Genomic DNA, 56,615 nt, shown 5'->3' with positions numbered 1-56,615 from the left:
GGTTCCTGTGGGGCAAGGTGCAGGGCAAGGCGTACCGGATCGATCCGGGGACGATGGCGCTCGCGCTCATCGCCCGCCCGATCTCCAACCTGACCCTCGGCCCCGACGGCCACCTCTACCTGTCACGCTTCGAGAACTTCTACACCTACCGCGTCTGCTGACCGGTCAGCCGGAACAGACGCGGGCCCTCGGCGAAGTAGACGTCCCCGGACCTGTGCACCGCGAGCTGGTGCACAGGTCCCTGCCGCAGCACGGTGTACCGGCCCGTCAGCGGGTCGAGCGAGAAGACGTCCTGGCCGGCGTGCGCGCCGTACAGGGTGTGGTCGCGCCGGTTGAAGGCGAGCTGCCCGCTCGCGCTCTTGCTGCCCGACAGCGTGACGCGCTCGACCACCTTGCGGGCGGCCGTGCTGACCGCGAACACCTCGCCGCCCGCGATCCCCCACAACCGGCCCCGGTCGTCGAACGCGAGCGCCGGGACGGCAGGCTTGCCCGGGGCGGGGACGATCTCCCACAGCAGCCGGTCCTCCTTCACCGACCACGCAAAGAGCTTGGCCTCCGGCTGCGTCGGCGGCGTGGCCGACTGGCCGCTGTAGATGGACGTGCCGCCGTAGAGCACGCCGTCGCGGTAGGCGAGGGAGACGATGCTCTGGTCCTTGACCACGTTGCGCTGGGAGTGCTTGAGCGTCCCGGTCCGCGGATCCCACAAGGCCAGCACGCCGCCGAGGTGGCCGAGGTCGGGCATGGTGCCCGCGGCGAGGTAGCGGCCCGCGGACACCAAGGCCCGCGGCCTGATCTGCTTGTCCGCGGCGAGGTCGAACAGCCGGGCCGGGTTCGGCGCCGGGCCTGGCTCGGGGCTGGGCGAGTACTCGGTGCTGTTCCACGGCAGCGCCGGGTCATAGGCGTAGACCCTGGCCTCGGGGTACGCGCCGATGTAGAGCTTGCCGTCGTGGGCGGTCATGTCCTCGCTCTGGGAGAAGGTGTGGAACTCCGCCCGCTTCCCCGTCACCGGGTCCAGCGCGGCGAAGCCGCCGTTGAGGAAGCCGCCGGCGTACATGCGGCCGTCGGGGCCCTCCGCGAGCGCGGTCACGTCGATGGGCTCGCCCTTGACGGCCGTCTGCACGAACGACTTCGCGCCGGTCTGCGGGTTGTAGCGGAACATCAGCCCGCGCCAGAGCAGGCCGACGACACTCTTGCCCGGATAGTCGGGCAGGCCCAGCTCGGCCCAGCCGATGCCGCGCGTGTTGGCCACCCGCCCCGTGATGGGCATGCCGGTCCCGGTCGTGGTCTTGGCCCGGGGGTCGTAGCGGACCAGCTCCCCGCCCTTGACCAGGTAGACCGCGCCCTCCGCGTCAGGGGACGAGACGTCCAGGCCGTGGGCGGAGTCGAGCGCGTCGGTCCACCGGCCGGCGGCGATGTCCCAGACGTGCAGCGGGCCCGGGCTCGCGCCGCCGTAGCGCACGTAGAGGAAGCCGCCCACGACGTTCACGTCGTAGGCCCACTTGCCCACTGGGTCGAGGCCGTCGGGCGTGGGGAGCTGCCTGGTCGCGCCCGAGGCGGCGTCGATCTCGAAGACGGCGGCGGGGGCCTCGGTGCCTGCGTAGATCTTTCCGTCGGCGTAGGAGACGCTGCGGACGTAGGCGTGCGTGGGTGAGAGCCTGCCGTAGTCGCGCACGCCGGTAGCGGGGTCATACGCGAAGAGGCGGCCGCCCGGGGAGGTGCCGCCGTAGACGGTGGCGCCCTCGCCCGCAGCCACGGACCAGATGAAGTTCTCCGAGGGCAGGGGCCTGCCGAGGTCCTGGACACCGCCCTGGTCCGTCCAGCGGTAGAGGCGGCCGTCGCCGTACGTGCCGGCGTACACGCTGCCGTCCGGGGCCGCGTCCAAGGCCCAGGAGCCGCCGGCGCCGGGCAGGTCGTACCTGGCCACCTCGGCGCCGGTGGCGGGGTCGACGGCGTTGAGGTGGGCGGGGGCGCCCGAGGACGCGCCCCACAGCACGGTCTGGCCGCCGGGGCCCGGCGCCACCACGCCGCCGATCAGCAGCACGTCCTCCAGGGGAACGCCGAGATCCTGCACATGGGGCGCCGCCGCGCCCGCCGGGGCGGCGGCGCCGAGCGTGGCGAGAGCGGCAGCCATGCCGCACGCCAGCATGCGCTTAATTAAGGTCATGACCGAAACCTAGAAAGCCGCTTGGTTTCCCGTCAATAGCGAATTACGGCAAAGGAACTAATCCCGCGCAGGCACTTTTCCTCTGATGAGGTCCTCGACCGTCGCGCGGAGGGCGAGGAAGTCCGGGGTCCGCTTGATTGCGAGCTCCCGGCGGCCGGGCAGGGGCACGGGCAGTTCGGCCGCCACCCGTCCCGGGTCCGAGGTGAGCACGATCACCCGCCGGCCGAGCAGCACGGCCTCCTCGACGTCGTGCGTGACCATGAGCACCGTCGCTCCCGTGTCGCGCCAGACCTGGTGCAGGAAGAGCTGCATGTCCTCCTTGGTCTGCACGTCGAGCGCGCCGAACGGCTCGTCGAGCAGGAGCACGGACGGCTCGCAGGCCAGGGCGCGGGCGATCGCCACGCGCTGCCGCTCGCCGCCGGACAGCTCCTTGGGCAGGGCGTCCGCGAGCGGCAGCAGACCCACCTCGGACAGGTACCACTCGACGCGGCGGCGGCGTTCCGCGGCCTTCAGCGGCAGGAGGCGCAGGCCGAAGCCGACGTTCTCGGCGACCGTGAGGAACGGGAACAACGCCCCCGACTGGAACACCAGCCCACGCTCGGGACCCGGGCCGCTCACCGGGACGCCGTCGAGCTCCATCGTGCCGCCGGTGACTTGCTCCAGACCGGCGATCATGCTGAGCAGCGTGGACTTGCCCGAGCCGCTCGCGCCCACCATGCACACGAAGTCGCCCGGGTCCAGCTCCAGGCCGATGCCGTCGAGCACCCGCTTGCCGCCGTACTCCTTGGCCACGTCGCGCAGCACGAGCGTCACGAGGCCCACCTCCCCACCCGCGCCCGCGCCAGGCGCAGGCCGACGTCGATGGCCAGGCCGATCATGCCGATCACGACCAGCACGGCGAAGATCCGGTCGGTCTGCAGGAAGCGCTGGGCGCGGACGATCCGGTAGCCGAGCCCGGACTCGGCGGCGATGAGCTCGGCCACCACCACGAAGTTCCATGCCGCGGCGGCGTTCACGCGCATCGCGTCGAGGACCCCGGGCAGCGCGTACGGCCACACGACCTTGCGCAGCACCTCGCCCCGCGTCGCCCCGAGGGTGGCGGCGGCCTTGCGCAGTTCCCCGGGGACGGCGCGCACCGCGTCGGCCGTCATGAGCGTGTTGAAGAACACCACCCCGATGACCAGGATCGCGATCTTTGACGGTTCGCCCAGGCCGAGCCAGATGATCAGCAGCGGGATGAACGCGGACGCCGGCAGATACCTCAACAGCCCGATCACCGGCTCCAGCAGCGCCAGGGCGACCTGGGACGTGCCCATGGCCATGCCCAGCGGCACCGAGATCGCCACCGCCAGCCCGAACCCGGCGCCCACCCGGCCCAGGCTGGCCGCGGCGTCGGACAGCAGCTGCCCGCTCGCGGCCATCTCCACGAAGGCCTGCGCGACCGCGCCCGGCGAGGGCAGGAACGTCGGGTCGACGACGCCCATCGAGCTGACGAGCGCCCAGAGCCCCAGCGGCACGACGACGGCCCCGACCCGCAACCCCCATCGGGCCCGCCCGGTCAGGCTGCGCCCGCTCCGTCCTCGCCACCCGGCCTGCCGCCTCCGCGCCTCCCCGCCCTCGGCAGGCGCCCCGTCGACGCCCCGGACGCGAGGTGCCCGTTTCGGGAGCGGCGGCCAGTCGGCGCGGTCTCGTGACCGCCGCTCGCTCGCGTGCCCGGCGCCCGGCTCCGCGGCCACCCTCCTCGGAGGCCGCGCGCCCAATGGCGCGGACACCGATTCAGCAGACCCGGGACCGGATGCCGCGTGGGTGCGCGGGCCCGTCATGACGACACGCCCTGGACGAAGCGCGGATCCAGCAGGCCGTCGAGCGGCGGGGCCGTGTCGGCCAGCCCCGACTCGGTGAGGAACGCGCCGATCTCCTCGGCCTGCTTCTGCAGGCTCCCCGAGCTGAACGCCTCCAGGTTGTCGGCCAGCGAGAGGATCGTGGTCCCGGCGTCATAGTCGGCGTAGGCCTGCTCGCTCACCCCCGCCCGCTTCGCCATGATCGCCTGGGCCTCCGCCTTGTTCGCGCCGATCCAGGCCAGCGTGTCGAACCAGGCCTTCACCAGCCCCTGCACGACCTCCGGCCGGTCGGCGGCCAGCGAGCGCGACACGACCAGATGGTCCGGGATGGCCCCGGGGAAGTCCTTGGACGTGGCGATGGCGGTGGCGCCGGGCAGCTCCAGAGCGGTCGTCGTGAACGGCGCGAACACCCCGACCGCGTCCACCTGCCCCGCCTTGAACGCGGCCGCCGCCGCGTCCGTGGGCAGCGGCTTGAACGTGATGTCACTCTGTTTGAGCCCCGCCTTGCGCAGGGCGAGCAGCAGCAGGTAATGGTCCACGGTGCTCTGCTCGGCGGCGACCGTCTTGCCCTTGAGCTGCGCCACCGACGTGATGCCCGGCTTGGCAATGATCTGGTCGTTGCCGGTGGAGTTGTCGTTCACCAGCACGACGGTCTGCTTGGCGCCGCCGGAGACGGAGGCGAGCGTGTCGTTCAGCGTCTGGCTGTTGGCGTCGATGTTCCCGGTGGCCAGGGCGGTGAGGCTGTCGGTGTAGCTGTCGAAGTACTTCAGCTCGACGGTGACCCCGTTCTTGGCGAACAGCCCCTTCTCCTGGGCGACCTGCCACGGGAACCAGCCGGGCCAGGCGGAGAAGCCCAGGGTGACGGCCTTGTCTGCGGAACCCGTGGGCGCCGCGGACTGGCCGCCGCCACCACAGGCGGCACAGAGGAGGAGCAGGGCGGCGATCAGGAGCCGGCGGATCATGACGCGGCCTCCTTCTTCTTGGCCGGCAGGTGGCCGGAGCGGACCAGGCAGCCGAGCGTGTCGCAGATGACACGGGTGGCGATCAGCGAGGTGATGTCGGCGTTGTCGTACGGCGGGCTGCACTCGACGACCTCGATCCCGGCCAGCGGCGCCGCATCGGCGATGATCTGGATGAACTTGAGCACCTCGCGCGGCAGGAACCCACCCGGTTCCGGCCACCCGGTGCCCGGCACGAACGCCGCGTCCAGGCAGTCCACGTCGAACGACAACCACACCGCCTCGGCGTCCCGCCAGGCCACCTCCAGCGCCCTTTCCGCGGCCGCCTCGATGCCCATCTCGACGCAGTCGGTGACCGTCATGATGGTGGTGCCGCGCTCGCGACCCACCTTCACGCCGGGTCTGGGGGCCTGCCAGCCGCCGATGCCGATCTGGACGAGGTTCTGCGGGGGCACGTTCGGGAGGTCGGTGGCGTGGAACCACGGCGTCGTGTGCATCCGCTCGTCGAGGTCGGTCTCCTGGGTGTCGACGTGCCGGTCGAAGTGGATGATCCCGAGATTTCCGGACAGGTGCTCGGCGACGCCGCGTACCGTCGGGTAGCCGATCGAGTGGTCGCCGCCCAGGACGACGGGGAAGGCGCCGCTGGCGTACACATGGGAGACGGCCTTGGAGATCTGGTCGAAAGTTTTCTCGATGTTGCCGGGGATCGTGAAGATGTCGCCGAGGTCGGCCATCGTGATCGACTCGCGCAGGTCCACGCCCAGCTCGAAGCTGTACGGGCCGTACAGCGCCGAGATGCGGCGGATGCCCTGCGGCCCGAACCGGGTGCCGGGGCGGTACGTCGTGCCGCCGTCGAACGGTGCGCCCAGCACGGCCACGTCATAGTCGCCGCAGGTGCGCACGTCCTCGACGTACGGGGCCTTGAGGAAGGTGTTGATGCCCGCGAAATGCGGCAATTCGCCGCGCGAGAAGGTCGGGATGCGCCGGTCCACGATGGAGTCGGCGCCCTGCAGGCCCAGCTCCAGGGCGCGGGCCACCTCGCGGTCCCAGGCGGTGGTGGGCAGCTCGGCCTCGCGTTCGACGGCGAAGCGTGCTTCGGGTCCGTAGTCCTCGTGCAGTTTGCGGGGGTGCCAGTGCATTCGAGCTCCGAATGATCGTTGCCCGGCCGGAAGGCAGCCAGGCTGTGGCTGACCTCCCGGGCTTTTGTCCCGCCGTGGAGCGGCCGGCACAGGCCGCCTGCACCTCTCGGACCAGACCCGTGGAACCGGCGGAACCCTAGGTGCGCCTCACACTCTCGGTGAGTCCCCCTCAGTGCACTCCCGTGGTGTTTCCGCGCCGTTAAAAGCTCGTTCCAGTCGGCTTACCGGTCCCCCGGGCGCGGGCCACTTCCCGGCCCTTCATAGGGTGATCCCATGACTTCTGTCGCATTTCTCGGAACCGGCCTCATGGGCGCTCCCATGGCCCGCAACCTCGTCAAGTCCGGCCTGCCGGTCACGGCGTGGAATCGCACTCGAGAGAAGGCCGAGCCCTTGCAAGCCGACGGCGCGGTGGTGGCCGGGTCTCCGGCCGAGGCGGTCGAGGGCGCGGACGTGATCGTCACGATGCTGAGCGACGGTGACGCGGTACGTGCGGCGATGACCGCCGCCGCGCCCGGGCTGCGGTCCGGTCAGGTATGGGCCCAGATGAGCACGGTCGGGATCGACGCGGTCGGCGGGCTGGCGGCGCTGGCGGGCGAGCACGGGCTGACGTTCGTGGACGCGCCGGTTCAGGGCACGAAGCAGCCGGCCGAGCAGGGCAAGCTGATCATCCTGGCGGCGGGGCCGCAGTCCGCCCAGCAGGCGCTGGAGCCGGTCTTCGCCGCGGTCGGCCAGCGCACGCTCTGGCTCGGCGAGTCCGGAGCGGACGGCGCGGCGTCCAAGCTGAAGCTGGCGGCCGTGAGCTACGCCATCTCCCTCACCGCCGTCATCGCCGAGTCCCTCGCCCTCGCCAAGGGCCTGGGGCTTGATCCCGATCTGGTCCGGCAGGTGATCAGCGGCGGGCCGCTGGACAACGCCTACTTCCAGGCCAAGTCGAAGGCCATCATGGAGGGCGACTTCGCGCCCAGCTTCACCGTGTCCAATGCCGAGAAGGACACGCGGTTGATCGTCGAGGCAGGGAAGTCGGCCGGGGTGCGGCTGGATGTGGTGGCGGCGGCCGGGGAGCGGTTCCGGCGCGCTGAGGCGCAGGGGCACGGGGACGAGGATATGGCGGCCACGTATTTCGCGAGCTTCGACAAGGAGTAAGCGATAAAGTCGCGGCGCGCCGCCTTCCTGCGGGGAGGAGTGGAAGTGGGCCTGGGTGGACTGCCGGACGACAGGAGCCCGGGCTTTGCGCTGTCTGGGCTCAGTCGAGCGCGATCGGCTTCAATGCGACGCCGGGACCAGCGTCCGCTGACGACGCAACAGGAGCGCCCGGAGCGCCGCGCGGTGCGTCGCCGCCTCATTCGGGGAGACGAGCACGGCCGCCATCAGGTAGAGCCCATGCGGAATCCGCATGGACTCATCGACTCACAATTCGTCTACCTCTGCGAGACTCCGCCCACCCGAGAGCTTCGCGTAACCGGGCCCTCGGTCGAAGAACCGGTCCGCCGGCGGCCGGAGGGTGGCGCGGAGTTCGGCCGTCCCCTGCTCGTCGATGCGGTCCCCGTCCAGCACCACCCCGTAGTCCCCGAGCGCGCCCGCGATCGACACCTTGCCGTCCCGCACGTCGGCCGCCACCGCCCGCGGGTCCCGGTCATAAGGCGACCCCCAGCCGCCACCCCCGGTGGTCCGGATGCGGATGACCTCACCGGCCTGGACCGGATAGTCGTCCACCAGGCCTTCCATCTCCTTGCCCGCGATCTCCACCCGGAACGGCCGTCCGGCGAGGCCGCCGTTGACGCCCCAGCAGGACAGGATCGACCGGTCGGCGATGGACATGTACGAGGCGTCCCGGAGCATCCTGATGTGCTTGTCGTAGCCGAGCCCGCCCCTGTACATGCCGGGCCCGCCGGAGTCGCAGGCCAGCGCCAGCCGCTCCACCCGGAACGGCCACCGCGCCTCGGCGAACTCGACCGGGATGTTGCGTGAGTCCGGCACCACATGGATGGTGTCCTCGCCGTCGGCGTACCAGCGCCCGCCGGAGCCGCCGCCGAGGACCTCCCGCATCAGATACGGCTGCCCGTCCGCGTCCGTCCCGTACACGCCCGTGTAGCGGATCGTCTCCTGGTCGGCCGGCATCCGCCCGCCCGTGGCCTTGGCCAGGACGCCGGCGAGCACGCCGAGCAGGCGCAGGATGACGAACGTCCGGGCGTTCGTGGGAGCGGGGAAGATCGGGGTGAGGAGGGTGCCCTTCTCCGGGAAGATCATCTTGATGAGCGGCACGACGCCCTCGTTGACGTCCAGCTCGGCCATCCGCTCCGGCGTGTCGGCAAGGTTGCGCAGCACAGGGGCCAGCCACTTCTTCAGGAACACGCCGCCTGCGTAGTCGCCCGCGTGGTTGATCGGGCCCTTGGCCTGCGGGGACGTGCCGGTGAAGTCGATCGTCAAAGGTGACTCGGCCGCGTGGTCGACGGTCAGGGTGATGCGCTGGGCGTGCAGGCGGGGCTCGTCCACGCCGTCGTGCTCGGCGTAGTCCTCCCACACGTACGTCCCCTCGGGGAGCTTCGACAGCAGCTCCCTGCGGAACGTCTCCGTGGTCTTCGAGATGATCGCGTCGAAGCACTCCTCGACGGCCTGCCTGCCGTACCGCTCGAACAGCTCGCTCAACCGACGCGCCCCCATGAGGCAGGCCGAGCACTCGGCGTCCAGGTCTCCGGCCAGCGAGTCGGGCATCCGCGAGTTGCGCGTCATGATGCGCAGCGCGGCCTCGTTCGGCACGCCCTCGTCCCACAACTTGATCGGCGGGACCATCAGGCCCTCCTCGAACACCGAACGGGCGTGCGAGGGCATCGATCCCGGCACGGCGCCGCCGATGTCGTCGTGGTGGCCGAACGCCTGCACGAACGCGACGACGGCGCCCTCGTGGAACACCGGCACGGTCACGCACAGGTCGGGCAGGTGGCCGATGCCGCCTTCGGAGAGGTAGACGTCGTTGTGGAAGTAGACGTCGCCCGGCTTCATCGTCTCGATCGGGAAGTCACGCACGATCGGCTGGACGAGCGCGCTGTAGGAGCGGCCGGTCAGCTTGCGCAGGCGGGCGTCGTGGATGCCGGCGCGGAAGTCGTGCGCGTCGCGGATCATCGGCGAGCGCGCCGTCCGCGCGATGGCGGTCTCGACCTCCTTCTCCACGGAGGCCAGCGTGCCCTCGACGATCTCGATGAGAATGGGATCAGTCACGCTTTATCTCCACATTTCCGTACGTGTCCACGGTGGCGGTGAAGCCGGGATGGATGGGGATCGTCGAGCCGTACTCCTCGATCACGGCCGGACCCGACACCTTGGCGCCGGCGCCGAGGGCGGCCCGCTGGTGGATCGGCGTGTCGCGGGTCTCGTCGAAGTGCACCGAGCGAACGGAGGTGGCGCCCGGGCCCGGCTTGTCCAGGGGGCGGAGGGTCGGGCGGGTGATGGGGCCGATCCCCGAGACGCGCAGGTTCACCCATTCGACGCCGTGTCGGGGGTCGTCGCGGTAGGCGTACCCGTAGAGCTTCTCGTGGGCGTCGTGGAAGCGGTCGATCACCTCGGCCTGCCAGTCGGCGTCGATCTCGCCGGCCGGGGCGGGGACGCGGACCTCGTAGCCCTGGCCGTAGTAACGCAGGTCGGCGCTGCGGACGTACACCGGGTCGTCGAAGCCCTCGCGGTCCAGCGCCTCGCCCGCCTGATGCTCCAGGTCGTGGAAGATCTCGGCGGCCTGGCCGAGGGATAGGTCGCGGGTGACGTACGTGCGGACGTAGTCGTTCTTGACGTCGACTGTGAGGAGCCCGAACGCTGAAACGTTCCCAGGGTCGCGCGGGATGACGACCGAGGGCAGGCCCAGGATGTCGATCAGCCGGCACGCCAGCAGCGGCCCGGACCCGCCGAACGTCACCAGCGGGAAGTCCCGCACGTCCAGCCCCCGCTTGACGGTGAGCTGCCGGATCGCGTTGCTCTGGTTGAACGCGCTGATCTCCAGGATCCCGGTCGCGGTGCGCTCCGGGCTGAGTCCGAGCTTGTCGGCCAGGCCCTCGATGCCGGTTCGAGCGGCGTCGGCGTTCAGCGGGATCTCGCCGCCGAGCAGGTGCGGCGGGATGCGGCCGAGGAACACGTGCGCGTCGGTGACCGTCACCTCCGTCCCGCCCTTGCCGTAGCAGAGCGGTCCAGGGTCGGCGCCGGCGGACTTGGGACCGACCTTGAGCGTGCCTTCGGGCGAGATCCAGGCGATCGAGCCGCCGCCCGCGCCGACCGTGACGATGTCGATCATCGGGATCTTGCACGGGTAGCGGCCGATGACGCCCTCGGTCGTGATGGACGGCTCGCCCTCGATCACCACGGCCACGTCGGTCGAGGTGCCGCCGCCGTCCAGCGTGATCACCGACTTGTGCCCGGCCGTGGAGGCGATGAGCGCCGCGCCGAGCGCGCCCGCCGCGGGCCCGGACAGGACGGTGGTGATCGGCTGGTTGACGACCTCGCGGGCGGACAGGATGCCGCCGTTGGACTTCATGACGGAGAACGGCCGGCCCAGGCGGGTGGAGAGGCTGGCGATGTAGCCGCGCATGGCCGGCTTGACGGCCGCGTCGACGAGGGTGGTGACCGAGCGTTCGTACTCGCGGTACTCGCGCAGCACGTCGCTCGACAACGAGATCACCGCCTCCGGATGCTCGCGCCACAGCACCTCGCGCATGCGGCGTTCGTGCTCGGGGTTGGCGTAGGAGTGCAGGAAGCACACGCCGATCGCGGTGATGCCCTTGGCGCGGAACCAGCGGGCCACCTCGACGGCCTGCTCCTCCGAGAACGACCACACCTCTTTGCCCAGGTGGTCGAGCCGCCCGCCGACGGTCTTCACCAGGTGCACGGGAACGATCCTGGGCGGCTTGACCCAGAAGTAGGAGTTGCCGTAGCCGTCGGGCACGCTCTGCCTGGCGATCTCCAGGACGAACTCGAAGCCTTCGGTCGTGATGAATCCGAGGTTCGCGATCCGGTCCTCGAGCAACTGGTTCGTGGCCACCGTGGTGCCGTGCACGATCGAGCCGACGTCGAGCTCGCCCAGCTTCGCGATGCCGGCGAGGAACCCGTCCGCGGGGTTGGCGGGGGTCGAGGGGGTCTTGGTGGTGAGGATCTCACCGGTCTGCTCGTCCACCGCGACCACGTCGGTGAATGTGCCTCCGGTGTCCACTCCGATACGGACGCTACGCATGGCTCCTCAGCTTCGGCGTCGGCCGAGCACTTCGTCGATGACACGGGGCGCGTTCTCGGTGCCGACATAGGCCGCCAGGCGCACCACCATCTCCTGAGAACGGGCGAGCTCGGCCTCCACCCTCGCTTTCCCCGACTGACCTGCCTGCACCCCGAAATATGCTCCGATGATGGTACCGATCACTCCGGCCACACCAGCGAAAAGCGGGGCGAACTCGCCGGTGGCGAATACGGCGGCGCCGAAGGCGACCAAGACCGCGACAATGCCCGTCACCACGACGAGGAAGCCGTACCGCCATCGGGTGGCGTCAGCCTGGGCGGCCGTGAGGTCGTCCTGCTTCATCATCGCGTCGAGCGCCGGTGGTTTATCGGTGACCACAGTTCCTCCTGAAACCTCAGGGGGAAAATGTCCCACGAGGTCATGGAACAAGCCAAGCCGCTAAGCTGGCCGCCCGTGACCGAATCGTCTGCCTTGTCTGCCGTACCCTCCGCTGCCAGGGACGCTGTACTGAAGTTCTATTTCGGCCCCATGGACTGTGGGAAGTCGACGCTCGCGCTCCAGATGAACTACAACCATGGGCGACAAGGGCGGCGGGGCCTGGTGCTGACCAAACACGACCGCTCGGGCGGGCCGAAGGTCACCAGCCGGATCGGGCTCGGTCTCGAGGCCATCGAGGTGGACGACTCGCTCGACCTCGTACGGCTGGTTACGGCGACGCGCGACCGGATCGACTACCTGATCTGCGACGAGGCGTGCTTCTACACGGTCGAGCAGATCGAGCAGCTGGCGGACCTGGTGGACGAGCACGGCGTGGACGTGTACGCGTTCGGGCTGGCCTCCGACTTCCGTTCCGTGATGTTCCCGGCGGCGCAGCGGCTGTTCGAGCTGGCCGACGAGGTGTGCCGGCTGCAGGTCGAGGTGCTGTGCTGGTGCGGTCGGCCCGGGCAGCTGAACGCCAGGGTCGTGGGCGGGGCGATGGTGCGGACCGGCGAGCAGGTGATGATCGGCGACACCGACGCCTCACTCGTCCGCTACCAGGTGCTCTGCCGCCGCCACCACCGCGCCGGCCGGCTCGGCGAGGGCTCAGCACAGCAGGCGGTCTAGCGCGTCGAGGCCGTCTAACGCGTCGAGGGTTTACCCGACGAGGCCATCTGACGCATCGAGGACTTACCCGACCAGGCGGCCCAGCACGTCCCTGAACAGCCGTGCGTCCTCTTCCGCCAGCCCGCCCAGAAACGCCGCCTCGGCACCGTCCACGGCCCGCGTGGCCCCGTCCAGGGTCTCGCGGCCTTGGCCGGTCAGCTCCACGATGTTCCTGCGCCGGTCGTGCGGATCCGGCCGCCGCCCCACGAGCTTTTTCCGCTCCAGCGCATCGACCAGGCTCACCATCGTGGTCCGGTCGATCGCGAGCCGCTGGGCCGCCTCCAGCTGCGACAGCGGGTCCGCCGAGCCGAGCACCGACAGCACCGCGAACTCGCGCCCATCGATGCCGTACGGCTCCAGCGCGGGGCCCGTCAGCTCGGCCAGGCGCAGGTTGGCGTGCTTGAGCAGGTAACCAAGGCGACGGCGTCTCGACACACGCCGATTCTCACACGGCGGGGCGATCGGCGTCGTCGCCCCCGGTCGCCGGGGCGCCGGGAACGGTGCGATTCCGGCCCGTCAACCCGCGGCCAGCTCCTCCAGCCGGTACGGCAGGTAGGCCGAGTCGTCCACGAGCGCCGACGCGCCGCGCCACCACCCGAACCACTCGCCGCTGCGCCACATCCAGTCGACCCGCTCGATGGCGGCCACCACGTCGCCGACCGTCTGCCAGCGCTCGCCGAGCTGCTCGCGGGAGGCGCCGTGACGCAGGGCCCAGGCACGCAGGATGCCCACGGCGGCGGCAGGCGCCTCGCGGGCGTACGGGTCGGGGTTGTCCCCCGGCAGGGAGTGCGGGCCGAGACCGGCCGCCACCCCCCAGCTCCACTGCGCCTCGGCGGGCCGCGAGTACCGCAGGGAGTGGAAGTCGAGATTGGACCCGAGGTCCTCGTCGGCCCGCCGGGTGACGACCGCGTCGAGCCGCCCTCCGGCGTCGAAGTGCACCACCAGCCGCTGCCCCGGCTTGACGCCCGGCGGCAGGTCGAACCGGTCCTCGGCCTGCCAGGAATTGAGATCCACCTGGGCGGAGGGCTGGCCCCACAGCTGGTCGGCGGCGTCGTCGGAGATCCAGGCGGCCAGCATCTCCAGCGCGGTCAGGTCGGTCCACGGCTCGATCGCGACGGCCGTGCGCACCACCTCGTCCGGCGGCGGCAACTTGCCGCCCCTGGGCCGTGCCCACCAGTCCGCGCCCAGCTCGCGGGTGCCGACCAGCAGCGCGGCGAGGGCGGCCAGCTCGGCGGAGCGCCTGGTGAGCGAGGCGCCGAGGGCCAGTTCGAGCGTGCGGTCGGTCCGCTCGTCCCCGAGCACGGGGCGCACGTCACCGATCAGGGTCTCGGCGGTGGGACGCTCCTCGCCGAGCAGGTTGCGTACGATTCGCCTGGCTTCTGTCCGTGCGTCCTCCGCGTGTGCCTGCCGCATACCCGCCACGCTACGCCGGGAGATCCTTTTCCGCGAGAGCCCCGGCTGCCCCACCGGCCATCACCGGCACTGTGACGGCCCAGCGCCCCGCCGAGCACCGCCCGCCTCGCCAAGCGACGCAACGCTGAGCGCCACCTGTCCCGGCGCTCAGGAGCGGCGGCGGGAGGCGCGGCCGAGGACCCAGCCGATCGCGACACTCGTGAGCGCGATGCCCGCCCCCATGCCGAACGACGCCAGCATCACCCACGGCCGCGTCTCGGTGTGCCGCTTGGGTGGCCGCTCGTAGACTGCCCCGACGGCACCGGCCTCGCCGACCGCACCGGTGCGCTCGCCCGCCAGCGCACCTGGCACAGCGCTCGCCGGGACGGCGGCCCTGTCCGCATCGGAGGCCAGGCCGGGAGCGGGAACTGCCGGCGCGCACAAATGTTCCTCCACGGCGGCGAAGAACTCGCCCGCCGTCCGCTTGGCCACAGAGCCGAGCATGCGCTGCCCGACCCCGCCGATCGTCCCGCCGATCACGGCGTCGGCGTCGTAGTCGACCCGGGTCCCCCCGTCGATCTCGCTCAGCCGTACTTGGACGGTGGCGTCCACTGTCCCCGGCGCCCCCTGCCCACGCGCCTTGAGCGTGAAGCTCTCGGGCGCCAGCGGATCCGCCAACGCGACTTCGCCCTGATAGACGCCCTTGATGGACGCAACCCCCGCGTTGACCGTCATTCGGTAGGTGTCCGGTCCGCACTCCTCCAGGCGCTCGCACCCCGGAATGGTGCGCACCAGCACCGCCGGGTCCTGGAGCGCCGCCCACACTTGATTCCGCTGAACGCCGATCACGGCACTGCCCGCCACTTTCATGCCGAACACTCTAAGCAGCACGACCAGCCCGGATAAGGGCAACACCTGCCAGACGGCCCGCTCGACGACGTGCGGATGGAGCCTACGGGGGACGATGGACGCAGTTGACCATGCGGACTTCATCGCCACCGCACGCAACCACGCCTCATTCCGTGCCGCCCGTCTGGGATGATCGACGCCATGCGCGCACCCGGTGCCGGACTGGCCGCCTTCCCGCAGGTCCCGGACGACGTCCGGCTGATCGACCTGGCCTGGAACGCGATCGCCGAGGTACCCGACCGCGTGGCGGGGCTGGCCGCGCTGGAGGAGTTGCGGCTTGACGGCAATGGTCTGCGCCGCTTGCCCGATCTCTCCCGGCTCACCGCCCTGCGCACGCTGCACCTCGACGGCAACGAGCTGACGACCTTCCCGGCCTGCCCACCGCGGCTGGAGACACTCTTCCTGTACGGCAACCGCATCGGCGCCCTGCCCGACCGGCTGCCCCCCGCGCTCCGCCACCTCGCGATCGGCGGGAACGGCCTGACCGACGTGCCGGGCTCCCTCTGGAAACTGACCGGACTCGAATCGCTCAACCTGGCAGAGAACGCGCTCACCGAGATCCCCGCGGCCATCGGCGGCCTGACCCGCCTCCGCTTGCTCGACCTGGGCCACAATCGGCTCACCGAGATCCCGCCCGAGCTCGGCGACCTGCCGCTCACCGACTACCTCTACCTCAGCGACAACCTGTTCACGCGGGTGCCCGAGTCGATCGGACGGCTGGACCGGCTCGCCTACCTCAACCTGACCGACAACCGGCTCACCTGCCTGCCCGACGCGATCGGCGGCATGGCCTCGCTGGTGGAGCTGCGGCTCTACAACAATCGGCTGGAGGAGCTCCCCGGCACGATCGGTGGCCTGGCGCGGTTGCGGGAGTTGCACCTGCAGGGCAACCGGCTGATCCGGCTGCCCGCCGAGGTCGCCGGGCTCAGCGAGCTCCGCGTGCTGGACCTGCGGAACAACAACCTGCGCGAGCTGCCGGACACGATGCCGCCCAAGCTCTCCCACCTCGACCTGCGGAACAACCGGCTGCGCGAGCTGCCCGAGTCCCTGGCCGACTTGCCCGCGCTGGAGAAGCTCGATCTGCGGTGGAACAAGCTCGACGGCGATCCCGAGGTGCTGCGGCGACTGGCCGCCCGCGGTTGTGTCGTCCTGAGCTGAACCGAGGCGGCAGGTCGCTGAACCGGGGTGGCAGGCCCTGCGTACCTCCGCACATGACGACATTTCCACGTCTGGCCGCTTTCGCGCTGCTGGCCGGGCTGGTCACTGGCTGTTCCCAGTACGTCGGGAAGAACAGTGACTACGGAGCAGCGGGAAATGCGCAGGCCAACGCCGCCCCCCTAACCGTCGAGCAACTCTCCGCCAAGGTGGGCTGCAAGCCGAAGATGCAGGTCGACGCCGATGAAATCCGTACGGCGTACTGCAAGACCAAGGAAGGCGAGTTCTTCGTCAACACCTTCAAGACCGAGAAGCTCAAGGACGAGTGGATGGACCGGGCGCCCGAGTACAACCCGCATCTGGTGGGCCCCCGCTGGACTGTTCTGGGCCCGCTCGAGGTGTTGGAGGTCCTCAAGCCCACGCTCAACGGCGACCTGCACCTGACCGACCACCGGGTCTCACAGACGCCCAAGTGACCCGTTGGGTGCGCACATGACGACGTTCGCGCGTCCGGCCGCCCTCGTGCTGCTGGCCGGGCTGGTCGCCGCCTGCTCCCCTGGCAGCGGCAGCGGCGGCGGCCCTGTCGCCGCCGGCGGAAAGGCCGATAAGACCCCGCTCACGGTCGAGCAGCTCTCCGCCAAGGTCGGCTGCAAGCCCCGCATGCAGGTCAACGCCGCCGAGATCCGCACCGGGTACTGCAGGACCCCGGACGGCGCGTTCTTCGTGACCACGTTCAGGACCAAGGTGGGCAAGGACCGCTGGATGGACTCCGTCCCCACGGACGACCCGCATCTTGTCGGCAGGTTGTGGGCGGTGCTGTCGAGCAGGCAGGTGCTCGGCCGGCTCAAAGAGCGGCTGGGCGGCGACCTGCACACGACCGACCACAGGACCAAGATGATGCGGGTCGTGGGCTAACGCATCAGCTCGTACTGGGCTCTTACCTCACCCGGGGACACCACCCGGTCCAGGAACATCAACCCGTCCATGCGGCAGGCGCACGGGTTCTGCTCCCTGGTGTTCTGCGGGTAGCTGCCACCGATCTTGATGCCGCGCGGGTCGGTGGCCGAGGTGACGTCGGGCTCGGGATCCCCTTCGACGCCCCACGGGTCGCCGGCGACGGTGGAGAAGCCGTCGAGCGGGCGGCCGTTCCGGTAGAGCTTCATCGTCGCGGTGTCGAAGTCGAACGTCGCGGCGAGGAACACCCACTGGTCCCGCGGCAGGATCTCCTGCCACGGCTGGCCGGCGGCGAAGGTCTGCGAGCTGCTGCCGTCCACGCGGCGGGCCAGCGCCACCACGCGCAGCTCGCCGTTCACGGCGATCAACTCCAGGAGCGCCCTGACGTCGTGGCCTTGCGAGTTGCCGCTCAGCACCCCGGCCAGGCCGATCGCATTGAAGAAGTCGGCCGGGTCGGCGGTGTTGGAGTTGGGCGCCGGGCCCGTGCCCTGCATCTTGAACCAGCCCATGATGGTCACGCCTTGGACGGCGTTGAACGCCCGCAGGGTCGGCACGCCGTTCTCGCCGTAGATCCCGGCCTTCCAGTCGTCGTTGCCTGCCGTGGCGGGCTCGACCTGGCGGGTCTGGAGCGCGTACGTGCTGCCCCGGTAGGCGCGGTCGGCCACGCGCATGGCGGCGCCGCCGTTGACGAGCGTGATGTTCGTGCCCGACAGGCCCTGGTCCCGCTCCTTGGCCGGGTCGCCGGCCACCGGGTGCTCGAAGTCGTACGCCGCCACCAGGTCGTCACGCAGGCTCGGCAGGACGTCGGGCGGCGTCCACCCGGCCTTGGTGATCTTCCAGATCTTGCCGTTGGCCTTCGACAACACGTACAGCTCGCCGGCGGCGTCTCGGCCGAAACGCAGGTCCACCCGGGTGTGGCCGGCCAGGTCCTGCATGGTGACCTGCTTGCCGGCGGTGTCCACCAGCCGCGGCTTGTAGATGGTGGCCCGGCGGCCGGTCTGCTCCCTCATCTGCGCGGCGATCGTGAAGAAGACCTGACCGTCCACGATGTCGCCGAACAGGTATTTCCCGTGGAGCAGCGGCAGCTTGAGTCCGCGGTAGACGAACCCGCCGACGACCGCGTGGCCGCTGTCGCTCGTGCAGGAGTGACCGGGCGGCGGGTCGTGGTCGTAGGCCGCCACCGGGTACGTGTAACCGAGCTCGACGTCGTTGTCGGGCAGCGTGTAGAGGTGGCAGCGGTCGGCCTTGTTGAACAGGAACGGCCCTTCGCGCTCGCTCCAGCCCAGGTTGTCGCCGGAGCCGACGTCGTAGATGGCCTCGATGGCGTGCTCGCCGATGTGGCCCAGGAACAGCCGGTTGCCGGCCTGCGAGTCCCAGCTGAAGCGGTGCGGGTCACGCATGCCGTAGGCGTAGATCTCGCCGAGCGCCCCGGGCTGGCCGGTGAACGGGTTGTCGGCGGGGATGCCGTACCGGCCGTTGGCGCCGTTCGTGCCGGACGGGTCGATGCGCAGGATCTTGCCGTACGGCACGGCGAGGTTCTGCGGGTCGTCGCTGCTGACGCCGCGGCCGCCGTCGCCGGCGGCGAGGTAGAGCAGGCCGTAGTCCTTGTCACCGGGGCGGGCGGCCGGGTTGAAGTCGATCTGCTGGATGCCGTGGATCTGGCCGGAGAAGCCGAGCCTCAGCACCTCCCTGCGGGTGCCCGTGAACGTGCCGGCCTTCGGGTCCGTCGCCGTCCACTCGTTGATCACGCCGTGGAACCTGACGCCCGGCTGGGGCGGCAGGTCGGGGGTCTTGGTGGTGAGCGCGTCACCCCACTCGGTGTGGACGGTGTAGAACTTGCCGTTCCTGCCGAATTCCGGATGGAAGGCGGCGAAGCCGAAGCCACTGCCGAGGCCTCGTCCCGAGATGAAGTCGGGCGCGAACGTGGCGCCGACGTCGAGGTACTCCCGCGGCCGGCCCCCGCTCTTGTCCAGGAAGTAGAGCTTGCCGTTGAGGTCGTTGACGTACAGGCGGCGTGAGCCGTCGGGGAGCTCACCCAGGTAGTTGATCCTGGCCCAGCGGACGAGGCGCTGGTCGGTCGGCGGCGGCATCGTGTCCGTCTTCGGGAACGAGGCGAATTCCTCGAGCGTCAGCGTGAGGCCGGACGCGGTGGGCTTCTCGGGGATGGGGTCGTCGATCGGAGTCGGCTCCGCCTGCGCGGCCGCCGGCGACGCGCATAACGCGGTCACCAGCAGCACGGCGAGCAGGCCTCGGAGGGTTCTGGGCATGCCTCACCACCAAGGGGTGTCGATTCGCGGGTTTACTGCTCAACGGGCGCGGTGCCGTCGCGGGCCGGAGTGCCCTTGACGGTCATGTCGCGCATCCTGCCGATGTTGTCGAACGAGCCGAAGCCGACCCGGCCGGAGGTGAACGTGCGGTCGGTGGCCGTCATCAGCGGCGTCTCGGCGCCGTCCACATAGACCGAGATGCGGCCGGTGTCCGTGCAGTGCGTGACGCGGACGCGGTGCCATTCGGTGTCCGTCACCGCGGGCGGCGCGCCGACCTGGCCGTTCCACTGGTCGTCGATACGCAGGCGGTCGGCGTTGTTGACGACGAAGATCCCGTTGTGCGGGTAGATGGTGTTGTCCTGCGAAAGGTGCACGTAGTAGAACTCGGTGTCCGACCGGTAGCCGAACACGATGATCACGTCGCGGTTGCTGACGCTGGTCGGCGTGTCCAGGCGGACCTTGGCGTCAATGCGTGCGGAGGCGAACTCGGGCCCGGCCTTGAGCACCGCGTACTCGAAGGGGCGCCGCGGTCCCGGGCGGGCGACCCCGGCCTCGGCGAGTATGACCTGGTCGCCTGGGAACTGCCACTTGGCAGGGGTCACGGGCGCCCAATTGTGGCCGGCGTCCACATGCTTCACGCGGGCGTGGCCGAGTGCGCAGTCCTGGACGGTGGCGGCTTGGGCGGGCAGTGGGAGTGCGGGGGCGGCCAGGGCGAGTGCGGCCGCGAGGGTGAGAGTGCGAAGGGCTGACATCCGGGCATCCTCTCGCCGGGCGTAAGCGCTTCCGAAAGCGCTTACGTGACCTTCGAGCGGATCGTATCCCGGGGGAAAGGTCTGTCAAGGGGGCGGCGGCCGCTGTGAGGACGACGGCCGGTCAGGGTGGGGGTGGGGCGGTGGAGGCGCGGATGACCAGCTCGTGACGGGTACGGCGGCGGCGCGGGCGCGAGGCGGGCGGCTTGAGCACCAGCTCGAAGGCCTCCTTGCCCATCCCCACCATGGGCAGCCTGATCGTCGTGAGCCCCGGGTAGACGTCGCGCGCCACCGGCACGTCGTCGAACCCGGCCACCGAGATCTCCTCCGGCACCCTGCGCCCGTGGTTCAGCAACCACGACAGCGCACCGACCGCCATCGGGTCGTTCAACGCCACCACCGCCGTCAGGTCTGGGCGCGCCCGCATCAGCTGCGCGGTCGCCGCCGCGCCGCCCTCCCTGGTGAAGTCCCCGTGCACGACCGGGACCGAGCGCCAGTCCAGCCCGGCCACGTCGAACGCCGTGCGCAGCCCCGCCAGCCGGTCCTCCACGGTGGTCAGGTTGGCCGGGCCGCCCAGCACGCCCAGCCGGCGATGGCCCAGGTCGAGCAGGTGCCGCATGAGCGTGACCCCACCGCCCGCGTTGTCCGGCAGCACCGCGTCCACCGGCAGGTGGTGCCGCCCGATCACGGCCACCCGCCCGCCCGCCGCGGTGTACGAGCGCACCTCGGCGGCGATGTCGGTCTCGGTCGCCGCCTCGATGTAGCCGGAGCCCGCCAGCACGATCCTGGTCACCCGGTGGGCCCGCAGCGCCCGGATCCTGCCCAGCTCCGCGCCCGGGTCACGCTGGGTCTGGCTGATCAACGCCAGGTAGCCGAGGCTCTCGGTCTCGCGCAGCACGCCCCTGGCGATCTCGCCGAAGTACGGGTCCCCGACGTCGTGCACGATCAGCCCGACCATGGACGCCTGCCCGCCCGCCAGCGCCCGCGCATGGCTGTTGGGCACGTACCCCACCTGGGAGGCGACCGCCTGCACGTGGGCCGCGAGCTGAGGGCTGACCCCGGTGCTGCCCGTCATGGCGCGCGAGGCGGTGGCCAGTGAGACTCCTGCGGCTTTGGCGACGTCCACGAGGCGGGGCGGCCGATGTGCCATACGAACCCCCTTGTCCGGGGCTGAATCCCGTGTAATCGTAACCGAAAGCGCTTCCGAAAGCGCTTACGCGGCACCTCTCCAAACGGGGGTTCCCTCGATGGCAAGAGTTCTCAAGGGCCTGGCGATCATCTCGATCTGCACATTAGGACTGACCGCCTGCGCCAAGACCGACGAGCCCGGTGGCGCCCAGACGCCGGGCCAGCAGACGGGGCCGGTGAAGATCGGTATCTCGCTGCCGTTGACCGGTGACTTCTCCGAGCCCGGGAAGGGCATCCAGGAGGGTTACCAAGTCTGGGCCGACCAGGTGAACGCCAAGGGCGGCCTGCTGGGCAGGAAGGTCGAGCTGATCTTCCGCGACGACGCCTCCGACCCCAACCGGGTCAGCTCCGACTACGAGTCGCTGATCACCCAGGACAAGGTCAATCTGGTGTTCGGGCCGTTCTCGTCGCGGCTGGTCATCCCGGCGGCGAAGGTGGCGGAGTCGTACAACATGGTGTTCGTGGAGCCGGCCGGGGCCGCCAAGGAGGTCTTCGAGCAGGGCTTCAAGCGGCTGTTCTACGCGGCTCCGGCGATCGCCAGCGATCACTACAACTATCTGGCCGACTACATACTCAAGCTGCCGGCCGACCAGAAGCCGAAGACGGCGGCGTACGCGAGCCTGGACGACCCGTTCGCGCAGGGCACCGCGTACGGGTTGCGCGACAAGCTGGCCGCGGCCGGGATCAAGACGGTGGTGGACGAGGTCTACCCGCCGGAGACCACCGACTTCGCGCCCATCGCCGCCAAGATCGCGGCCGCGAAGCCGGACATCGTCGTGGGCGGCACGCAGTTCGAGGACTCGGTGGGCCTGGTGCGGGCGCTGCAGGAGCTGAAGGTGCAGCCCAAGCTGGCGGCGTTCTCGACGGGACCGACGCTGGCCGAGTTCCCCACCGCGGTGAAGGGGGCGGCCGAGCACATCATCTCGCCCGTCGGCTGGTCGGCGACCGCCACGTTCACCGGCAACCAGGACATGGTCAAGCGGTACAAGGAGATGTTCGGCGGCGAGGCCAACGAGGACGCCGCCAACGGCTACACCGTGGGCCAGATCGTCGAGGCGGCCGTGACCGCGGTCAAGTGCGTCGACCCGACCAAGGAATGCCAGGACAAGCTGGCCGACCACATCAGGCAGGGCACCTTCGACACGGTCGTGGGCCCGCTGTCGTTCGACGACCAGGGCAGGCCCGAGCAGGCGCACATGATCCAGCAGTACGTCGACGGCAAGGTCCAGATCGTCCTGCCGGAGAGCGCCAAGACCGCCGACATCGTCTACCCGAAGAAGGAATGGTGAGCCTGCTCCTGCAGGGACTGGCCCTGGGCGTGCTGACGGGCGGCCTGTACGCCCTGCTCGCCTCGGGCCTGTCGCTGTACTTCGGCGTGATGCGGGTGGTCATGGTGGCGCACCCGGCGTTCCTGTTCCTGGCCGCGTACCTGACCTACACCGTGCACACGGTGTTCGGCCTCGACCCGTTCCTGGCGCTGCCGGTGACGGTGCCGTTGTTCTTCGGGCTGGGCGTGGCGGTGCAGCGGCTGCTGGTCGCGCGGCTGGCCCCGGAGAACCTGGCGATGATGTCGGTGCTGCTGACGTTCGGCATCGCGCTGACGATCGAGGGCCTGCTCGGCACGTTCTACACCGGCTCGTACAAGTCGATCAGCATGGAGTACGCCACCCGGTCACTGACCATCGGCGGCGTGCACCTCCCGTATGACAAGATCATCGCATTCTGGGTCGCCGCGATCACTCTCGTCGTGCTGTTCGCGGTGCTGGTCAAGAGCAGGTTCGGGCAGTCGCTGCGGGCCACGATCCAGCACCGGGAGGCGGCCAGGCTGGTCGGCATCCATACCGAGCGCGTGGCCGGCTACGGCTTCGGCGTGGGCCTGGCCACGGCGGCCGTGGGCGGCACGGTGCTGGCGTTGATCACGCCGTTCTTCCCCGCCTCGCACTGGGTGTGGATCGGCAAGCTCATGGCCATCATCGTCGTCGGTGGCCTGGGCAGCGTGATCGGCGCGGCGCTGGCGGCGATCACGCTGGGTGTGGTCGAGGGCCTCGTGCTGGTCACCGTGGACGCGACGTGGGCCACGATGATGTTCTACGTCTTCCTCTTCCTGGCCCTGCTCGTGCGCCCCCAGGGGTTCTTCGGAGGCCGGCTTGCGCATCGCTTCTAGAGGACTCCCCCTGCTGGTCGCCGCGCTGGCGATCGCCTATCCGTTTCTGGTGCCCAACTACTACCTCGTGTACGCGGGCGCGCTGACCGTCATGTACGCCGCCATGGCCACCTCCTGGAACCTCCTGGGCGGTTTCACCGGCTACGTCTCGCTCGGCCATTCGGCGTTCTTCGGCCTCGGCGCGTACGGCACCGGCCTCCTCGTCGTCCGGGCCGGGGTCCCGTGGGTCCTGGCGCTGCTGGCGTCGGCGCTGCTGGTCACGGTGTTCGCGGTGGTCGTGGGCATCGCGGCGGTCCGGGTGCGCGGCGCGTCGTTCGTGATCGTGTCGATCGCGCTCGTGTCCATGATGAACCTCGTCGTGCAGGGCTGGCGCTCCCTCACCGGCGGCTCCACCGGCCTGCAGGTCCCCTCGCCCTTCCCCGACCTGCACCGCGGCCAGACGCACATGGTGTTCTTCTACCTGTTCCTGGCGCTGCTCGCGATCGCGCTGGCCTGCTGGTGGTACGTCTCCCGCTCCCGCTTCGGCGCGGGCCTGCGAGCGATCAGGGAGGACGAGGACAAGGCCGAGTCGCTGGGCGTGCCGACAGGGGCGTACAAGGTGACGGCGTTCGCCCTGTCCGCCCTGTTCGTGGCGCTGGCCGGCGGGCTCTACGCGGTCTGGTTCGGCAGCCTCGACCCGATCTTCGTCTTCTCCATCCTCATCGGCTCGTACATGGTGCTGATGAGCCTGCTCGGCGGCGTGCGCCACCTGTTCGGCCCGCTACTGGGGGCGCTCATCGTGGCCCCGGCCGGGGAGTATTTCCTGATCGCGCTGGGCGAGACGCAGATCCACCTGACCGCGACGGGCCTGGTGCTCGTGCTGGTCGTGCTGTTCATGCCAGACGGCATCCTCGCCCGCTTCACCAGAAGGCGCGCCGGGCCGTCCATTCCCGACGAGACGGCCGAGCAGCGACTCCAGGGGGTCGCGCCATGAGCTCGCTACGGACCGAGGGGCTGAGCAAGTCGTTCGGCGGCGTGCTGGCCGTGGACGGCGCGAGCGTGGAGCTGCTCGAGGGCAAGATCAACGGCCTGATCGGGCCGAACGGCTCAGGCAAGACCACGTTCTTCAACCTCATCACCGGCATGATCAAGCCCGACGCGGGCCGGGTGCTCTACCGCGACCGCGACATCACCCGCCACTCGCCGCACCGCATCGCGCACGCCGGCATCGGCCGCACCTTCCAGCTCTGCCGGGTCTTCCCGCGCCTGACGGTGCTGGAGAACATGCTGGTCGCCGTCCGCCGTACCCGCCTGCGCGAGCTGCTGGCCGGCCTGCGCGACAAGGGCGAGGTCGAGCGGGCCCGGCACTGGCTGCGCAGGATGGGCATCGAGCACCTGGAGGACGCCGAGGCCCGCGACCTGTCCTACGGCCAGCAGAAGCTCCTGGAACTGGCCGCCATCCTCATGGCCGAGCCGGAGCTGGTGCTGCTCGACGAGCCGGCAGGCGGCGTCAACCCGGCGCTGATCGACCGCATCGTCTCGCTCGTGCGCGACCTCAACGCCGAGGGCCGCACGTTCCTGGTCGTCGAGCACAACATGGACATGGTGATGGGCATGTGCGACCACGTCATCGTCTTCGACCGGGGCGCGCCCATCGCCGCGGGCCCACCCTCCGTGATCAGGGACGACCCACGGGTGCTGGAGGCGTATCTCGGTGTCTGAAGTCGTGCTGTCTCTGGAAGACGTCGAAGCCGGGTACGGCAGGGCCGCGCTCGTGTTGCGCCGCCTGAGCGTCACCGTCCGCGCCGGCGAGGTCGTCTGCCTCGTCGGCCCGAACGGCGCCGGCAAGTCCACCGCGCTCAAAGTCGCCAGCGGCCTGCTCACGCCCCGTTCCGGCCGCGTGCTGCTGGCCGGCCAGGACGTGACGGGGCTCTCGCCGCAGCGCCTGCTCGGCCTCGGCCTCGCCCACGTGCTGCAGGGCCACAGTGTGTTCCGTGAGATGACCGTGGCCGAGAACGTGCGGCTCGGCGGGTTCACCGTCCGCGACCAGGCCCGGCTGAACACCCGCATCGAGACCGTCAAGGAGCTGTTCCCCGTGGTGGCCGAGCGGTGGGGGAGCATGGCCGGGCTGCTGTCCGGCGGGCAGCAGAAGCAGGTCGAGTTCGCCCGCGCGCTCATGCTGGAGCCGAAGGTGGTGCTGCTGGACGAGCCGTCGATGGGGCTCGACCCGCGCAACACGCAGGTGGTCTTCGACCAGATCGATCTCATGCGCCGGACCGGCGTCGCGGTGCTGCTGGTGGAGCAGAACGCGCGCCGGGCCCTGGAGATGGCCGACGTCGGCTGCGTGCTCGACCTCGGCCGCGTGCACATCTCCGGCCCGGCGCGTGAACTGGCCGCCGATCCCCGCCTCGGCAAGCTCTACCTCGGCGGCGCGCCTGCCACTTAGATGGGGGCCACCTGAACGCGCTTCCTGAACACCCAGTATGTCCACCCCTGGTAGACCAGCACGAACGGCAAGGTGATCAGCCCGATCCAGCTCAGCATCGTCAGCGTGTACGGCCCGGAGGCGGCCTCGGCCAGCGTCAGCCCGGGCAGCGGCGACACGCGCAGCTCCATGAAGACCGCCAGCGTGGTCAGCACGATCGCCGCGGCGGTGGCCGCGAACGCCCAGCCCTCCCTGCGCCGCCAGATCAGGGCGGTCGCCGCGGCCAGCGCCGCCATGGCGGCCAGCGCGGGGAACGTGCCGAGATTGGACAGCGCGAACACGGCCACCGGGATCACCACGGCGCTCGCCGCCAGGGCCGCGACGCGGGCGCGGCGGCGTACCGGACCGGTGGTCTTGAGCGTCAGGAACACGGCGCCGTGGAGCGCGCACACCGCCAGCGTGAACGCGCCGCCGAGCACGGCCGCGGGCGCGCTGTCGAACAGCAGGTCGGCGAAGACCGCGCCCCACAAGAACGCCGGCAGCCCGCTGCCGACCATGATGCCCAGGTCGCACCAGCGCGGGTCGTTCACCTTGCCGCGCCACTCCAGGCCGACGCCGCGCACGATCAGACCCACCAGGATGAGCGTGACCTGGAGGTAGAACGCACTGAACACGCCCGCGTACCAGGCGGGGAACGCGGCGAACATCGCGCCGACCGCGGTGATCAGCCATACCTCGTTGCCGTCCCAGACCGGGCCGATGGTCTGCAGGCTCTGCCGCTGCTCTGCGGCGTTCCTGCTGACGAGCGGCGCCAGCAGGCCGACGCCGAAGTCGAATCCCTCCAGCGCGAAGTAGCCCGTCCAGAGGAAGGCGATGATGACGAACCAGAGATCGATCATGGTTGATGTCCCTCCTCAGTACATCAGCGACGGCTCGAGCCGCTCGGGCTTCTCGGTGACGGGTTCGGGCTCGTCGACGCCCTTGCGTACGTGCCGGGTCAGCAGCACGGCCTCGGCCACGGCGAGCACCCCGTACAACAATGTGAAGATCGTCAACGACGTGGCCACCTCGGCGAGCGTCACCCCCGGCGACACGCTGGAAGCGGTCAGCAGCTCACCCGCGACCGTCCACGGCTGGCGGCCGATCTCGCTCAGCAGCCATCCGGCGATCACCGCGGCCAGTGGCAGCGGCAGCGCGAGCAGGAACGCCCGCGACAACCACCGCGGGAAAGCGCGCCTGCGGCGGGTCAGCCACAACCCCAGCACCGACAGGCCCACCGTGGCCAGCCCGAAGACGATCATCACCCGGAAGGACCAGAACACCATCGTCTGGTTCGGCCGGTAGTCGCCGGGACCGAACTGCTGCTCGAAGCGGCGCTGCAGGTCCTCGGTGCCCTGGACGGTGGCGTTGAAGTCGTTGGTGGCGAGGAAGCTGAGCATGTTCGGGATCTCGATGCCCGGGGCGACGGTGAACGCCGCGCCCGCGGTGTCGTGCTCCAGGCCCTCCGCGGAGGCCAGCTTCATGGGCTGCTGCTCGTACATCAGCTTGGCCGACGTGTCGCCGGTGCCCGCGACCACCGCCCCCGCGATGGCGGTCATCACCAGCGCCGCCCGCGCCGCGCTGCGCCACATGTCGGCCCGCGTCTTGAGCAGCCAGTAGCCGCTCACGGCCAGCACGAAGCCGCCCGCCACGACGAACGCCGCCCCGATCACGTGCGGCACCTGAGCCAGCGCCGTCGAGTTCATCAGCACCGCCCACAGGTCCGTCATCCTGGCCTTGCCGTCCACGACCTCATAGCCGACCGGGTGCTTCATCCAGGCGTTGGCCGCGAGGATGAAGTACGCCGACAGGTTGGACCCGATGGCCGCCGCCCAGATGCACGCCAGGTGCACCTTCTTCGGCAGCTTGTCCCACCCGAAGATCCACAGCCCCAGGAACGTGGACTCCATGAAAAAGGCCAGCAGCGCCTCCATCGCCAGCGGCGCCCCGAAGACGTCGCCGACGAACGTGGAGTATTCACTCCAGTTCATGCCGAACTGGAACTCCTGCACGATGCCGGTCACCACGCCCATGGCGAAGTTGATCAGGAACAACTTCCCGAAGAACTTCGTGAGCTTCAGGTAGTGCTCTTTCCCGGTGCGGTGCCAGGCCGTCTGCAGGCCGGCCACGAAGATCCCCAGACCGATGGTCAGGGGCACGAACAGAAAGTGGTAAACGGTGGTCACCCCGAACTGCCACCGCGCCAGGTCAAGTGCGTCCATCATCCCCGTCGACTCCTGAGCTCTACAGGCTGTAGTTCATCTACTAGCAGTAGTACTACAAGCTGTAGAGCAATGCGATGCGACCTTGGTCACATCGGTTGCGTGCTGGTTGCCGGATATCGAGAATGCCGGGCGGAGGCGGGCCGGGGCGTCCCCCGCCGGGTTGATTCGCGGGTACCCCGTCCGGCGGACCCGCGCGCCGATCAGGGCGTAAGGATCACGCCGTACGGGCGGTACGCAGGTCGAAGAGGTCCGACGGGGAGATCGGCATGCGGTCGATCTCGATGCCCTCGGCGTCTTCGATGGCCGAGGCGATGACGGCGGACACCGGGATGACCCCGGCCTCGCCCGCGCCCTTGATGCCGAGCGGGTTGAGCGGCGACGGCGTCTCCAGGTGGGCGGTCTCGACGTGGGGGACCTCGGTGGCGTACGGCATGAGGAAGTCCATGAAGGAGGCGTTCACGAGCTGCCCGTGCGAGTCGTACACCATGCGCTCGTAGAGTGCGCCGCCGACGCCCTGCGCCACTCCCCCGTGGATCTGTCCCTCCACGATCATCGGGTTGATGAGCCGCCCGCAGTCGTGCACGACCGCGTACCTGACGATCCTGATCTCGGCCGTGTCCGGGTCGGTCTCGACGACAGCGGCGTGCATGCCCGCCGCGAACGTGGACCTGATCGGCGAGTAGTAGTCGCGCCCCTCCAACCCCGGCTCCTCGCCCTCGGCCACGGGCGGCCGGTCCGGGGAGGCGGTGCCGGAGAACTGAGTCGCCTTGGCGGCCTCGTCGTCGAAGGCGTACCGCAGGGGGTTGGCCAGCACCGCGACCGTGGACAGCGGGATGGACGCGGTCGGCGCGCCCGCCACGTGCACCACGCCGTCGGTGATCTGCAGGTCCGACGGATCGGCCTCGAGGGCGTCCGCCGCGATGCGCAACGCCTTGTCGCGGACCTTTCTGCAGGCCAGGGCGATGGCGTTGCCGCTGACGACGGCCGCGCGGGAGGCGAAGGTGCCGACCGCGTAGCCGAACCTGCGCGTGTCGCCGGTGACCACACTGATCCGCTCGATGGGCACGCCCAGCTCGGTGGCGGCGATCTGGGCGAACACCGTCTCGTGCCCCTGGCCCTGCGAGGTGAGTCCCGTGGACACGTGCACGCGACCGTCGGAGGTCACCTGCACGTGCCCGCCCTCGTAGGGTCCGACCCCGGTCCCCTCGACGTAGCAGCCGATCCCGATGCCCCGCCCGGGCGCCCGCTCGAAGGCGTCCCAGCCGATCAGCTCCTTGATCATGCGGAGCATCTCCGGGTAGTTCCCGCTGTCGTAGATCAGCGGCCGCCCGTCCTGGAACGTCATCCGCTGGTCGTACGGGAACTCATCGGGCTGGATGAAGTTGACCGCCCGCACCTCGGTCCGATCCTTGCCCAGGTATCGGGCGATCTTGTCCATGGTGCGCTCCATGCAGAACACGCCCTGCGGGCGGCCCGCGCCCCGGTACGGGGTGACCTGCACGGTGTTGGTGTAGACGGCGCTGAACTCGACCCGGTACGCCCCGATCTTGTAGGGGCCGAGCAGCTGGGTCGAGGTGACGATCGGCACGATGATCCCGTACGGGGTGTAGGCGCCGTGGTCGTGCAGGATCGTCACATCCAGCCCGAGCACCTGCCCGTCGTCGTCGAACCCCACGCGCACGTACTGCACCTGCCCGCGCTCGTGCGCGGAGGAGATGAAGTGCTCCCTGCGGTCCTCGGTCCACTTGATCTCGCGGCCGAGCGTCATGGCCGCCCACGGGATGACGATCTCCTCCGGCCACGGATGCACGATCTTCACGCCGAACCCGCCGCCGACGTCGGGCGCGATCACCTCGACCTTCGGCAGCGGCAGGCCGAGCGCGGCGGCGACGGCCATGCGGACGCTGGTGGAGGTCTGGGTGCTGGAGTAGACCCGCAGGTCCGAGCCGTCCCAGCGGGCGTACACGCCGCGGCCTTCCAGCGGCATGCTGGCACTGCGCTCGATGTCGAGCCGGAAGGCCAGGGTGTGCGGCGCGATCTCGATGGCCTCCCGGGCGCCGCGCCCGTCGGCGGCGGCGACCTCCTGGACGAGGTGGGCGCCGATGTTGCCGGGCACGTCCTCGTGCACGAGCTGGGCACCCTGAACGGCCTCCTCCAGGCCGACGACCGGCTTGAGGAGCTCGTAGTCGACCTCGATGAGCGCGCAGGCGTCCTCGGCCGCGTACCTGTCGGCGGCCACGACCATCACCACCGGCTCGCCGACGTGCCTGACGACGTCCCTGGCCAGCGGGTACGCGGTCCGCCCGTGCGTGAGCGCCGGGTGCGGGATGAGGAGCGGCAGCGCCCGGCCCACCCGCTCGGGCAGGTCCTCCCAGGTGTAGATGGCGACGAGCCCCGGCACGTCCAGCGCCGGCCCGACGTCTATGTCGCGGATGCGGGCGTGCGCGTGCGGCGAGCGCACGAACGCGGCGGCGAGCGCGTCACGCCCCAGGTCGTCGAGGTAGCGGCCCTGTCCGGTGAGCAGCCTGGGATCCTCCCTGCGCGCTACGGACTCCCCGAACAACCTCGTCGTCATGCTTCCTCCGCCAGCAGCTCGGCGGCCCGGTGGACGGCCTTGACGATGTTCTGGTAGCCGGTGCAGCGGCACAGGTTGCCGGAGACGCCCTCCAGCACCTCCTCCTCCGTCGGCGCCGGGTTCTCCGCCAGCAGGGCGGTCACCGTGCACAGGAACCCCGGCGTGCAGAAGCCGCACTGCAGCCCGTGGCACTCGGCGAAGGCCCGCTGCACGGGTGAGAGCCCGTCCGGTCCGGCGAGGCCCTCGACGGTGGTGATCTCGCGGCCGTCCACGGTGACGGCGAACGTCAGGCACGAGCGCACCGGCTGCCCGTCGAGCAGCACCGTGCAGCAGCCGCAGACGCCGTGCTCGCACCCCACGTGGGTGCCGGTCAGGCCGAGGTCGTGGCGCAGGCAGTCCGACAGCAGCCGGCGGGCCGGGACGCTCACCCGCCTGGGGGCGCCGTTCACGACGAGCGTGATCTCATGCTGCACGGGTCTCCGCCTCCCTGGCCGCGTTGCGCAGCGCCCGCTGGGCGAGCACCCTCACCAGGTGCCTGCGGTAGGCGGCCGATGCGTGGATGTCGCTCTCGGGCTCGATCGCGTCAAGCACAAGCTGGGCCACGACCCGGTCGATCCCGTGGACGGGAGACTGCCCGCTCATCTCCGCCACGTCCACGACCACCGGCACGGGCCCGACACCGATGCAGGCGACCCTTGCGGCGGTGACGAACGCATCCTCGTCCAGTGTGACGACGGCGCAGACCCCGGCGAGGGCGTAGTCGCCGTGCCTGCGGGCCACCTCCTCGAAAGCGGCCCCGGTCCGCGGGCCCAATGCCGGGAAATATGCCGATACGGCCAGCTCGCCGGGCTGGACCGCCGACTCCATGGGACCGACGAAGAAGTCCTCGGCAGGCACGTCCCGCACCACCGCGTCCCGCGGCACGTCCCCAACGGACGCCGCGTCACCGGGAACGGAACCGAACGCGCCATTGGCAACGCCACCGGACGCGCCATTGGCAACGCCACCGGACGCGCCATTGGCAACGCCACCGGACGCGCCATTGGCAACGCCACCGGACGCGCCATTGGCAACGCCACCGGACGGGCTGCGGGAAGCGCCCTGCCAGCGGGCGATCCGGACGGAGCCGCCCAGGACGGCCAGCACGGCCGGCAGCTCGGCGGCCGGGTCGGCGTGCACGAGGCTGCCCACCACAGTCCCGCGATTGCGGATCACCGGATGGGCGACCAGCTTCAGCGCCCGCGTGAGCAGCGGATGCGCGCCGGCCCGTTCCACCTCGGAGTGCCGGGCCAGCGCGCCGACGCGCACACCGGCCTCGGTGCGCTCGATGCCGCCCAGCGACGCCACATGGTTGATGTCGACGAGATGCTCAGGCGCGGCCAGCCGCATGTTGAGCATCGGGATCAGGCTCTGCCCTCCGGCCAGCACCTTGCCCCGGACCTCGGCGAGGGTCCGCAACGCCGTGCCGAGGTCGCGCGGGGCGTGGTACTCGAACGGCGGCGGCTTCACCCGGCCTCGCTCCTGGCCGGCTTGAGCGACCGCCCGGCAATGGCCCGCAGCAGGTGGTAGCCGCCCAGCACCACGATGGTGCCGAGCGCGATGCCCTCCAGGATGAACTCCCCGGCGATGAAGTGGGTCACGGGCCCGATGGCCAGGATGATGCCCGCGCCGATGGGGACCATGTTGACCGGGTCGGCGAAGTCCACCCGGTTCTCGATCCAGATCTTCGCGCCGAGCAGGCCGATCATGCCGTACAGGATGACGGTGACGCCGCCGAGCACGCCGCCCGGCGTGGCCGCGACCAGCGCGCCGAACTTGGGGACCAGCCCGAAGAAGATCGCGATGACGCCGGCGATGTAGTAGGCGGCCGTCGAGTAGACCCTGGTGGCGGCCATGACGCCGATGTTCTCGGCGTACGTCGTCGTCGGCGAGCCGCCGACCGCGCTGGTGACCACGGTGGCCACGCCGTCCGCGACCACCGCCCGCCCGACGTACGGGTCCACGTCCGCCCCCGTCATCTCACCCACGGCCTTGACGTGCCCGATGTTCTCCGCGATGAGCGCGATGACGGCGGGCAGCACCAGCAGCACTGCCGAGAAGCGGAAGTCGGGGCCGTGGAAGTCCGGCAGCCCGAACCACTCCGCCTGGGCCACCTGGCCGAAGTTCACCCGGTCGTGCGGGAACGCCGTGGCCACGCAGTACGTGCCCTCGACCGGGCACGCGTTCCCCGCCGCGTCCCGAAGGTTCTGGCCGGGCAGCACGGACGTGACCGGCCCGGCCGCCCGGTCGAGCAGCCACGACAGCACGAACCCGGTGACCAGCCCGATCAGCACGCCGATCCGCCCGATGAAGCCCTTGAACAACACGATCACCAGGAACGTGATCACCATCGTGATGAGCGCCACCCAGTGGTCCTGCGGCCAGTAGACGTCCGCTACCACGAACGCCAGCCCGAACCCGATGAGCATCACCACCGCGCCGGTGACCACGGGCGGGAAGACCTTGTGGATGATCTCCACACCCAGGAAGTGGATGGCGAGCCCGGCCAGCGCCAGAACCAGGCCGGCGACCAGGATCGCGCCGGTCACGATCGCGTCTGCGCCGGCGGTGTCGCCGCCCGCGGCCGCCCTGATGGCGAACACGCCGCCGACGAAGGACGCGCTGGTGCCCAGGTAGCTGGGCACCTTGCCCTTCACGATCAGCAGGAACAGGATCGTCGCGACGCCCGACATCATCACGGCGACGTTGGGGTCCAGCCCCATGACGATCGGGAAGACGAACGTCGCGCCGAACATCGCGATCACGTGCTGCGCGCCGAAGCCCACCATTCTGGGCCAGCTCAAGCGCTCGTCGGGCCTGACCACCTCTCCAGGCGTCAGGTGCTTGCCGTCACCGTGTCTGGTCCAACCCCACACCATGAGAGGGCCCCTTTGTGCTGGTTTTTCGCTGAGCCGGCGCCACGTTCCGTTGCGGGCACATTAGGCCCGCCCGGACACTCCTACACGGGCATGATCTGCCAAATCTGCGCCGACTACCAGTGAAACCTCGCGCACACGCAAGAACTACGTGACGTGAATCGCGAATCCTTCGCCACTCACGACCTGACCTGCCCTGATTTTGGCGGTTTTGCGTAGTTCAACCTCTCCGTCCACGAGCACCATGCCCTCGGCGATCAGCTGCTTGGCCATGCCGCCGGTCTCCGTGATCCCGCAGTACTTCAGCAGGTCGCACAGCGGGATGTAGTCGGATTGCAGTTCGAAGTCCAGGTCCACGAGGCTCCAGCCTAGATGCCCCGCATGCGCAGCACGTGCAGGGCCAGGGTCAGGTTGAGCCGCAGGTGCGGGTCGTCGGTGAAGTTGCCGAGCAGCCGCTCCAGCTTCCCGATCCGGTAGCGCAGCGTGTTGTAGTGGAAGTGCAGCCGCCTGGCGGTCTCCGCCACGTTGAGGTTCGTCTCCAGCAGCACCTGCAACGTGCGCCGGAGGTCGCCGTTCTCGGCGTCGTCGTCGGAGGCCAGCGGCCCGAGCGTCTCGCGGACGAAGGCGTGCAGCTCGTCGGTGTCGTTCACCAGCGACAGCAGCCGATAGACGCCCAGCTGGTCGAAGTGCGCGACCGCGCCGGGCCCGTGCAGCTGGCGGCCCACCCTGGCCGCCTTCAGCGCCTGCGAGTACGCCTCCGGCAGCGTCTCCGCGCCCGGGCTGGGCCGGGACGTGCCGGTCGAGAACGTCGCGGGCGGCACGTCGGCGAACGCCGAAGCCGCGTCCTTGGCCACCCGGGTGGCGTCGATCGAGGCGTCGACCACGGCCACCACCTCGTGCGAGAACCCGGCCACCGCCCCGCGCGGGTCGTGCCGCCTGATCGCCGCCGTCCAGCACGACACCAGCCGGTCCTGCGCGCTGCGCTCGTCACCGTCGGGGTCGAGCTCGGCCACGAGCACGGTCGCCGGCCGCGCCAGGTCCCAGCCGAACGCCTTGGCCCGGGCCGTGACCCGCTCGATGGTGCCGGCCCGGCCGGTGAGCACGTCGCGCAGGAAGTCGGCGCGGTATTTGCTCTCGACGGCGTTGACCGCCTCCTGCCGGGTGACGACGAGCGCGGCGACGGTGGCGGCGCGCTCCAGGATGCCGACGTCGCCGTCCCTGATCGCCCCCGACGGGCTGTAGGCGACGATCCTGCCGTGGTGGTGCCCGCCGGCCAGCACCGGCACCGAGGCGAACGCCCTCCCGCGCCCCGACGTCCGGGCCGGCGAGGTCGGCGGGCCCTCGCGGGAGATCGACTCGCGCAGCACCGCGACCTGGTCGGCGGGCCCGGCGGTGGCCAACACGTGACCCGCGCCGTCCACGGCGGCGACCGACACGTCGAGCAGCTGCGCCACCTCGGCGGTGACCTCGCCCAGCCCGCCGCCCGCCAGCACCACCTGCACCATCGCCCGGTGCGCCTCCTCGACGCGGGCCAGCAGGGCCGCCTGGCGGTTGAGTATGTCGGTCAGCACCTGGTTGAGGATGTCGTCGAAGCCGACGTCGTTCGGCAGCAGGATGAGCGGGAAACCGAGCCGGTCGGCCTGCTCGACCATCTCGTCGGGCAGCTCGTCGACGTACCGGCCGAGCTTGATCGCCAGCGCGGCGAGGCCGCGCTCGTCGAGGTCGGCCACGAGCCGGCCCAGCGACTGCGGCGTGTTGCGCAGGGGGTAACCGGTGGTGAGCAGCAGTTCGTGCGGTTTGACCCAGGCCAGGATGTCGGGGACCTCCATGACGTTGAGCCGCTGGACGATGCGCCCGAGCCCGCTCTCCCCGGCGATGAGCCTGGCCTCCGCGAGGGTCGACACGCCCAGGACCTCTTCTACGGACACGCCATGAATGATCGTTCCGGTGCTGGCAAGACGGACTGGGGGCTCCATGGGGAAATTGTGACCCGGGAAGCGGTCTGTCAGGAAGAGCCAACCTTCCCGCTGACTGTTGGCAAATTTCTCCGTACGGAGGGTTCCCTGCCCGTTCTACGGTCAGGTCCAAGGTCGGTTGGGAGGTCCGGTGACGGTCAGTACTCACGCGCGGCGTACCCGCATCCATGTGACGGGCGCGGCCAGCACGGCGGTACGGCCGGTCCTGGAGTCGCCGCGCCGCCCCGCCCGCGTGCTCGCCGCCTTCCCCGAAGGCGTGTATCTGGAGGTCAGGACCGATCTGGAGCCTTCGGTGATCGCCGTCATCACCGGCGAGGCCACCAGGCTGCCGAACTCGGCGCTGCTGGCGGGCGCGCTGCCGCACGTCACGGTGGGTGACGAGGCGTCGGTGGGCGACCGCACGATCGACCTGGGGCCTTTGAGTCTGCGCGTGCGCCGCTGGTGGGATCCGGCACCGTCGCTGGGGCCGGCTGATCGAGCGCTGCGGGATTCCCTGGCGGACGCCGCCGCGATCCTGGCGCGGCCCGCCGAGCCGCGGCCCGGTCTGCACGGCAACGGCGCGGTCGCCTCGCTGGCCGCCGCCTGCGCGAAGGGGTGGCTTCTGGGAGTCGTGACGGCGGCCGAGCAGCTGATCGGGCTCGGTCCTGGGCTCACGCCGAGCGGCGACGACGTGCTGGCAGGCCTGCTGGTGACGTTGCGGCACGTCGGCCGGGCCACGGAGACGGAACAGGCGGTGTGGCTGGCGGACTGGCTGGGTGCGACCGTCACGTTCGACGCGCGCACGCGTACCACTCCCCTGTCGGCCACGCTCCTGCACTGCGCGGCCAGGGGCGAGGCCAGTCCCGAAGTACTCGCGGTGCTGCGCGGCGTCACCGGCGGACAGGCGCTCGAACCGGCACTGCGCCGCCTGCGCCGCCTCGGCCACACCTCCGGCGCCGACCTCACCCAGGGCGTCGCCATCGGCGTGCACGCCGTCCTGGCCCTGGGCGGGCAGCGGTGAGCCCAGAGGGGGTGAGCGCGGAGGCGGTGCTGGTCCGCAAGGGGGCGTACTACGACTCGGTCCAGCTCATGCGGGTCAGCCGGGCGCTGGCGGACACGCCGGGCGTCGAGGCGGCCATGGTCGCCATGGCGACGGACCTCAACGTCGCCGTCATCAGGGACCTCGGCTTCACCGTCCCCGAGGCCGGTCCCGGCGATCTGCTGATCGCCGTCCGGGCGCACGACACCCGGGCGGCCGTCGCCGAGGCCGACCGGCAGCTGACCACACTCCAGCGCCCTGGGACCGCGACCGAGCAGGCACCGCTGACCACCGGCTCGGCGGCCGCCAGGGGCCCGGCCGACCTGGTTCTGGTCTCGGTGCCGGGCGAGCACGCGTTCTGCGAGGCGTACGACGCCGTCATGGCCGGCCTGCCCGTCATGATCTTCAGCGATGGCGTCCCCATCGAGCAGGAGCGGCGGCTGAAAGAGCTGGCAGAGCAGCGGGACGTCCTGGTGATGGGCCCGGACTGCGGCACCGCCGCGATCGGCGGCGTCGGCCTCGGCTTCGCGAACGTCCTCGCTCCCGGCCCCATCGGCGTGGTGGCCGCGTCGGGCACCGGCGCCCAGCAGGTCACCTCGCTGCTGGACTGGGCGGGCGCGGGTGTCAGCCACATCCTGGGGGTAGGCGGCAGGGACCTGTCGGCAGCGGTCGGCGGCCTGTCGACGCTGCGAGCGCTACGCATGCTCGACGAGGACCCGGCCACCGAGCTGATCGTGCTGATCTCCAAGCCGCCCGCCCACGAGGTGGCGCGGCTGGTGGAGGAGGCCGTGGCCGGGCTGCGTACACCGGTGGTGTCCGCGCTGCTCCCCACGGACCTCACCGAGGCGACGGAGCAGGCGCTGCGCACCCTCGGCAGGTCCGTGCCGGAGTGGCCGTCCTGGCCGGGCGCCCTGCGAGAGACCTCGGCGAAGACGCTCAAGGGCATCTACGCCGGGGGCACGCTCAGCCTGGAGGCCGCGGCGGTCGCCGGGCAGGGCGACTTCGTCGACTACGGCGACGACGCCTACACCCGGGGACGGGCGCACCCCATGATCGACCCGACCCTGCGCGTGGAGGCGCTCTCCCGGGCCAGGGAGACCGACGTGGTGCTCATGGACGTCGTGCTGGGCCACAGTGCCGACCCCGACCCCGCGGCGTCCCTCGTACCCGCCATCGCCCATACGCCCGCCGCCGTAGTGGTGGCCCTCGTCGGCACCCTGGGCGACCCGCAGGACCTGCACCGCCAGGCCGCAGCGCTGCGGGCGGCGGGCGCGGCCGTGTTCCTGTCCAACGCCCAGGCGGCCCGGCATGCCAGGAGTCTTCTATGAGCCCGTTGTCCGCCCCGTCCAACGTGATCACGGTCGGCGCGGGGCTGCTCGACGAGGCGCTGGCCGCGCAGGCCGTGCCGACGACCCCGGTGGACTGGCGTCCGCCGCTGCCCGGCACCACGCCGGCGCTGGTCACGGTGCTTGCCGATCCGCGCAGACAGGCCGCCAACGAACTGGCCGCGCGCCGCCTCACCTCCGCGCGGCCGCGCCTGGTGGGAGTGCGGCGGGCCTCAGAGGTGCTCGCCGAGGGCACGTTCCTGCACGCGGGCCCGCCGATCACGTGGGAACGCGCCTCGGGCCCGATGCGCGGCGCGCTCATCGGCGCGATGTTGCTGGAGGGCCTGGCAGGAGACGAGCACGACGCGACGGCCAAGCTGGCGGCCGGTGAGATCATGTTGCGGCCGTGCCACGAACACGCCGCCGTGGGACCCATGGCGGGCGTGGTGAGCCCGTCCATGTGGTTGTTCGAGGTACGCGACGAGGAGTACGGCGGCACCGCCTACTGCTCGCTGAACGAGGGCCTGGGCAAGGTGCTCAGGTACGGCGCGTACGGGCCGGAGGTCCTCGACCGGCTGCGCTGGATGGACACCGTGCTCGGCCCCGCGCTGGCCGCGACGCTGGAGCGGACCGGACCGATCGACCTGCGCTCGCTGATCGCGCAGGCCCTGCAGATGGGCGACGAGCTGCACAACCGCAACCGGGCCGCCACCTCCCTGCTGCTGCGCGAGCTGGCCCCGGCCGTGGTCGAGGCCGCCCCCGCGCACGCCGCGGAGGTGCTGCGCTTCATCAACGGCAACGACCACTTCTTCCTCAACGCCGGCATGGCCGCGGCCAAGGTCAGCACGGACGCGGCACGCGACATCCCCGGCTCCACCATGGTCGTCGCCATGGCCAGGAACGGCACCGACTTCGGCGTCCAGGTGTCAGGGCTCGGCGGGCGCTGGTTCACCGCCCCCGCCGGGGTGCCCGACGGGCTCTACCTGGGCTCGTACGGCCCAGAAGACGCCAACCCCGACATCGGCGACTCCACCATCACCGAGACGTCGGGGCTGGGCGGGTTCGCGATGGCGGCGTCCCCGGCCATCGTGCGGTTCGTGGGCGGCGAGGTGGCCGACGCGGTGCGGGCCACCCGCTCCATGTACGAGATCACGCTCGCCGAGCACCCCGCCTACCAGATACCGGGCCTCGGCTTCCGCGGCACGCCGGTCGGAATCGACGTCACGCTCGTGGCCAGGACGGGCCTGCTGCCCGTGGTCAACACCGGCATCGCGGGGCGGATCCCTGGAACGGGCCAAGTCGGAGCGGGCCTGGTCAAGCCACCCGCCGAGGCTTTCACCAGCGCATTGCAGGCCTTGGCCGGCGCAGTAAGTGATCTGTTTGATTAGCGATATATCTGCACGTCATCAGCGTTGTAAAGGGGCATCAGCTTCCATTACGGATTCCCCGCCGATATCGTGTCGAACCTCAATAATCTGCAAGTAGCGTGAAGACGCACGTGACGGATGAGGCGAGATGGGGGCGGGAAGATGGCAGCCGACCGCTTGCTGAGCGGTCCCGGCGGAGAGGGAAGTGCCGCGAGTGGCGCCCCGCAGAGCCAGGGCCGCCTGATCGGCAGGCGTTACCGTCTCATGTCGCCGGTCGGCAGAGGCGGCATGGGCATGGTGTGGCATGCCCACGACGTCCTGCTCGATCGGGACGTCGCGGTCAAGGAGCTGATCCTCCCGTACGGACTCGACCACGCGGGCAAGCAGGTGGCGCACCGGCGCATGCTGCGCGAGGCCAGATCGGCCGCGCGGCTGACGCACCCCGGCATCGTGACCGTGCACGACGTGGTCGAGGAGGACGGCCGTCCCTGGATCGTGATGGAGCTGGTCCGGGCGTGGTCGCTGGAGCAGGCGGTACGCCAGAGCGGGCCGCTTCCCGTGATCCAGACCGCCGAGATCGGCATCCGCGTGCTGGACGCGCTCACGCACGCGCACGCCGCCGGGATCCTGCACCGCGACATCAAGCCGGGCAACGTGCTGCTGACCCAGGACCGGGTGGTGCTGACCGACTTCGGCATCGCCGCCATCGAAGGCGACGTGAACATCACACAGACCGGGCTGCTCATGGGGTCGCCGGCGTACATCCCGCCGGAGCGGCTGTCCGGGCAGCCGATCACCCAGGCGGCCGACCTGTGGTCGTTCGGGGCGACGTTGTACGCGGCCGTCGAAGGGCGGCCGCCGTACGAGGGGCCCGATCCGGTGGCGGTGCTCGGCCAGGTGCTCACCCAGGACCCGATCACGCCACAGCGGGCCGGCTCACTGATGCCGGTGATCGAGGGATTACTCCGCAAGAGCCCCGTGGAGCGGCTGACGGCCGTACAGGTCATGGAGATGCTGGAAGCGGTGCTGCGGGCCCACGGCTCCGCCCGCCCGCGCAAGCCCGAGACGCTGCCCAGCCCGGTCGACCCGACGCCCGCCGGGCTGCTGCCGCCGCTCGACACGCCGTCGGGGCCGATGCCGTCACGGATCGTGGAGACGCCCTCGGGGCCGGTACGCGTGCCGTACAACCCGCTGAGCAGCCCGTCGGGCGGCCACTCGATGCCGTACGACGGACTGTCCACCCCGTCGGGCAGCCACCGGACCGACCAGCTGCCTGGCGCCTTCGGCACGGGACCGCAGGCACCCCCGGCCTTCTCGACAGGCCCGCATCGGATGGCGGGGCGAACCCGCGACGACGACCTGGACGGCCCGTCGGGACCGCACCCGCAGCCGATCCTGCCGCTGACCACCGACAGCCGCTCGTCCACGACCTCCGGCGCGACCCCGTGGCCGCTGGCCTCCGCCGACGACCTGCGTGAGCATTCGCGTGATCTGTCGCATGACATCGGCAACAGCCGCCTGGCCACCCTGCCGAGCGCCGGGCCGCGCCCGGGCAAGAGCAGGCGCAGGCCGGACGAGGACGACGGACCCTGGATGCGCGACGGGCGGCCCACACCGCTCGCGATCGTCAGCGCGCTGCTGGCGGTGGCCGTCGTCATCGGCGCCGTGATGGTCGTCCTGTCGTCCGGCGGCACGCCCGAGGCCGCCCCGAGCACGCCGGCCCCCACGTCCGCCACCGACAAGACGCTGCAGGCCGACCCATCGGTCGTCCCCGAGGGGTACAAGGAGCACACCCCGGCCGGCTTCTCCGTCGCCGTGCCCGAGGGCTGGAAGCTGACCGCGTCGGGCGGCGAGGCCACGTTCACCGGGCCGAAGGACTCCGGCATCCGGACGCTCGTGGAGGAGGCGACGCCGCAGGCCGACGGCGGGCTGGCCGAGCTCGGCAGGCTTGAGGCCGACGGCGGCCTGGAGAGCTACATCCAGGTGCAGCTGCAGAGGGTGGACTACCGCGGCTGGAAGGCGGCCGACTGGGAGTACACCTACACCACACCCAACGGCGTCCCGATGCACGCGCTGACCAGGTACGTCACGATCGACGACACCACCGCGTTCAAGATCACGTTCGACCTGCCCGAGCTCAAGTGGGACGACCAGGCCGACACGCGGCAGGTGTTCCTGGACACGTTCAGGAAGACGACGTAGCCCCGAGATATTGCACCGACCGTTCCAAAACATGCTAACGTGCGGAGCATGGCGCGACCGAGGAAGTTCGAGGAGGCGCGGGCGGTCGAGGCGGCCATGCGCGCGTTCTGGACGGCGGGCTACGAGGCCACCTCGACACAGGACCTGTGCGTGGCCACCGGGCTGGGGCGCAGCAGCATCTACAACACGTTCGCCAGCAAGCACGATCTGTTCGAGAAGGCGTTGCGCCACTACATGGACGAGCGCGACGCCGTACTCGCCGAGCTCATGTACGGCGACCTGCCCATCAAGGAGAAGGTCAGGACCGTGCTCTGGTGGGCGGTCGAGCCCGACCCCGAGGATCCGGCCGGCTGCCTGGTGGTCAACTCGATGATCGAGCTGGCCCCGCGCGACCCCAAGGTGGCCGAGATGCTGCGGCGCGACAACGACAAGCGGTTCGAGATCATGCGCTCGGCTTTCGAGACCGCCCGCTCACGTGGCGAGATCGACCCGGCCAAGGACCCGCTCGCGCTGGCGCGCTTCGTGTTCGCCACGGTCAGCGGGCTGCGCGTCATGGCCCGCGGCGGCGCCGACCGGGCCGCGCTCGGGTCCGTCGCGCGAACCGCGCTGGACGCACTCTGACCTTTTCCTGTCCGCGTTTTGAACTGATTAATCTAAAACAGGAAGGGAGTCCGCCATGCCGTTGGCGGTCTACATACTGGGCCTGTCGATCTTCGCTCAGGGCACCTCGGAGCTCATGCTGGCCGGGCTGCTCCCCGAGATGGCCGCCGACCTGGGCGTGTCCGTGCCCCAGGCGGGGCTGCTGATCTCGGCGTTCGCGATGGGGATGCTGGTCGGAGCGCCGGTGCTGGCCGCCGCCACGCTGCGCTGGCCGCGCCGCACGGCACTGCTGGCCTTCCTCGCGGTCTTCGCGCTGTCGCACATCGTGGGCGCGCTGACGTCGAGCTACGGCATGTTGTTCGCCACCAGGGTGGTCGGCGCGTTCGTGTACGCGGGCTTCTGGGCCGTGGCCGCGAGCACCGTGATCGGTCTGGTGCCCGCGAACGCCCGTGGCAAGGCGATGAGCGTGCTCGCCGGCGGGCTGACCGTCGCGACCGTCATCGGCCTGTCCGCCGGCACCGTCATCGGCCAGCACCTCGGCTGGCGGGCGGCGTTCTGGGCGGTGGCGGCCCTGTCGGCCCTCGCCGGCGCCGGCGTCCTCGCCACCATCCCGGGCGGCCGTCCGGGACCGGCGGCCGGAGCGCAGGCGGTCCTCGGCTCCGGCGACACGCCGGTGACCGGCGCAGGGTCCGGGAACGACGGCGGCACCGCCGTCCCGCGCCTCGCCGACGAGCTGCGCTCGATGACCAGCCCCAGGCTCTGGCTCTCCTACAGCACCACCGCACTCACGACGGGCGCCCTCCTGGTGTCCTTCAGCTACCTGAGCGTGATGCTCGTCGACACCACGGGCCTGGACTCCGCATGGGTGCCCGCCGTCCTCGCCCTCTACGGCGTCGGCTGCGTGATCGGCATCACGATCGGCGGCAGGATCGCCGACGCCCGCCCGTTCCTGTCACTCTCCACCGGCATCGCGGGCCTCGTCGTCATCTCGGCCGCACTGGCCATGGCCGCGTCTGTCCCGCTCCTCGCCATGCCGCTGATCTTCCTGCTCGGGGCGTTCGGCTTCGCCACCAATCCCGCGCTCAACACCCGCGTCTTCGCCCTGGCCAAGAACGCCCCCACGCTCGCCGCCGCGGTGAACGTCTCCGCCTTCAACGTCGGCATCACCGTCGGCCCTTGGCTGGGCGGCCTGTCGATCGGCGCGGGCCTCGGCTACCCGTCGGTGGCCTGGATCGGCGCCGCGATCGGCGTCGTCTCCCTCGCCACGGTGGCCCTCGCCGCGCGCCTGCACCGCGCGGACACGGCCGCGCCGGAGCCGGCTGCGGCCGGTGAGGTACGGTCGGCCGTATGAGGCTGGCGAGCATCCACTTTTATCCCGTCAAGTCCACCGCAGGACACGAGATCCGCGAGGCCGAGGTTCAGCCCTGGGGGCTGGCGGACGACCGGCGCTACCTGATCACCGACGAGCGCGGCGAGGTCCTGACCGCGCGCGAGCAGCCGCGGCTCCTGGCCTGCCTGGCCACGGTGGACGACGGCGCTCTCACCCTGGCCGGCCCCCACGCCGCCCCGCTGCGGGTCATCCCGGACAGCGCAACGTCCATGGTGGACATGGGGCGCACGCCGGTTGAGCTCACCGACTGCGGTGACGACGCGGCACGCTGGCTGTCGGAGCTGGCGGGGCGGCCGGTCCGGCTGAAGTGGCTCGACGACCCCACCCGCCGCCCGGTCGATCCCGCGTACGGCCGTCCGGAGGACCGCGTCAGCCTGGCGGACGCGTACCCGCTGCTGCTGACATCCACCGCCTCGCTCGCCCAGCTCAACGACTGGATCGCCGAGGGCGCGCTGGAGCGCGGCGAGGAGCCGCCCGCACCGCTGCCGATGCACCGTTTCCGGCCGAACGTGGTGATCGACCGGGTCGATGCGCCGTTCGCGGAGGACCAGTGGAAGCGGGTGCGCATCGGGGCGGTCGACTTCCGAGTGACCAAGGGGTGCGACCGGTGCGTGCTGACCACGATCGACACGGCCACGTATACCAAGGGCAAGGAACCCATCCGGACGCTGTCCAAGCACCGCAAGTGGGACGGCAAGGTCTGGTTCGGCATCAACCTGATCCCGGACGGGCCCGGCCGGATTGCGATAGGAGATCCCATCACCATTCTCTGAAATAGCGCAGAAAAGGCCTTCCCCCCGATGAAAGGATGCCTGTCCTCTTTTGGGGTGATCTCAGGGGCTATGCGAGACTTCACAGGTGACCAGCACCCCCACAAAGCCCGCTGTCTCCTCTTCTGACCGGATCCGAAGCATCCAGCGCCGCACCCTGGGCGTGCTGTCCGTCGCGCAGATCATGGGCGGCGTGGGGGTCGCCGTCGGGCTGGCGCTCAGCTCCGTCGTGGTCGACGAGCTGTCGGGGTCCACGGTCATCAGCGGCTTCGCGGGAACCGCCACCGTGCTCGGCGCCGCGCTGCTGGCCCTCCCGACGGCCAGGGCCTCCGGCAAGGGCGGGCGCCGCGCGGGGCTGACGCTGGCGTATGTGGCGGCGCTGACGGGCTGCGCGATCTCCGTGGTCGCGATCAACCTGAGTACGTGGCCGCTGCTGCTGGCCGGGCTGGTGCTGGTGGGCGGCGGCACCGCGGGGGGCCTGGCGGCGCGGTACTCGGCGACGGACCTGTCGCCGAAGGGCCGCTCGGCCCGGCACCTGTCGCTGGTCGTCTGGGCCTCCACGATCGGCTCCGTCGCGGGCCCCAACCTGGCCAGGCCGGCCGATCAGATCGGCATGCGGCTCGGGCTGGTGGAGAAGGCGGGGCCGTTCGCGTTCGCGGCGCTGGCGTTCGCGCTGGCGCTGGTCGTGATCATCGTCTTCTTACGGCCCGACCCCCTCACGCTGGCCCGGCGGCTGAACGGAGCCGGGGATGCCGGCTCGCAGCGCCACCGCACAGTCAGGACCGCCTGGCAGACCCTGCGCACCACCCCGATGGCCCGCCGGGCCCTGATCATGATCGCGGTCAGCCACACGGCGATGGTGTCCGTCATGTCGATGACCCCGGTCAAGCTCCACCACGACGGCTCGAACCTGGACGTCATCGGGTTCGTGATCAGCCTGCACATCGCGGGCATGTATGTGCTGTCCCCAGTGGTGGGCTGGCTGGCCGACAAGGCAGGCAAGGTGCCGGTGCTGGTGCTCGGCATGGCCCTGCTGCTCAGCGCCTCCGTCCTGGCGGGCACGGCGGGGCACCGCGTGTGGCAGGTGACGGCGGCGCTGGTGCTGCTCGGGCTGGGCTGGTCGTGCGGGCTGGTGGCCGGCTCCGCCCTGGTCACGGAGTCCGTCCCGATCGACCGCCGCCCGGCCGTCCAAGGGCTGTCCGACCTGCTGATGAACGTCTGCGGCGCCACGGGCACGATCGCGGCCGGCGTCATCGTCGGCGTCCTGTCCTACGACGCCCTCGGCCTGGGCGTCGGCGTCATGGTCACCGTCGCGGGCCTCTGGCTGGCCGCCACCCACTACCGCGGCGGCGGGGGGGCGGGTCACTTGGCGTCGGCGTAGCAGGTGACCGCGACCGCCTCCATCGGAAAACGCACCGGCGTCTGCCCGAACAGAAGCCTGCTGGCCTCCTCAGCCGCCGCGGACACGGCCGCCATCACCTCCTCGGCCTGCGCGATCGGGCAGTGCACCATCACCTCGTCATGCTGGAAGAACACCAGCCGGGCAGGCGAAGGCAGCAGCCCACGCAACACCGCGAGCAACGCCAGCGCCCACTCCGCGGCCGTCCCCTGCACCACGAAATTCCGCGTGAACCGCCCCCGGTCCCTGGCCGCACGCCCGCCTTCGGGCCCCGACACCAGCTCCTTCCACCGCGCCGACGGCGGCGGGCAGGTGCGGCCGAGCCAGGAGCGCACGAGCCGCCCCTCCTCCCCCGCCTTGGCGGCGTCCTCGACGAACTGGTAGGCCTGGGGGAAGCGCTGCCGCATCATCGCCAGCAGCTTGGGCGCGTCCCCGCTGGTGCCCCCGTACATGGCGGACAGCATCGCGATCTTGGCGTTGTCCCGCTGACCGCCGAAGGACTGCGCCAGCGCCGAGTACAGGTCGATCTCGCCGGCGGCCCCGGCCAGCCCCACATCCCCGGCCATCGCGGCCAGCACACGGGGCTCCAGCTGCGCCGCGTCGGCGACGATCAGCACCCATCCGTCGTCGGCGACCACCACCCGCCGCATCACCTTGGGGATCTGCAGCGCCCCTCCCCCGCTGGTGGCCCACCGCCCGGACACCACACCGCCCACCACGTATTCAGGCCGGAACCGCCCGTTCCGCACCCACTGGTCGGCCCACACCCACCCGTGAAAGCTGTAGAGCCTGGCCAGCTCCTTGTACGCCAGCAGCGGCGCCACCGCCGGATGGTCGATCTGCTTGAGCTCCCACGACCGGGTGCTCTTCAGCGCCACCCCGGCGCCCTTGAACGCCTTGATCAGCTGCTGCACCGAATCGGGATTGACCGGATGCCCGAACGCCGCCGCCACCTCGTCGGCCAGCGCCTGCAGCTTGGCCGGCCGCATGCCGTGCACCGGCCGCGGCCCGAGCAGCTCGGTCAGCAGCGCGTCGTGCACGTCCCTGCGCCACGGCATGCCGTCGTGCGCCATCTCGGCCGCGATCAGCGCCCCCGCCGACTCGGCCGCGACCAGCAGCCTGAACCTCCCGGGCACAGGCAGCGCCTCGATCCGCCGCAGCTGATCCGCCAGCACCTCGGCCACCGCCTCCGCGGCGAGCGGCTCGGGGGCGAAGAGCGTGCCGGGCGCGTCCGGCTGCTCGTCGGGCACCGGCAGCCCGTGCAGCCGCGCGTGGGCGGCCCTGGCCGAGCGGGGCTCGCCGTAGCGGCCCTCGTACGCGAGCAGCAGCCCTTCGGTGAGCGCGATGTCGTGGCAGCGCGAGACCCGCACGCCCGCCCGCAGCAGCGCCGGATAGGTCTCGCGCGTGTCTGCCCACACCCACCGCGGCCGCTCGGCCGCCTCGATCTCGCCTACGGCCTCCGCCAGGTCCGCGCTACAGCTGGCCGCGCCCCCGACCGGGAGCACCGTCTCGCCGGCGACCACGACATACACGCACCCAAGGGTGACAGACAACTACGACAAACTGATGCGCACCTCGTCCTCCACCGGCGGCTCCAGCTCTTGCGCCAGGCATCCGGTTGCGGCGAAGCACCGTAACGTCAGCTCCTCCGGCGTGACCGACACGTGCAGGAACTGCTTGAAGAACGGCGGCGTGTCCCAGTCGGACAACTCAGACAGGTAGCGGTGGAACACCTTGTCCACGGGCAGCCGGAACGGCCACGGCCAGGCCCCGAGCAGCCGCGCCGCCCACCGCATCCGGCGGGTGATCTTCACGGGCCCCCCGGGCGTCCTGACGGGCCGGTTCTTGATGTGCTCGGACATGATGCACAGGGCCTCGTCGGGCCTGAGGTAGAGCCACTTCATCCGCAGCCTGCGCGCGTACAGCTGGCTGTAGAACGACAGCGAGTCGCCGCGCAGCGGGTAGCACTTGAATTCGTCCTCGTGCACCCCTCCCACGTCGACCCGGCCGATGGTGTGCGTGGCATGCATGAACGCGCCGCCGCCGCCCGCCACGACGTACTGGATCACCCGATCGCCGACCTTGACCGGATACCGCTGGTAGTTGTGCACGTCTCCGCCGATGGCCGCGACATACCGGTGCGCGGGGTCGCGCACGATGTCGTCAATCGTGCCGCCTTCCTCCAGCTGTGAGGGCTTGTAGGCGTTCGCGGTGTAGATGGGCTTGCCGGTCACGAGGATCTTCGGCCGGGGGTCGAGCGAGACCCGGCGCAACCACGCGGTCTGCGCCTTGTCGATCACGTTCCTGATGCCGGTGTCCACGCCGACGATGAGCAGGCCGTCGCTCTCGATCGCCCAATACGGCCCCGGCTGCTCGGCCTGCTGCGACGGCTTGCCCCTGAGCGAGCGCGCCTCGGCCAGCCGTGCCTCGTCGATCGTCTCCGGCTTGCGCCACAGCAGGCCGCGCAGCCCACGGTCGGGTTTGGGCTTGAGCGGCGGCGCGTCGCAGAAGACCCGCATGAAGCCGCCGAGCCCGTCGTACCAGTCGTGGTTGCCGGGGATCGCGTAGATGGGTGCGTCGTAGTCCTTGTACGGGCGGAAGAACTTGTCCCCGTACTCGTTGCCCGATCCCGTCGGATAGACGACGTCACTGGCGACGATGGCGAACGACGTCCCTTCGCCCGCTTTGAGCATTCCGGGAACGACGGCGTATTGGGAGGCGTCGCCCTCGCCGGTATCGCCGAGCAGCAGAAAACTGAAATTTCCCCCAACGGGTGGCTTGATACGAAATTCTGGGTCAATCCCACGCGCTTCCTGGGCCGCCACCCACCGCACCCGGACCTCGCCCGAGGGATCGCCGAACAACCCGGCCAGGGTCTCGTTGCGCGAACGCCACAAGGTCGCCAGATTCAGCCAGCTGAACCCATGACCATTGGGTCTGAGCTGGTCAAACGTACCGATCTGAGGGCACGCCCACCCCGCGCCCGCTTCCGAAACCCGTGAGGAAAGCTGTTTTCCGCGCTCCGCCGCGACTTCGACCATGACCACATCTTTACCGCGATCTCCCATTCGCGCACCCCGAACGCTCTGTGCCGCAGAGAACACAGAAGGTTCACAATGGTGTAGCCTCACGCCCCAAGCAAGCGGTTGGGAACGCCCCGGGGAGGCGCCCATGACGCATAACGGCCCGGACGAAGCGTCCAGAAAAGGCACGTCCGAGGCGAGGGCCATCGAGGGTTTGCTGGCATATGCCCAGAAACGGCCCCGTTGGGGCAACGGCGCGATCGACTGCCTGAGCGAGGCCATCGCCAGGAGCCGGGCCCTGGCCAGGGAGCGTCCCGGCGAGCACACGGAGTTGTTGGCGCGCTGCTTGAGCACGGCGGCGAAGGTGCTGCTCAAGCGGCGCCGCGCAAGGGAGGCGCTGCCGCTGGCCCAGGAGGCGGTGACGCTCACCCGAGCGGAGGGCGGCGCCCCGCTCGTGGTCTCGCTGCATCGCCTGGCCGCCGTGCTGGAGGCGCTCCACCGCTACAGCGAGGCCGCCGCGACACTGGCCGAGGCGGACGGCGTCACTCCGCCGCCGGACGCCTGACCGGCGCATGCGGCCGCCGTACGAAGCTCCGGCGCGGCCCGGCCGCTTCAGCCGGTCCACGGGATCAGCACGCCGGGGTTGAGTATCCCGGCCGGGTCGAGCCGCGATTTGACCGCCTCCAGGATGGCGACGCCGACCGGGCCGATTTCGGCGGCGTAGGCATCGCGGTGATCGCGGCCGACCCCGTGGTGGTGCGTGATCGTGCCGCCCGCCTCGACGATGGCCGCGCTCACCGCCGCCTTGGCCCGTTCCCACTGCGCCACCGGGTCGTCGTCCTGCGCGGTCACGACCGTGAAGTACAGCGACGCGCCGGTCTCGTACACGTGCGAGATGTGGCACATGACGAGCGATGAGCCCAGTTCGCCGAGCAGGGCCAGCCGCACCGCGTCGTAGAGCCGCGGCAGATCGGCCCAGAACCCGGCCGTCTCCAGCGTCTCCACCGTGGCGCCGGCCGCGAGCAACGCGTCACGCAGGTATGGGGCGGAGAAGCGGCCCCGCTCCCATTCCTCGCCGGGCACCTCCCCCACGGGCTCACCGCCCATGCGCGCCAGCACGCGCGCGACCGCTTCCCGCCGAGCCGGGAGGGGGATCCCCCGGCCCGCCTCCACGGCGCCCGCCCAGCCGTCCGCGACGTCGCGACCGGTCGCCGGCCAACCCTCGTAGCCCACGATCGCCAGGCAGCCCGCCTCGCCGCCCGGCTCGATGGATTCGGGCTTGGCCAGGCCGACCATCGTCTCGTTCTCATCCGACAGCCGCAGCACGACCGGCAGCGGCCCTTCTTGGGCGATCGCCCGCAAGGCCGCGCTTCCCTCGGCGAACGACGCGAAGCGCCACCTCTCGTACAACCGCTCGGCGGGGGCGCGCCGGACGCGTAGCCGCAGCGAGGTGATGACTCCGAAGACGCCCTCCGAGCCGAGCAGGAGCTGCCGCAGATCGGGACCGGCCGCCGACTTGGGGGCACGGCCGAGTTCCAGATCGCCCGAGGGCGTGGCCACGGTGAGGCCGACCACCATGTCGTCGAAACGGCCGTACCCGGCCGAGGCCTGGCCGCTGGAGCGGGCCGCGGCGAAGCCGCCGAGCGTGGCGTACTCGAAGGACTGGGGGACGTGCCCGAGCGTCAGCCCGTGCGCGGCGAGCAGCCGCTCGGCGTCGGGAGCCCGCACGCCCGGCTCGAACTCGGCCACCATCGACTCGGTGTCCACCGACCGCAGCCGGTCGAGCCGGCCGAGGTCCAGCGCGATCACGCCCGCGAAGCCGGCTCGGGAGGCCTGGAGCCCGCCCACGACCGAGGTGCCGCCGCCGAAGGGCACCACCGCGATCCGCTCCGTGGTGCACAGCCGCAGCAGCGCGGCCACCTCCTCGTGCGAGCCGGGCAGCACCACCGCGTCGGGCGCGTCGGAGCCGTCCCCGGCACGCATGCGCAGCAGGTCGGGGGTGGACTTGCCGCGGGTGTGCAGGACGCGGTCGGCCCGCGAGGTCAGCACGTGCTCCTCGCCCACGACCCCGGCAAGCGCCCGCAGCAGCGGCTCGGGCAGGGCGATCGGCGGCAGCTCAACCGACTCCAGGGTCGCGGCGGGAGCGGGCGGCGGGCGCACGCCCAGCAGGTCGTGCAGCAGCTTCAGCACCTGATCCGGCAGCTCGCGGCTCTTGGCGGGATCGCCCCAGCCCGCCCATCGCATGGGTTCTCTCGGCACGCTTACACTGTGACACATGACGTTGATTCGTCACAATGACGGCGTTCTTGACGCGGCTCGCGACTGCGTGCTGGTCTACGGAGTGCGCAGGACGACGCTCACGGACGTGGCGCGCCGGGCGGGCGTGTCCCGGATGACGATCTACCGCCGCTGGCCCGACGTGCGCACGCTGGTCGCCGACGTGATGACCAGGGAGTGGGTACGCGTGGTCGCGGACCTGGACCTGTCGGACCCCGTGCGCGCGGTCGTCGCCGGGGTGCGGGGGCTGCGCTCCCATCCGCTGTGGCGGAAGATCGTGGAAGCGGATCCCGAGCTGCTCATGCCTTACCTGCTCGACCGGCGCGGCGCGACACACGAGGCCGTGCTGCGAGTGCTGGAGCCGGCCGTCGGGGATGCGCGCAAAGCCAGGGCGGTGCTGCTGGTGGCGCAGTCGTTCCTGCTGTCGGCGCCCACCATGCTGGACCCCGTGACGCTCGACGAGCTCGACGACGAGCTCGCCGCCCTGCTGGAGGCCTACCTGTGAAGAGTTCGCTGAACGCCGGCCGCCGCGCCCGTGAGCTGCGCGAGGTCGCCGAAGAACGAGTGGACGTGCTGGTGGTGGGGCTCGGCGCGACCGGGGCCGGCGCCGCGCTCGACGCCGCCGCGCGCGGGCTGAGCGTGGCCGCGATCGACGCGCACGACCTGGCGTTCGGCACGTCCAGGTGGAGCTCGAAGCTGATCCACGGCGGCCTGCGGTACCTGGCCAGGGGGCAGGTGGACGTCGCTCACGAGAGCGCGGTGGAGCGCGGGATCCTGCTGCGCATGACTGCTCCGCACCTGGTCAAGGCGCATCCGTACGTGCTGCCGCTGACCCCGGCGGTGTCCCGGCGGCAGGCCGCGCTGGTCATGGCCGGCTACCGGGCCGGCGACGCCCTGCGCGCCGCCGCCCGCACGCCGCGCCGTCTGCTGCCCGGCCCCACACGACTCAACGCGGCCAGGGCGCACACTCTGGCGCCGGTGGTGAACGAGGACGGTCTGCGCGGCGCGCTGCTGTCATGGGACGGCCGGCTGCTCGACGACGCCCGGCTGGTGGTGGCGATCGCCAGGACCGCCGCCGCGCACGGCGCCCGCGTGCTGACCCGCTGCCGCGCGCTGCGGCTGTCGGACCGCGGCGCCGACGTACGGGACGAGCTGACGGGCGAGCACTTCACCATCCGCGCCCGTGCGGTGATCAACGCCGCCGGCGTGTGGGCGGGCGCCCTCGATCCCCAGGTGAAGCTGCGGCCGTCCCGCGGCACGCACCTCGTGCTCAGCCCGGGCACGCTGCCGGGGCTGATCGCCGGCATGCACCTGCCCATACCGGGCGAGATCAACCGGTTCGCGCTCGTTCTGCCTCAGCGCGACGGCCGCGTATACGTCGGTCTCACGGACGAACCCGTGGAGGGACCGGTGCCCGACGTCCCCGAAGTGCCCGAGGAGGACGTGAGAGCACTCCTGGAGGTGCTGAACGGGGTTCTCGGGACTCGGGTGACCAGAGAGGCGGTTGCGGGCGTCTACGCGGGCCTCAGGCCCCTTCTGGCGGCCGACGGGCGCACGGCGGACCTCTCCAGGAAACACGCGGTGCTGTCGGACGGCGACGTGGTCACCGTGATCGGGGGCAAACTGACGACCTATCGGCGCATGGCCGAGGACGCGGTGGATCGAGCGGTCTCATCCAGGAAGCTCCCGGCGGGCCGGTGCCGTACGCGGAAGATCCCGCTCGTCGGCGCCGGGGCACAGCCGTCCGGCGTGCCGATCCGGCTGGCCGAGCGGTACGGCAGCGAGGCCGGCGCCGTGCACGAGCTCGTCAAGGCGTACCCGGAGGACGTCGGGCTCGGCATCGCCGAGGGCGAGCTGATGTGGTCGGTCTTGCACGAGGGCGCGCTCGACGAGGGCGACCTGCTGGACCGGCGGACCAGGATCGGCCTGGTCAGAATGGACAGGGACCGCGCCCTGCCCGCGACACGGGACGTACTGGAGCGAACCAGCCACGCCTGACCCCACCGATCCGTTAGGTTAGTCTTACCTAATTCGACGGTGAAGGGGGAGAGAGGCGTTGGCGAGGGGCTGCGAGCATCCTGTCGGGTGTCACACCGGGGAGGTGCCCACACTGGCCAGCGCCACCGTGGGGGCCCGGCTCTGGCTGCTCATCGAGCACAACGGCGCCTGGCCGTCCCGCCTGGAAGAAAGCTCCGAACTTCCTGGAGAAATCTCCGAACTCGTCCGCCGCGCGCTCGAACGCGGTATCAGGCCCCAGTTGATCCGCCGGCCCGGCAAGCGGACCCGCCCACGGGAGCGGGGAATCCGTGTGCTATTGGCGTACGCCGCCGGCGAGCACCCCTGGCTGGCCGGGGGCGTCATCGCAGGTCCTGACGATCTTGACCTGGACGCGCTGGCGGCCGGAGTGGTCCCGGAGTCCTGCATACTTGAAGACGAGCCGGTATTTCTGGTCTGCACGCACGCCAAGCGCAATGTGTGCTGCGCCCGCATTGGACTACCCCTCGCTCGATCCCTGGCCGATTCGCTGCCGGACAGAGTGTGGGAAACGTCACACGTTGGCGGCGATCGCTACGCCGCCAACCTCGTGTGCTTGCCACACGGAATTTTCTACGGCAGCATGTCTCAGGCTGCTGCACTGGCAGCGGCTAACGCGTACCGGTCGGGCGAGGTCATTCTCGACCGCTACCGGGGACGCGCAGGCATCCCTGAGCCATTGCAAGCCGTCGAGCACTTCGCCCGAGCCCATACGGGAGAGTGTTCTGTCGGCGCGGTGGCCGTGGAATCCTCCAGGTCGGACGGTGACGTCACCGTAGCCATCGTGCGTTGCGGCGACGTCCGGCTCCAGGTTGTGATTGAGCCATCGGCGTTCACAGCGCCGTGTGGCACGGCTTGCGCCGAGACGATCACCACCTACCGGCTGGTTTCGCTGGACAGGCTCACGCCTGTGCGGTACGCCACGCCCGCCCTTGCCTGAACTGGGAACACCACGGCCACACGTTGCGTTGGAACAGTGACGCCAAAAGCGTCCAATGCGGCTCAATTACCGAAATACCTCTCACGAAGGTGGTTTTCTCATGTCTCAGGTACGTCGGCAGCTCGCCCGCCCGCGCCCCAGCTGGGGTTGGCAGGATGATGCCGCGTGCCGGGGTGAGGACCTCGTGCTCTTCTTCGGCCCCGACGGGGAGCGGCAGCCCGAGCGTGACGTACGTGAGCGGAAGGCCAAGGCGATCTGCGCCCAGTGCCCCGTCCGCAACGAGTGCCTTGACTACGCGCTGTCCCGGCCAGAGAAGTACGGCACGTGGGGCGGTCTCAACGAAGACGAGCGCGCCTCCGAGCGGCGCCGTCGTATGCGCCGCGCGGCCAGCGCCGGCATCTCCGCCGCCTGACACACCCCGCAGCGTCACCATCATCGCATGATCAGGCAGTTGTCCCGATGAACCAGAGTCTGGCCCTCCACGCACAGGCTCTGGCGAACCCGGTCGGGGCAACCGCCTGATCAAGCAGGGTTCTCCCGCAAAATCACTGATCGAGCGGATTCCCCCGCGAACCCCCCGCTACTCCCATGGAGTATTGGCCAAGCGCTCAAGCTGAGCGGAAACCGCGGCCGGGTCGTAACCCGGCATCCCCTCACGGATCAACTCGTCGGCCTGCCGGGCCGCGTCGAGACCGGCCTGCCGCAGCGCTGCCAGCACCTCCTCGGCGAGCGTCCGGCTGTCCAGCCGCATGGCGCGCTCCTTGATGGACACGCCGAGCACCTTGCCGTCGGCAGTCACGGTGGCCACGACCTGGCCGGACCTGCTCTCACCGACCCCCTTGACCGCCGCGATCTCGGCCTGCGCCCGCTCGATCCACGCCAGCGCCCGATCGGCCAGCGCCGCCTCCCGCGCCAGCTCGGCGTCGCTGTAGGCGGCGGGGTTCCTGCGAGGACCGAACACACATACCTCCGGCTAGAGAAGATTGCGAGCGATCTGCTCGACCCGCTCACGGATGAAGCTCTCGTCCGGCGGCTCCGAAAGGTCGGCGGTGTCGGCCAGCGCGCCGTCCACGATCTCCTTCGTCTGCTCCTCGGCGCTCCGCTGCGCCTCCTCGGGGCGGCGATCGCGGAGCACGCACGGGTTCTGGAGGAGGCCGCCGACGACTACCCGCGCGTGGCGCAGGCGCTCAACGCGCTGCGCGAGAGCGCGCTCGCGTACGTGGACCTGTGCGCGGAGCGGACCGGCTGGGGCAACCCCTTCGCCGACCTGGAGGAGGACCGCGAGGAGGAGCAGCCGCAGGAGGAGGCCGACGGCGCGACCGTTGATCTGGAGGCACGCTACCGGATCCGCGTCAACGACGTGGAGGCCGCGGCGCGCCTGCTCGGCGCGCCGGCCGCGGAGGACATCGTGGAGGGCGCGTCCGACGTGGTCTCGCGGCTGTTCATGCGGGACGGGTGGAACCCGGCGCAGTACGACGACCTGCTCACGCTGGTCGATCACGAGTGGACGTGCGGCCCGGCCCGCCAGGAGACGTGATACCGCAAGGCTGACACCTGGCGGTCATCGCCTGTTGCCGTACGTTCGGGATCCCGTCACGCGGCCGCCCTAGGGTGCCCGCCATGAAACGTATCGCCATCCTGATGTGCGCGGGCGTGACGGCTCTGTCCCTGGCCGCTCCCGCCGCCGCCGACCCCGAGCGTCACGGCTCGCAGCCCGGTTTCGGGCAGGCCACGCTGACCGGGTTCGCCTCGCTGCCCGCGCTGACCTTCGTTCCCGGCAGCGAGCCGTCGGGATCGTCCTTGGGCACCGCGCCGGTGAACGGGGTCACGCCGCCGTTCTCCGGCCAGCCCGTGCAGGGCTTCAGCGGCATCGTCCGCCGCCACGACGGGACCTTCGATGTGCTGTCGGACAACGGCTTCGGCAACAAGGCCAACAGCGCGGACTTCCTGCTGCGGGTTCACCGGGTCAAGCCGGACTTCACGGCGAAGTCCGTACAGGTGCTCGGCGGGTTCAACCTGACCGACCCGCGTGGGTTGGTGCCTTTCCCGCTCACCCGGCAGGACCGCACGCTCACCGGCGCCGACTTCGACGTCGAGTCGATCGTGCGCACGGTTGACGGCACGTACTGGATCGGCGACGAGTTCGGCCCGTTCCTGCTGCACTTCGACCGCAAGGGCAGGCTGATGGAGGCGCCGATCGAGCTGCCCGGCGTCCGCGCGCCCGAGAACCCGAACCTGAACGGCGCCCAGCCCAACCTCGGCGGCAGCAAGGGCTTCGAGGGCATGGCCAGGTCGGTGGACGGCCGCCGGCTCTACCCGCTGCTCGAGGGCACGGTGGCGGGCGACCCGGCGGGGACGCTGCGGATGAACGAGTTCGACCTGCGCGAGCGGGCCTACACAGGCCGGCGGTGGACGTACCGGCTGGACTCGCCCTCCCACGCCATCGGCGACGCGATCGCGGTCGACGCCGACCGGTTCCTGATCATCGAGCGGGACAACCTGCAGGGCGACGCCGCCCAGGTCAAGCGCATCTATCTGGCGGACATGCGGGACAAGGACCGCGACGGCGCGCTCGACAAGACCCTGGTCGCCGACCTGCTCGACATCGCCGATCCGCGCGGCCTCGGCGGCGCGCCGGGGACGTTCAGGTTCCCGTTCCAGACGATCGAAGACGTCGTCATCCTCGACGACCGCACGCTCGGGGTGCTCGACGACAACAACTTCCCCTTCTCCAACGGCCGCACTCCGGGCAAGCCGGATGACAACGAGTTCATCACCATTCGACTGACCCGCGGTCTCAAGGCCGACCCCCGCGTCTACCGGTAGGCGCCACCGGCTCGGCCGGTGGCCCGGCCACCGGCCGAGCCGTACAGTGCCTGCCATGGCACCCCTTCGCCCTCACG

The 56,615-nt window shown here is 70.8% G+C and carries 54 protein-coding genes and 1 riboswitch (1 of these 55 only partly in view); of the genes, 26 read left to right on the top strand and 28 right to left on the bottom strand.

Going from position 1 to position 56,615, the window contains the following annotated elements; translation table 11 throughout:
- A protein-coding gene (locus ACTWPT_RS11325) for a hypothetical protein (protein ID WP_443177240.1) crosses the window boundary here: on the top strand, positions 1-161 show its 3' end. 1,801 nt of this gene lie to the left of the window's left edge; only the last 161 of its 1,962 coding nucleotides appear in the window; its start codon lies off the left edge, out of view; it ends in the stop codon at positions 159-161.
- Here ACTWPT_RS11325 and ACTWPT_RS11320 read toward each other — a convergent pair.
- From ACTWPT_RS11320 to ACTWPT_RS11300, 5 genes are all read right to left on the bottom strand, one after another.
- Positions 146-2,164 (bottom strand): outer membrane protein assembly factor BamB family protein, encoded by a 2,019-nt coding sequence (locus tag ACTWPT_RS11320; RefSeq protein ID WP_443177239.1) that lies wholly within the window; start codon positions 2,162-2,164, stop codon positions 146-148. The two genes, ACTWPT_RS11325 and ACTWPT_RS11320, sit on opposite strands and share 16 nt — an antisense overlap.
- 57 nt (positions 2,165-2,221) lie before the next feature.
- Positions 2,222-2,977, bottom strand: a complete 756-nt coding sequence (locus tag ACTWPT_RS11315; protein ID WP_443177238.1) for an ABC transporter ATP-binding protein — start codon at positions 2,975-2,977, stop codon at positions 2,222-2,224.
- Entirely contained in the window at positions 2,974-3,900 is a 927-nt protein-coding gene (locus tag ACTWPT_RS11310; RefSeq protein ID WP_443177237.1) for an ABC transporter permease, read from the bottom strand. The genes ACTWPT_RS11315 and ACTWPT_RS11310 overlap by 4 nt, the downstream gene beginning before the upstream one ends.
- Positions 3,901-3,983: 83 nt before the next feature.
- On the bottom strand, positions 3,984-4,967 hold the full coding sequence (locus ACTWPT_RS11305; RefSeq protein WP_443177236.1) for an ABC transporter substrate-binding protein: 984 nt from the start codon (positions 4,965-4,967) through the stop codon (positions 3,984-3,986).
- Positions 4,964-6,103 (bottom strand): agmatinase family protein, encoded by a 1,140-nt coding sequence (locus ACTWPT_RS11300; protein ID WP_443177235.1) that lies wholly within the window; start codon positions 6,101-6,103, stop codon positions 4,964-4,966. Before ACTWPT_RS11300 ends, ACTWPT_RS11305 begins: the two co-directional genes overlap by 4 nt.
- 51 nt (positions 6,104-6,154) lie before the next feature.
- A riboswitch (guanidine-I (ykkC/yxkD leader) is annotated at positions 6,155-6,254 on the bottom strand.
- A 122-nt stretch (positions 6,255-6,376) separates the two neighbouring features.
- Between ACTWPT_RS11300 and ACTWPT_RS11295 the strand changes: the two genes are divergently transcribed.
- Positions 6,377-7,246, top strand: a complete 870-nt coding sequence (locus ACTWPT_RS11295) for an NAD(P)-dependent oxidoreductase (RefSeq protein WP_443177234.1) — start codon at positions 6,377-6,379, stop codon at positions 7,244-7,246.
- A gap of 120 nt (positions 7,247-7,366) precedes the next feature.
- Here the strand turns inward: ACTWPT_RS11295 and ACTWPT_RS11290 are convergent, their stop codons facing one another.
- From ACTWPT_RS11290 to ACTWPT_RS11275, 4 genes are read right to left on the bottom strand one after another with little or no spacing between them, the layout of a single operon-like run.
- Complete coding sequence (locus tag ACTWPT_RS11290) at positions 7,367-7,498, bottom strand: hypothetical protein (protein ID WP_443177233.1); 132 nt, start codon at positions 7,496-7,498, stop codon at positions 7,367-7,369.
- 12 nt (positions 7,499-7,510) lie between these two features.
- Positions 7,511-9,319, bottom strand: coding sequence for a hydantoinase B/oxoprolinase family protein (locus ACTWPT_RS11285; RefSeq protein ID WP_443177232.1), 1,809 nt, complete (start codon positions 9,317-9,319; stop codon positions 7,511-7,513).
- On the bottom strand, positions 9,312-11,312 hold the full coding sequence (locus tag ACTWPT_RS11280) for a hydantoinase/oxoprolinase family protein (RefSeq protein ID WP_443177231.1): 2,001 nt from the start codon (positions 11,310-11,312) through the stop codon (positions 9,312-9,314). The genes ACTWPT_RS11285 and ACTWPT_RS11280 overlap by 8 nt, the downstream gene beginning before the upstream one ends.
- A gap of 6 nt (positions 11,313-11,318) precedes the next feature.
- Positions 11,319-11,741 carry a hypothetical protein gene (locus tag ACTWPT_RS11275; protein WP_443177230.1) on the bottom strand — a complete coding sequence of 141 codons (423 nt, stop codon included), beginning with the start codon at positions 11,739-11,741 and terminating at the stop codon, positions 11,319-11,321.
- Between ACTWPT_RS11275 and ACTWPT_RS11270 the strand changes: the two genes are divergently transcribed.
- A complete protein-coding gene (locus tag ACTWPT_RS11270; RefSeq protein WP_443177229.1) occupies positions 11,718-12,416 on the top strand; it encodes a thymidine kinase in 699 nt (232 codons plus the stop codon). The genes ACTWPT_RS11275 and ACTWPT_RS11270 overlap by 24 nt on opposite strands.
- Positions 12,417-12,479: 63 nt before the next feature.
- On the opposite strand, the gene ACTWPT_RS11265 is transcribed toward ACTWPT_RS11270, so the two are convergent.
- The 3 genes from ACTWPT_RS11265 to ACTWPT_RS11255 form a co-directional block, all read right to left on the bottom strand.
- The gene (locus tag ACTWPT_RS11265; protein ID WP_443177228.1) at positions 12,480-12,890 is read right to left on the bottom strand and encodes a MarR family winged helix-turn-helix transcriptional regulator; all 411 of its coding nucleotides are present in this window, start codon (positions 12,888-12,890) and stop codon (positions 12,480-12,482) included.
- Positions 12,891-12,971: 81 nt separating this feature from the next.
- Complete coding sequence (locus tag ACTWPT_RS11260; RefSeq protein WP_443177227.1) at positions 12,972-13,868, bottom strand: hypothetical protein; 897 nt, start codon at positions 13,866-13,868, stop codon at positions 12,972-12,974.
- A gap of 147 nt (positions 13,869-14,015) precedes the next feature.
- Complete coding sequence (locus ACTWPT_RS11255; protein ID WP_443177226.1) at positions 14,016-14,717, bottom strand: SRPBCC family protein; 702 nt, start codon at positions 14,715-14,717, stop codon at positions 14,016-14,018.
- Positions 14,718-14,897: 180 nt separating this feature from the next.
- On the opposite strand from ACTWPT_RS11255, the gene ACTWPT_RS11250 reads away from it, so the two are divergent.
- Genes ACTWPT_RS11250 through ACTWPT_RS11240 form a run of 3 tightly spaced genes read left to right on the top strand, consistent with a single transcriptional unit; the run spans position 14,898 to position 16,826 of the window.
- A complete protein-coding gene (locus ACTWPT_RS11250) occupies positions 14,898-15,914 on the top strand; it encodes a leucine-rich repeat domain-containing protein (protein ID WP_443177225.1) in 1,017 nt (338 codons plus the stop codon).
- Between the two features lie 53 nt (positions 15,915-15,967).
- Positions 15,968-16,387, top strand: coding sequence for a hypothetical protein (locus ACTWPT_RS11245; RefSeq protein WP_443177224.1), 420 nt, complete (start codon positions 15,968-15,970; stop codon positions 16,385-16,387).
- Positions 16,388-16,403: 16 nt separating this feature from the next.
- Complete coding sequence (locus tag ACTWPT_RS11240; RefSeq protein ID WP_443177223.1) at positions 16,404-16,826, top strand: hypothetical protein; 423 nt, start codon at positions 16,404-16,406, stop codon at positions 16,824-16,826.
- Here the strand turns inward: ACTWPT_RS11240 and ACTWPT_RS11235 are convergent.
- From ACTWPT_RS11235 to ACTWPT_RS11225, 3 genes are all read right to left on the bottom strand, one after another.
- Positions 16,823-19,132, bottom strand: a complete 2,310-nt coding sequence (locus ACTWPT_RS11235) for a PQQ-dependent sugar dehydrogenase (protein WP_443177222.1) — start codon at positions 19,130-19,132, stop codon at positions 16,823-16,825. The two genes, ACTWPT_RS11240 and ACTWPT_RS11235, sit on opposite strands and share 4 nt — an antisense overlap.
- A gap of 32 nt (positions 19,133-19,164) precedes the next feature.
- On the bottom strand, positions 19,165-19,884 hold the full coding sequence (locus ACTWPT_RS11230) for a hypothetical protein (protein ID WP_443177221.1): 720 nt from the start codon (positions 19,882-19,884) through the stop codon (positions 19,165-19,167).
- A gap of 121 nt (positions 19,885-20,005) precedes the next feature.
- Positions 20,006-21,031, bottom strand: coding sequence for a LacI family DNA-binding transcriptional regulator (locus ACTWPT_RS11225; protein WP_443177220.1), 1,026 nt, complete (start codon positions 21,029-21,031; stop codon positions 20,006-20,008).
- A 97-nt stretch (positions 21,032-21,128) separates the two neighbouring features.
- On the opposite strand from ACTWPT_RS11225, the gene ACTWPT_RS11220 reads away from it, so the two are divergent.
- Genes ACTWPT_RS11220 through ACTWPT_RS11200 form a run of 5 tightly spaced genes read left to right on the top strand, consistent with a single transcriptional unit; the run spans position 21,129 to position 25,658 of the window.
- Entirely contained in the window at positions 21,129-22,358 is a 1,230-nt protein-coding gene (locus ACTWPT_RS11220; protein WP_443177219.1) for an amino acid ABC transporter substrate-binding protein, read from the top strand.
- Positions 22,355-23,233, top strand: a complete 879-nt coding sequence (locus ACTWPT_RS11215) for a branched-chain amino acid ABC transporter permease (RefSeq protein WP_443177218.1) — start codon at positions 22,355-22,357, stop codon at positions 23,231-23,233. The genes ACTWPT_RS11220 and ACTWPT_RS11215 overlap by 4 nt, the downstream gene beginning before the upstream one ends.
- Positions 23,217-24,206, top strand: coding sequence for a branched-chain amino acid ABC transporter permease (locus tag ACTWPT_RS11210; protein WP_443177217.1), 990 nt, complete (start codon positions 23,217-23,219; stop codon positions 24,204-24,206). The genes ACTWPT_RS11215 and ACTWPT_RS11210 overlap by 17 nt, the downstream gene beginning before the upstream one ends.
- Positions 24,203-24,934 (top strand): ABC transporter ATP-binding protein, encoded by a 732-nt coding sequence (locus ACTWPT_RS11205; protein ID WP_443177216.1) that lies wholly within the window; start codon positions 24,203-24,205, stop codon positions 24,932-24,934. Before ACTWPT_RS11210 ends, ACTWPT_RS11205 begins: the two co-directional genes overlap by 4 nt.
- Complete coding sequence (locus ACTWPT_RS11200; RefSeq protein ID WP_443177215.1) at positions 24,927-25,658, top strand: ABC transporter ATP-binding protein; 732 nt, start codon at positions 24,927-24,929, stop codon at positions 25,656-25,658. Before ACTWPT_RS11205 ends, ACTWPT_RS11200 begins: the two co-directional genes overlap by 8 nt.
- On the opposite strand, the gene cydB is transcribed toward ACTWPT_RS11200, so the two are convergent.
- The 8 genes from cydB to ACTWPT_RS11160 form a co-directional block, all read right to left on the bottom strand.
- Positions 25,655-26,536 carry a cytochrome d ubiquinol oxidase subunit II gene (cydB, locus tag ACTWPT_RS11195; protein ID WP_443177214.1) on the bottom strand — a complete coding sequence of 294 codons (882 nt, stop codon included), beginning with the start codon at positions 26,534-26,536 and terminating at the stop codon, positions 25,655-25,657. The genes ACTWPT_RS11200 and cydB overlap by 4 nt on opposite strands.
- Before the next feature lie 15 nt (positions 26,537-26,551).
- Positions 26,552-27,898 (bottom strand): cytochrome ubiquinol oxidase subunit I, encoded by a 1,347-nt coding sequence (locus ACTWPT_RS11190; protein ID WP_443177351.1) that lies wholly within the window; start codon positions 27,896-27,898, stop codon positions 26,552-26,554.
- A gap of 217 nt (positions 27,899-28,115) precedes the next feature.
- Positions 28,116-30,476, bottom strand: a complete 2,361-nt coding sequence (gene cutA / locus ACTWPT_RS11185; protein WP_443177213.1) for an aerobic carbon-monoxide dehydrogenase large subunit — start codon at positions 30,474-30,476, stop codon at positions 28,116-28,118.
- The gene (locus tag ACTWPT_RS11180; protein WP_443177212.1) at positions 30,473-30,949 is read right to left on the bottom strand and encodes a (2Fe-2S)-binding protein; all 477 of its coding nucleotides are present in this window, start codon (positions 30,947-30,949) and stop codon (positions 30,473-30,475) included. The genes cutA and ACTWPT_RS11180 overlap by 4 nt, the downstream gene beginning before the upstream one ends.
- Positions 30,939-31,985 (bottom strand): FAD binding domain-containing protein, encoded by a 1,047-nt coding sequence (locus ACTWPT_RS11175; RefSeq protein ID WP_443177211.1) that lies wholly within the window; start codon positions 31,983-31,985, stop codon positions 30,939-30,941. Before ACTWPT_RS11175 ends, ACTWPT_RS11180 begins: the two co-directional genes overlap by 11 nt.
- Entirely contained in the window at positions 31,982-33,394 is a 1,413-nt protein-coding gene (locus ACTWPT_RS11170) for a uracil-xanthine permease family protein (protein ID WP_443177210.1), read from the bottom strand. The genes ACTWPT_RS11175 and ACTWPT_RS11170 overlap by 4 nt, the downstream gene beginning before the upstream one ends.
- Before the next feature lie 144 nt (positions 33,395-33,538).
- Positions 33,539-33,748 carry an RNA-binding S4 domain-containing protein gene (locus ACTWPT_RS11165; RefSeq protein WP_443177209.1) on the bottom strand — a complete coding sequence of 70 codons (210 nt, stop codon included), beginning with the start codon at positions 33,746-33,748 and terminating at the stop codon, positions 33,539-33,541.
- Between the two features lie 11 nt (positions 33,749-33,759).
- Positions 33,760-35,367 (bottom strand): PucR family transcriptional regulator, encoded by a 1,608-nt coding sequence (locus ACTWPT_RS11160; protein ID WP_443177208.1) that lies wholly within the window; start codon positions 35,365-35,367, stop codon positions 33,760-33,762.
- A 130-nt stretch (positions 35,368-35,497) separates the two neighbouring features.
- On the opposite strand from ACTWPT_RS11160, the gene ACTWPT_RS11155 reads away from it, so the two are divergent.
- From ACTWPT_RS11155 to ACTWPT_RS11120, 8 genes are all read left to right on the top strand, one after another.
- Positions 35,498-36,367: a DUF2877 domain-containing protein gene (locus tag ACTWPT_RS11155; RefSeq protein ID WP_443177207.1), complete on the top strand. Its 870-nt coding sequence runs from the start codon at positions 35,498-35,500 to the stop codon at positions 36,365-36,367.
- Between the two features lie 11 nt (positions 36,368-36,378).
- Positions 36,379-37,713, top strand: a complete 1,335-nt coding sequence (locus ACTWPT_RS11150) for an FdrA family protein (protein ID WP_443177206.1) — start codon at positions 36,379-36,381, stop codon at positions 37,711-37,713.
- Positions 37,710-39,098, top strand: coding sequence for a DUF1116 domain-containing protein (locus ACTWPT_RS11145; protein ID WP_443177205.1), 1,389 nt, complete (start codon positions 37,710-37,712; stop codon positions 39,096-39,098). Before ACTWPT_RS11150 ends, ACTWPT_RS11145 begins: the two co-directional genes overlap by 4 nt.
- 141 nt (positions 39,099-39,239) lie before the next feature.
- Positions 39,240-41,279, top strand: a complete 2,040-nt coding sequence (locus ACTWPT_RS11140; RefSeq protein ID WP_443177204.1) for a protein kinase domain-containing protein — start codon at positions 39,240-39,242, stop codon at positions 41,277-41,279.
- A 48-nt stretch (positions 41,280-41,327) separates the two neighbouring features.
- A complete protein-coding gene (locus ACTWPT_RS11135; protein ID WP_443177203.1) occupies positions 41,328-41,900 on the top strand; it encodes a TetR/AcrR family transcriptional regulator in 573 nt (190 codons plus the stop codon).
- 55 nt (positions 41,901-41,955) lie between these two features.
- Positions 41,956-43,230, top strand: a complete 1,275-nt coding sequence (locus ACTWPT_RS11130; RefSeq protein ID WP_443177202.1) for a Cmx/CmrA family chloramphenicol efflux MFS transporter — start codon at positions 41,956-41,958, stop codon at positions 43,228-43,230.
- Complete coding sequence (locus ACTWPT_RS11125; RefSeq protein ID WP_443177201.1) at positions 43,227-44,042, top strand: MOSC domain-containing protein; 816 nt, start codon at positions 43,227-43,229, stop codon at positions 44,040-44,042. The genes ACTWPT_RS11130 and ACTWPT_RS11125 overlap by 4 nt, the downstream gene beginning before the upstream one ends.
- Positions 44,043-44,127: 85 nt before the next feature.
- The gene (locus ACTWPT_RS11120) at positions 44,128-45,420 is read left to right on the top strand and encodes an MFS transporter (protein ID WP_443177200.1); all 1,293 of its coding nucleotides are present in this window, start codon (positions 44,128-44,130) and stop codon (positions 45,418-45,420) included.
- Here ACTWPT_RS11120 and ACTWPT_RS11115 read toward each other — a convergent pair.
- On the bottom strand, positions 45,402-46,970 hold the full coding sequence (locus ACTWPT_RS11115; protein WP_443177199.1) for a bifunctional 3'-5' exonuclease/DNA polymerase: 1,569 nt from the start codon (positions 46,968-46,970) through the stop codon (positions 45,402-45,404). The genes ACTWPT_RS11120 and ACTWPT_RS11115 overlap by 19 nt on opposite strands.
- A 21-nt stretch (positions 46,971-46,991) precedes the next feature.
- Entirely contained in the window at positions 46,992-48,335 is a 1,344-nt protein-coding gene (locus tag ACTWPT_RS11110) for a metallophosphoesterase family protein (RefSeq protein ID WP_443177198.1), read from the bottom strand.
- Between the two features lie 274 nt (positions 48,336-48,609).
- Here ACTWPT_RS11110 and ACTWPT_RS11105 point away from each other — a divergent pair, with 274 nt between their 5' ends.
- Positions 48,610-49,026 (top strand): hypothetical protein, encoded by a 417-nt coding sequence (locus ACTWPT_RS11105; protein WP_443177197.1) that lies wholly within the window; start codon positions 48,610-48,612, stop codon positions 49,024-49,026.
- Positions 49,027-49,073: 47 nt separating this feature from the next.
- Here ACTWPT_RS11105 and ACTWPT_RS11100 read toward each other — a convergent pair whose 3' ends face one another.
- Positions 49,074-50,705, bottom strand: a complete 1,632-nt coding sequence (locus tag ACTWPT_RS11100; RefSeq protein WP_443177350.1) for an FAD-binding oxidoreductase — start codon at positions 50,703-50,705, stop codon at positions 49,074-49,076.
- 31 nt (positions 50,706-50,736) lie between these two features.
- Here ACTWPT_RS11100 and ACTWPT_RS11095 point away from each other — a divergent pair, with 31 nt between their 5' ends.
- From ACTWPT_RS11095 to ACTWPT_RS11080, 4 genes are all read left to right on the top strand, one after another.
- A complete protein-coding gene (locus ACTWPT_RS11095; protein WP_443177196.1) occupies positions 50,737-51,243 on the top strand; it encodes a TetR/AcrR family transcriptional regulator in 507 nt (168 codons plus the stop codon).
- Positions 51,240-52,736, top strand: a complete 1,497-nt coding sequence (locus ACTWPT_RS11090) for a glycerol-3-phosphate dehydrogenase/oxidase (protein ID WP_443177195.1) — start codon at positions 51,240-51,242, stop codon at positions 52,734-52,736. Before ACTWPT_RS11095 ends, ACTWPT_RS11090 begins: the two co-directional genes overlap by 4 nt.
- A 103-nt stretch (positions 52,737-52,839) precedes the next feature.
- Positions 52,840-53,712: a sucrase ferredoxin gene (locus ACTWPT_RS11085; protein WP_443177194.1), complete on the top strand. Its 873-nt coding sequence runs from the start codon at positions 52,840-52,842 to the stop codon at positions 53,710-53,712.
- Between the two features lie 100 nt (positions 53,713-53,812).
- On the top strand, positions 53,813-54,124 hold the full coding sequence (locus ACTWPT_RS11080) for a WhiB family transcriptional regulator (protein ID WP_080036407.1): 312 nt from the start codon (positions 53,813-53,815) through the stop codon (positions 54,122-54,124).
- 168 nt (positions 54,125-54,292) lie between these two features.
- Here ACTWPT_RS11080 and ACTWPT_RS11075 read toward each other — a convergent pair whose 3' ends face one another.
- Both ACTWPT_RS11075 and ACTWPT_RS11070 read right to left on the bottom strand, forming a co-directional pair.
- Positions 54,293-54,673, bottom strand: coding sequence for a YbaB/EbfC family nucleoid-associated protein (locus tag ACTWPT_RS11075; protein WP_443177193.1), 381 nt, complete (start codon positions 54,671-54,673; stop codon positions 54,293-54,295).
- A 12-nt stretch (positions 54,674-54,685) separates the two neighbouring features.
- Entirely contained in the window at positions 54,686-54,847 is a 162-nt protein-coding gene (locus ACTWPT_RS11070; RefSeq protein ID WP_443177192.1) for a hypothetical protein, read from the bottom strand.
- Between the two features lie 39 nt (positions 54,848-54,886).
- On the opposite strand from ACTWPT_RS11070, the gene ACTWPT_RS11065 reads away from it, so the two are divergent.
- Entirely contained in the window at positions 54,887-55,249 is a 363-nt protein-coding gene (locus ACTWPT_RS11065) for a hypothetical protein (protein WP_443177191.1), read from the top strand.
- A gap of 83 nt (positions 55,250-55,332) precedes the next feature.
- Positions 55,333-56,538 carry an esterase-like activity of phytase family protein gene (locus ACTWPT_RS11060; RefSeq protein ID WP_443177190.1) on the top strand — a complete coding sequence of 402 codons (1,206 nt, stop codon included), beginning with the start codon at positions 55,333-55,335 and terminating at the stop codon, positions 56,536-56,538.
- Positions 56,539-56,615 lie beyond the last annotated feature (77 nt).

Origin of the sequence: Nonomuraea sp. 3N208, from assembly GCF_052245935.1 — a bacterium.
Lineage (GTDB): Bacteria > Actinomycetota > Actinomycetes > Streptosporangiales > Streptosporangiaceae > Nonomuraea.
This window is presented reverse-complemented; position numbering and strand designations above follow the sequence as displayed.

Bases quoted from the DNA above. Each gene is read 5' to 3' on its own strand.
- ACTWPT_RS11305 (WP_443177236.1), bottom strand. From the start codon at position 4,967: ATGATCCGCCGGCTCCTGATCGCCGCCCTGCTCCTCCTCTGTGCCGCC.
- ACTWPT_RS11280 (WP_443177231.1), bottom strand. From the start codon at position 11,312: ATGCGTAGCGTCCGTATCGGAGTGGACACCGGAGGCACATTCACCGAC.
- ACTWPT_RS11290 (WP_443177233.1), bottom strand. From the start codon at position 7,498: ATGCGGATTCCGCATGGGCTCTACCTGATGGCGGCCGTGCTCGTCTCC.
- ACTWPT_RS11100 (WP_443177350.1), bottom strand. From the start codon at position 50,705: ATGCGATGGGCGGGCTGGGGCGATCCCGCCAAGAGCCGCGAGCTGCCG.
- ACTWPT_RS11320 (WP_443177239.1), bottom strand. From the start codon at position 2,164: ATGACCTTAATTAAGCGCATGCTGGCGTGCGGCATGGCTGCCGCTCTC.
- ACTWPT_RS11060 (WP_443177190.1), top strand. From the start codon at position 55,333: ATGAAACGTATCGCCATCCTGATGTGCGCGGGCGTGACGGCTCTGTCC.
- ACTWPT_RS11170 (WP_443177210.1), bottom strand. From the start codon at position 33,394: ATGGTGTGGGGTTGGACCAGACACGGTGACGGCAAGCACCTGACGCCT.
- ACTWPT_RS11105 (WP_443177197.1), top strand. From the start codon at position 48,610: ATGACGCATAACGGCCCGGACGAAGCGTCCAGAAAAGGCACGTCCGAG.
- ACTWPT_RS11230 (WP_443177221.1), bottom strand. From the start codon at position 19,884: ATGTCAGCCCTTCGCACTCTCACCCTCGCGGCCGCACTCGCCCTGGCC.
- ACTWPT_RS11235 (WP_443177222.1), bottom strand. From the start codon at position 19,132: ATGCCCAGAACCCTCCGAGGCCTGCTCGCCGTGCTGCTGGTGACCGCG.
- cutA (WP_443177213.1), bottom strand. From the start codon at position 30,476: ATGACGACGAGGTTGTTCGGGGAGTCCGTAGCGCGCAGGGAGGATCCC.
- ACTWPT_RS11205 (WP_443177216.1), top strand. From the start codon at position 24,203: ATGAGCTCGCTACGGACCGAGGGGCTGAGCAAGTCGTTCGGCGGCGTG.
- ACTWPT_RS11135 (WP_443177203.1), top strand. From the start codon at position 41,328: ATGGCGCGACCGAGGAAGTTCGAGGAGGCGCGGGCGGTCGAGGCGGCC.
- ACTWPT_RS11250 (WP_443177225.1), top strand. From the start codon at position 14,898: ATGCGCGCACCCGGTGCCGGACTGGCCGCCTTCCCGCAGGTCCCGGAC.
- ACTWPT_RS11190 (WP_443177351.1), bottom strand. From the start codon at position 27,898: ATGGACGCACTTGACCTGGCGCGGTGGCAGTTCGGGGTGACCACCGTT.
- ACTWPT_RS11245 (WP_443177224.1), top strand. From the start codon at position 15,968: ATGACGACATTTCCACGTCTGGCCGCTTTCGCGCTGCTGGCCGGGCTG.
- ACTWPT_RS11125 (WP_443177201.1), top strand. From the start codon at position 43,227: ATGAGGCTGGCGAGCATCCACTTTTATCCCGTCAAGTCCACCGCAGGA.
- ACTWPT_RS11300 (WP_443177235.1), bottom strand. From the start codon at position 6,103: ATGCACTGGCACCCCCGCAAACTGCACGAGGACTACGGACCCGAAGCA.
- ACTWPT_RS11130 (WP_443177202.1), top strand. From the start codon at position 41,956: ATGCCGTTGGCGGTCTACATACTGGGCCTGTCGATCTTCGCTCAGGGC.
- ACTWPT_RS11095 (WP_443177196.1), top strand. From the start codon at position 50,737: ATGACGTTGATTCGTCACAATGACGGCGTTCTTGACGCGGCTCGCGAC.
- ACTWPT_RS11255 (WP_443177226.1), bottom strand. From the start codon at position 14,717: ATGAAAGTGGCGGGCAGTGCCGTGATCGGCGTTCAGCGGAATCAAGTG.
- ACTWPT_RS11240 (WP_443177223.1), top strand. From the start codon at position 16,404: ATGACGACGTTCGCGCGTCCGGCCGCCCTCGTGCTGCTGGCCGGGCTG.
- ACTWPT_RS11260 (WP_443177227.1), bottom strand. From the start codon at position 13,868: ATGCGGCAGGCACACGCGGAGGACGCACGGACAGAAGCCAGGCGAATC.
- ACTWPT_RS11295 (WP_443177234.1), top strand. From the start codon at position 6,377: ATGACTTCTGTCGCATTTCTCGGAACCGGCCTCATGGGCGCTCCCATG.
- ACTWPT_RS11140 (WP_443177204.1), top strand. From the start codon at position 39,240: ATGGCAGCCGACCGCTTGCTGAGCGGTCCCGGCGGAGAGGGAAGTGCC.
- ACTWPT_RS11080 (WP_080036407.1), top strand. From the start codon at position 53,813: ATGTCTCAGGTACGTCGGCAGCTCGCCCGCCCGCGCCCCAGCTGGGGT.
- cydB (WP_443177214.1), bottom strand. From the start codon at position 26,536: ATGATCGATCTCTGGTTCGTCATCATCGCCTTCCTCTGGACGGGCTAC.
- ACTWPT_RS11270 (WP_443177229.1), top strand. From the start codon at position 11,718: ATGTCCCACGAGGTCATGGAACAAGCCAAGCCGCTAAGCTGGCCGCCC.
- ACTWPT_RS11225 (WP_443177220.1), bottom strand. From the start codon at position 21,031: ATGGCACATCGGCCGCCCCGCCTCGTGGACGTCGCCAAAGCCGCAGGA.
- ACTWPT_RS11220 (WP_443177219.1), top strand. From the start codon at position 21,129: ATGGCAAGAGTTCTCAAGGGCCTGGCGATCATCTCGATCTGCACATTA.
- ACTWPT_RS11160 (WP_443177208.1), bottom strand. From the start codon at position 35,367: ATGGAGCCCCCAGTCCGTCTTGCCAGCACCGGAACGATCATTCATGGC.
- ACTWPT_RS11145 (WP_443177205.1), top strand. From the start codon at position 37,710: ATGAGCCCGTTGTCCGCCCCGTCCAACGTGATCACGGTCGGCGCGGGG.